The 55,770-nt window shown below is 66.3% G+C and carries 54 protein-coding genes (2 of these 54 cut by a window edge); 36 read left to right on the top strand and 18 right to left on the bottom strand.

Annotation, left to right across the window (positions count from 1 at the left end; all coding sequences use genetic code 11):
* A protein-coding gene (locus tag GEV02_RS17470; protein WP_008451744.1) for a class 1 fructose-bisphosphatase crosses the window boundary here: on the bottom strand, positions 1 to 265 show its 5' end (the start). It extends 737 nt beyond the left edge of the window; the window shows 265 of its 1,002 coding nt (coding positions 1–265); its start codon is at positions 263 to 265; the stop codon falls past the left edge of the window.
* 22 nt (positions 266 to 287) lie between these two features.
* The gene (gene pepN / locus GEV02_RS17465) at positions 288 to 2,954 is read right to left on the bottom strand and encodes an aminopeptidase N (protein WP_152839179.1); all 2,667 of its coding nucleotides are present in this window, start codon (positions 2,952 to 2,954) and stop codon (positions 288 to 290) included.
* Positions 2,955 to 3,173: 219 nt separating this feature from the next.
* On the opposite strand from pepN, the gene GEV02_RS17460 reads away from it, so the two are divergent.
* Positions 3,174 to 3,860 carry a DUF4136 domain-containing protein gene (locus GEV02_RS17460; protein WP_152839178.1) on the top strand — a complete coding sequence of 229 codons (687 nt, stop codon included), beginning with the start codon at positions 3,174 to 3,176 and terminating at the stop codon, positions 3,858 to 3,860.
* Here the strand turns inward: GEV02_RS17460 and GEV02_RS17455 are convergent.
* Together GEV02_RS17455 and GEV02_RS17450 are read right to left on the bottom strand one after the other, a co-directional pair.
* Positions 3,847 to 5,181 carry an aminotransferase class V-fold PLP-dependent enzyme gene (locus GEV02_RS17455; RefSeq protein WP_152839177.1) on the bottom strand — a complete coding sequence of 445 codons (1,335 nt, stop codon included), beginning with the start codon at positions 5,179 to 5,181 and terminating at the stop codon, positions 3,847 to 3,849. The two genes, GEV02_RS17460 and GEV02_RS17455, sit on opposite strands and share 14 nt — an antisense overlap.
* A gap of 17 nt (positions 5,182 to 5,198) precedes the next feature.
* Positions 5,199 to 7,625, bottom strand: a complete 2,427-nt coding sequence (locus GEV02_RS17450; protein ID WP_152839176.1) for a TonB-dependent receptor plug domain-containing protein — start codon at positions 7,623 to 7,625, stop codon at positions 5,199 to 5,201.
* 193 nt (positions 7,626 to 7,818) lie between these two features.
* On the opposite strand from GEV02_RS17450, the gene ftrA reads away from it, so the two are divergent.
* A complete protein-coding gene (gene ftrA, locus GEV02_RS17445; RefSeq protein WP_152839175.1) occupies positions 7,819 to 8,802 on the top strand; it encodes a transcriptional regulator FtrA in 984 nt (327 codons plus the stop codon).
* Here ftrA and GEV02_RS17440 read toward each other — a convergent pair.
* The 4 genes from GEV02_RS17440 to GEV02_RS17425 all read right to left on the bottom strand — a co-directional run bounded on the left by GEV02_RS17440 (position 8,786) and on the right by GEV02_RS17425 (position 13,784).
* Entirely contained in the window at positions 8,786 to 9,760 is a 975-nt protein-coding gene (locus tag GEV02_RS17440; RefSeq protein ID WP_070360935.1) for a quinone oxidoreductase family protein, read from the bottom strand. The genes ftrA and GEV02_RS17440 overlap by 17 nt on opposite strands.
* A 48-nt stretch (positions 9,761 to 9,808) precedes the next feature.
* Positions 9,809 to 10,195, bottom strand: coding sequence for a methylglyoxal synthase (locus tag GEV02_RS17435; protein ID WP_008451757.1), 387 nt, complete (start codon positions 10,193 to 10,195; stop codon positions 9,809 to 9,811).
* A 9-nt stretch (positions 10,196 to 10,204) separates the two neighbouring features.
* The gene (locus GEV02_RS17430; protein WP_152839174.1) at positions 10,205 to 11,113 is read right to left on the bottom strand and encodes a DMT family transporter; all 909 of its coding nucleotides are present in this window, start codon (positions 11,111 to 11,113) and stop codon (positions 10,205 to 10,207) included.
* Between the two features lie 133 nt (positions 11,114 to 11,246).
* On the bottom strand, positions 11,247 to 13,784 hold the full coding sequence (locus GEV02_RS17425) for an alkaline phosphatase D family protein (protein ID WP_152839173.1): 2,538 nt from the start codon (positions 13,782 to 13,784) through the stop codon (positions 11,247 to 11,249).
* Positions 13,785 to 13,933: 149 nt separating this feature from the next.
* Here GEV02_RS17425 and GEV02_RS17420 point away from each other — a divergent pair, with 149 nt between their 5' ends.
* The 9 genes from GEV02_RS17420 (at position 13,934) to rng (ending at position 22,024) form a co-directional block, all read left to right on the top strand.
* The gene (locus tag GEV02_RS17420) at positions 13,934 to 15,040 is read left to right on the top strand and encodes a glycosyltransferase family 9 protein (RefSeq protein ID WP_235922812.1); all 1,107 of its coding nucleotides are present in this window, start codon (positions 13,934 to 13,936) and stop codon (positions 15,038 to 15,040) included.
* Between the two features lie 54 nt (positions 15,041 to 15,094).
* Positions 15,095 to 15,820 carry a YebC/PmpR family DNA-binding transcriptional regulator gene (locus GEV02_RS17415; RefSeq protein ID WP_008451763.1) on the top strand — a complete coding sequence of 242 codons (726 nt, stop codon included), beginning with the start codon at positions 15,095 to 15,097 and terminating at the stop codon, positions 15,818 to 15,820.
* A 6-nt stretch (positions 15,821 to 15,826) separates the two neighbouring features.
* Entirely contained in the window at positions 15,827 to 17,095 is a 1,269-nt protein-coding gene (gene purD / locus GEV02_RS17410; protein WP_152839172.1) for a phosphoribosylamine--glycine ligase, read from the top strand.
* A 6-nt stretch (positions 17,096 to 17,101) separates the two neighbouring features.
* Positions 17,102 to 18,016 carry an oxygen-dependent coproporphyrinogen oxidase gene (gene hemF / locus GEV02_RS17405; protein WP_152839171.1) on the top strand — a complete coding sequence of 305 codons (915 nt, stop codon included), beginning with the start codon at positions 17,102 to 17,104 and terminating at the stop codon, positions 18,014 to 18,016.
* A gap of 2 nt (positions 18,017 to 18,018) precedes the next feature.
* Positions 18,019 to 18,678, top strand: a complete 660-nt coding sequence (locus tag GEV02_RS17400) for a nicotinate-nucleotide adenylyltransferase (protein WP_152839245.1) — start codon at positions 18,019 to 18,021, stop codon at positions 18,676 to 18,678.
* Complete coding sequence (gene rsfS / locus GEV02_RS17395) at positions 18,679 to 19,371, top strand: ribosome silencing factor (RefSeq protein ID WP_152839170.1); 693 nt, start codon at positions 18,679 to 18,681, stop codon at positions 19,369 to 19,371. It abuts the gene before it with no gap.
* Positions 19,372 to 19,377: 6 nt separating this feature from the next.
* Positions 19,378 to 19,848, top strand: coding sequence for a 23S rRNA (pseudouridine(1915)-N(3))-methyltransferase RlmH (rlmH, locus tag GEV02_RS17390; RefSeq protein WP_008451768.1), 471 nt, complete (start codon positions 19,378 to 19,380; stop codon positions 19,846 to 19,848).
* An 11-nt stretch (positions 19,849 to 19,859) separates the two neighbouring features.
* On the top strand, positions 19,860 to 20,480 hold the full coding sequence (locus GEV02_RS17385; RefSeq protein ID WP_070269104.1) for a Maf family protein: 621 nt from the start codon (positions 19,860 to 19,862) through the stop codon (positions 20,478 to 20,480).
* A gap of 77 nt (positions 20,481 to 20,557) precedes the next feature.
* Positions 20,558 to 22,024 carry a ribonuclease G gene (gene rng, locus GEV02_RS17380; RefSeq protein ID WP_152806462.1) on the top strand — a complete coding sequence of 489 codons (1,467 nt, stop codon included), beginning with the start codon at positions 20,558 to 20,560 and terminating at the stop codon, positions 22,022 to 22,024.
* 9 nt (positions 22,025 to 22,033) lie between these two features.
* Here rng and GEV02_RS17375 read toward each other — a convergent pair whose 3' ends face one another.
* Together GEV02_RS17375 and GEV02_RS17370 are read right to left on the bottom strand one after the other, a co-directional pair.
* Positions 22,034 to 23,929 (bottom strand): hypothetical protein, encoded by a 1,896-nt coding sequence (locus GEV02_RS17375; RefSeq protein WP_152839169.1) that lies wholly within the window; start codon positions 23,927 to 23,929, stop codon positions 22,034 to 22,036.
* Positions 23,926 to 24,954 carry an McrB family protein gene (locus GEV02_RS17370; RefSeq protein WP_152839168.1) on the bottom strand — a complete coding sequence of 343 codons (1,029 nt, stop codon included), beginning with the start codon at positions 24,952 to 24,954 and terminating at the stop codon, positions 23,926 to 23,928. Before GEV02_RS17370 ends, GEV02_RS17375 begins: the two co-directional genes overlap by 4 nt.
* Positions 24,955 to 25,090: 136 nt before the next feature.
* Between GEV02_RS17370 and GEV02_RS17365 the strand changes: the two genes are divergently transcribed.
* On the top strand, positions 25,091 to 26,269 hold the full coding sequence (locus GEV02_RS17365) for a GGDEF domain-containing protein (RefSeq protein WP_174999146.1): 1,179 nt from the start codon (positions 25,091 to 25,093) through the stop codon (positions 26,267 to 26,269).
* Here GEV02_RS17365 and GEV02_RS17360 read toward each other — a convergent pair.
* Complete coding sequence (locus tag GEV02_RS17360; protein ID WP_152839166.1) at positions 26,247 to 26,738, bottom strand: hypothetical protein; 492 nt, start codon at positions 26,736 to 26,738, stop codon at positions 26,247 to 26,249. The genes GEV02_RS17365 and GEV02_RS17360 overlap by 23 nt on opposite strands.
* A 44-nt stretch (positions 26,739 to 26,782) precedes the next feature.
* Complete coding sequence (locus tag GEV02_RS17355; protein ID WP_152839165.1) at positions 26,783 to 27,415, bottom strand: TetR/AcrR family transcriptional regulator; 633 nt, start codon at positions 27,413 to 27,415, stop codon at positions 26,783 to 26,785.
* Positions 27,416 to 27,477: 62 nt separating this feature from the next.
* Between GEV02_RS17355 and GEV02_RS17350 the strand changes: the two genes are divergently transcribed.
* Together GEV02_RS17350 and GEV02_RS17345 are read left to right on the top strand one after the other, a co-directional pair.
* Positions 27,478 to 28,290, top strand: coding sequence for an inositol monophosphatase family protein (locus tag GEV02_RS17350; protein ID WP_152839164.1), 813 nt, complete (start codon positions 27,478 to 27,480; stop codon positions 28,288 to 28,290).
* On the top strand, positions 28,287 to 28,904 hold the full coding sequence (locus GEV02_RS17345) for an NAD(P)-dependent oxidoreductase (RefSeq protein ID WP_152839163.1): 618 nt from the start codon (positions 28,287 to 28,289) through the stop codon (positions 28,902 to 28,904). Before GEV02_RS17350 ends, GEV02_RS17345 begins: the two co-directional genes overlap by 4 nt.
* Positions 28,905 to 28,920: 16 nt before the next feature.
* Here the strand turns inward: GEV02_RS17345 and GEV02_RS17340 are convergent, their stop codons facing one another.
* The gene (locus GEV02_RS17340; RefSeq protein ID WP_152839162.1) at positions 28,921 to 29,472 is read right to left on the bottom strand and encodes a helix-turn-helix domain-containing protein; all 552 of its coding nucleotides are present in this window, start codon (positions 29,470 to 29,472) and stop codon (positions 28,921 to 28,923) included.
* 96 nt (positions 29,473 to 29,568) lie between these two features.
* Here GEV02_RS17340 and GEV02_RS17335 point away from each other — a divergent pair, with 96 nt between their 5' ends.
* The 5 genes from GEV02_RS17335 (at position 29,569) to GEV02_RS17315 (ending at position 34,711) form a co-directional block, all read left to right on the top strand.
* Positions 29,569 to 30,348 (top strand): aldolase, encoded by a 780-nt coding sequence (locus GEV02_RS17335; RefSeq protein WP_152839161.1) that lies wholly within the window; start codon positions 29,569 to 29,571, stop codon positions 30,346 to 30,348.
* Between the two features lie 18 nt (positions 30,349 to 30,366).
* Entirely contained in the window at positions 30,367 to 31,260 is an 894-nt protein-coding gene (locus GEV02_RS17330; RefSeq protein WP_152839160.1) for a dihydrodipicolinate synthase family protein, read from the top strand.
* Positions 31,261 to 31,377: 117 nt separating this feature from the next.
* Positions 31,378 to 32,031, top strand: a complete 654-nt coding sequence (locus GEV02_RS17325) for a hypothetical protein (RefSeq protein WP_152839159.1) — start codon at positions 31,378 to 31,380, stop codon at positions 32,029 to 32,031.
* Between the two features lie 101 nt (positions 32,032 to 32,132).
* Positions 32,133 to 33,749, top strand: coding sequence for a methyl-accepting chemotaxis protein (locus GEV02_RS17320; protein WP_235922811.1), 1,617 nt, complete (start codon positions 32,133 to 32,135; stop codon positions 33,747 to 33,749).
* Positions 33,750 to 33,781: 32 nt separating this feature from the next.
* Complete coding sequence (locus GEV02_RS17315) at positions 33,782 to 34,711, top strand: phosphatase PAP2 family protein (RefSeq protein ID WP_152839158.1); 930 nt, start codon at positions 33,782 to 33,784, stop codon at positions 34,709 to 34,711.
* On the opposite strand, the gene GEV02_RS17310 is transcribed toward GEV02_RS17315, so the two are convergent.
* From GEV02_RS17310 to GEV02_RS17300, 3 genes are read right to left on the bottom strand one after another with little or no spacing between them, the layout of a single operon-like run.
* Positions 34,692 to 36,071, bottom strand: a complete 1,380-nt coding sequence (locus GEV02_RS17310; RefSeq protein ID WP_235922810.1) for a VWA domain-containing protein — start codon at positions 36,069 to 36,071, stop codon at positions 34,692 to 34,694. The two genes, GEV02_RS17315 and GEV02_RS17310, sit on opposite strands and share 20 nt — an antisense overlap.
* Positions 36,072 to 36,078: 7 nt before the next feature.
* Positions 36,079 to 36,708 (bottom strand): TadE/TadG family type IV pilus assembly protein, encoded by a 630-nt coding sequence (locus GEV02_RS17305; protein ID WP_152839156.1) that lies wholly within the window; start codon positions 36,706 to 36,708, stop codon positions 36,079 to 36,081.
* Positions 36,708 to 37,223: a TadE/TadG family type IV pilus assembly protein gene (locus GEV02_RS17300; RefSeq protein WP_235922809.1), complete on the bottom strand. Its 516-nt coding sequence runs from the start codon at positions 37,221 to 37,223 to the stop codon at positions 36,708 to 36,710. Before GEV02_RS17300 ends, GEV02_RS17305 begins: the two co-directional genes overlap by 1 nt.
* A 242-nt stretch (positions 37,224 to 37,465) precedes the next feature.
* Between GEV02_RS17300 and GEV02_RS33685 the strand changes: the two genes are divergently transcribed.
* The 17 genes from GEV02_RS33685 (at position 37,466) to GEV02_RS17220 (ending at position 54,041) form a co-directional block, all read left to right on the top strand.
* Positions 37,466 to 39,148, top strand: a complete 1,683-nt coding sequence (locus GEV02_RS33685; protein WP_152839155.1) for a GAF domain-containing sensor histidine kinase — start codon at positions 37,466 to 37,468, stop codon at positions 39,146 to 39,148.
* Between the two features lie 26 nt (positions 39,149 to 39,174).
* Positions 39,175 to 39,849, top strand: coding sequence for a response regulator (locus GEV02_RS17290; protein ID WP_152839154.1), 675 nt, complete (start codon positions 39,175 to 39,177; stop codon positions 39,847 to 39,849).
* A 270-nt stretch (positions 39,850 to 40,119) separates the two neighbouring features.
* On the top strand, positions 40,120 to 40,281 hold the full coding sequence (locus GEV02_RS17285) for a Flp family type IVb pilin (RefSeq protein WP_152839153.1): 162 nt from the start codon (positions 40,120 to 40,122) through the stop codon (positions 40,279 to 40,281).
* A gap of 60 nt (positions 40,282 to 40,341) precedes the next feature.
* Positions 40,342 to 40,485 carry a Flp family type IVb pilin gene (locus tag GEV02_RS32930; RefSeq protein ID WP_174999144.1) on the top strand — a complete coding sequence of 48 codons (144 nt, stop codon included), beginning with the start codon at positions 40,342 to 40,344 and terminating at the stop codon, positions 40,483 to 40,485.
* 76 nt (positions 40,486 to 40,561) lie between these two features.
* The gene (locus GEV02_RS17280) at positions 40,562 to 40,723 is read left to right on the top strand and encodes a Flp family type IVb pilin (RefSeq protein WP_152839153.1); all 162 of its coding nucleotides are present in this window, start codon (positions 40,562 to 40,564) and stop codon (positions 40,721 to 40,723) included.
* 123 nt (positions 40,724 to 40,846) lie between these two features.
* Positions 40,847 to 41,422 carry a prepilin peptidase gene (locus tag GEV02_RS17275; protein ID WP_152839152.1) on the top strand — a complete coding sequence of 192 codons (576 nt, stop codon included), beginning with the start codon at positions 40,847 to 40,849 and terminating at the stop codon, positions 41,420 to 41,422.
* Complete coding sequence (locus GEV02_RS17270; protein ID WP_328595838.1) at positions 41,419 to 42,795, top strand: nucleoside/nucleotide kinase family protein; 1,377 nt, start codon at positions 41,419 to 41,421, stop codon at positions 42,793 to 42,795. Before GEV02_RS17275 ends, GEV02_RS17270 begins: the two co-directional genes overlap by 4 nt.
* A 30-nt stretch (positions 42,796 to 42,825) precedes the next feature.
* Positions 42,826 to 43,698: a Flp pilus assembly protein CpaB gene (gene cpaB, locus GEV02_RS17265; RefSeq protein ID WP_152839151.1), complete on the top strand. Its 873-nt coding sequence runs from the start codon at positions 42,826 to 42,828 to the stop codon at positions 43,696 to 43,698.
* 12 nt (positions 43,699 to 43,710) lie between these two features.
* Positions 43,711 to 45,300, top strand: coding sequence for a type II and III secretion system protein family protein (locus GEV02_RS17260; protein ID WP_152839150.1), 1,590 nt, complete (start codon positions 43,711 to 43,713; stop codon positions 45,298 to 45,300).
* An 8-nt stretch (positions 45,301 to 45,308) separates the two neighbouring features.
* The gene (locus tag GEV02_RS17255; RefSeq protein WP_152839149.1) at positions 45,309 to 45,566 is read left to right on the top strand and encodes a pilus assembly protein; all 258 of its coding nucleotides are present in this window, start codon (positions 45,309 to 45,311) and stop codon (positions 45,564 to 45,566) included.
* A 21-nt stretch (positions 45,567 to 45,587) separates the two neighbouring features.
* The gene (locus GEV02_RS17250) at positions 45,588 to 46,763 is read left to right on the top strand and encodes an AAA family ATPase (RefSeq protein ID WP_152839148.1); all 1,176 of its coding nucleotides are present in this window, start codon (positions 45,588 to 45,590) and stop codon (positions 46,761 to 46,763) included.
* Positions 46,760 to 48,103, top strand: coding sequence for a CpaF family protein (locus GEV02_RS17245; RefSeq protein WP_152839147.1), 1,344 nt, complete (start codon positions 46,760 to 46,762; stop codon positions 48,101 to 48,103). Before GEV02_RS17250 ends, GEV02_RS17245 begins: the two co-directional genes overlap by 4 nt.
* A gap of 7 nt (positions 48,104 to 48,110) precedes the next feature.
* Positions 48,111 to 49,085, top strand: coding sequence for a type II secretion system F family protein (locus GEV02_RS17240; protein WP_152839146.1), 975 nt, complete (start codon positions 48,111 to 48,113; stop codon positions 49,083 to 49,085).
* Positions 49,086 to 49,087: 2 nt separating this feature from the next.
* Positions 49,088 to 50,020 carry a type II secretion system F family protein gene (locus tag GEV02_RS17235; RefSeq protein ID WP_152839145.1) on the top strand — a complete coding sequence of 311 codons (933 nt, stop codon included), beginning with the start codon at positions 49,088 to 49,090 and terminating at the stop codon, positions 50,018 to 50,020.
* Complete coding sequence (locus GEV02_RS17230) at positions 50,017 to 51,063, top strand: LytR C-terminal domain-containing protein (RefSeq protein ID WP_152839144.1); 1,047 nt, start codon at positions 50,017 to 50,019, stop codon at positions 51,061 to 51,063. Before GEV02_RS17235 ends, GEV02_RS17230 begins: the two co-directional genes overlap by 4 nt.
* Before the next feature lie 6 nt (positions 51,064 to 51,069).
* Positions 51,070 to 53,304, top strand: coding sequence for an Ig-like domain-containing protein (locus GEV02_RS17225; protein ID WP_152839143.1), 2,235 nt, complete (start codon positions 51,070 to 51,072; stop codon positions 53,302 to 53,304).
* Positions 53,305 to 53,333: 29 nt separating this feature from the next.
* Positions 53,334 to 54,041, top strand: coding sequence for an alpha/beta hydrolase (locus GEV02_RS17220; RefSeq protein ID WP_152839142.1), 708 nt, complete (start codon positions 53,334 to 53,336; stop codon positions 54,039 to 54,041).
* Between the two features lie 4 nt (positions 54,042 to 54,045).
* Here GEV02_RS17220 and GEV02_RS17215 read toward each other — a convergent pair whose 3' ends face one another.
* Positions 54,046 to 55,569 carry a sensor domain-containing diguanylate cyclase gene (locus GEV02_RS17215; RefSeq protein ID WP_174999143.1) on the bottom strand — a complete coding sequence of 508 codons (1,524 nt, stop codon included), beginning with the start codon at positions 55,567 to 55,569 and terminating at the stop codon, positions 54,046 to 54,048.
* Positions 55,562 to 55,770: the end of a lipopolysaccharide heptosyltransferase II gene (gene waaF, locus GEV02_RS17210; protein WP_152839242.1), read on the bottom strand. 895 nt of this gene lie beyond the right edge of the window; only the last 209 of its 1,104 coding nucleotides appear in the window; its start codon lies beyond the right edge, outside the window; its stop codon occupies positions 55,562 to 55,564. The genes GEV02_RS17215 and waaF overlap by 8 nt, the downstream gene beginning before the upstream one ends.

Below are 55,770 nucleotides of genomic sequence, written 5' to 3'. Positions count from 1 at the left end.
CCATCGCCGCCAGGTGGCCGCCCCATTCGTTCGCTTCCAGCAGGATTTCGTTGGAGATGATGTCCAGCTTCTTCTGCACTTCGCCCTGGATGTTCTCGGTGTCGGCGGTGCCGAGCACTTCGCCCAGCGCGCCCTTGCCTACCGAGTGGCTGATGGTTTTGCAGGCGCGCGCGACCACTTCGATCAGCAGGCGCAGTTCGGCCGGGATCGAGTTGTTCTGGCGCTGTTCTTCCACCAGATATTGTGTGAGGCTGATGCGTTTCATGATTTCCCTTGGGTTGTTTTAATTAATTTTCCAGCGCTTTTGTTACCACTTCCAGCACGTCGTTCGAAAGCTTGGCGCGGCCGGCGACTTTTTCCAATGCGCGTTTCATCTTCGCCTGCAACGCCGGCGCGTAACGGCGCCAGCGGTCCATGCCGCGCGCCAGGCGTGCCGCTACCTGCGGGTTGATCGCATCGAGCTTGATGACGAACTCGGCCCAGAATTCATACGCGCTGCCATCGGCCGCGTGGAACTGCGACGGATTGTTGCTGGTGAAGTTGAAGATCAAACTGCGCGCGCGATTCGGGTTCTTCAGCGTGAAGGCCGGATGCTGCATCAGCTTGCGCACGGCGGCGACATCGGTGGTCGGCGCGGCGGCCTGCATGGCGAACCATTTGTCGATCACCAGCGCTTCGCTTTCGAAATCTTCGTAGAAGTTCTTCAGGTACGGGCCCGCTTCGGCGCCGCTGTGGATCATCGATACCAGCGCGGCGGAACGGTCGGTCATGTTGCCGGCCTTTTCGAACTGCTGCTGCGCGAGCTTCAACTCCGCCATGTCGGGCGCCACCATCAGGTAGGACAGGCACAGGTTCTTCAACGCGCGCTTGCCGGCCGACAGTGCGTCCGGGCTGTAGGCGCCGGGCGTCTGGTTGGCGTGGTACTGCGCCAGCAGCTCGGGCTTGAGCGCGGCGCCGATGGTGCGGCGCATGAACTGGCGCGCGGTGTGGATCGCTTGCGGATCGACCACGTCCATCTGCTCGGCGATGATGGTTTCCGACGGCAGTATCAGCGCCAGTTCGCGGAAGGCCGGGTCGAGCGTCTCGTCGGTCAGCACGGCGCGCTGGGCGTTGATGAAGGTGGCGTCCAGTTTCAGATGGGCGTCGCTGCCGCCGGCTGCCGCCACTTGCGCGGTCAGCTTCAGCAGGCGTTCCATCGCCAGCCGCTGGCCCGCTTCCCAGCGGTTGACCGGGTCGCTGTCATGGCTGAACAGGTGCAGCAGTTCGTCGTCGGTGTAGTCGTATTCGAGTATCACCGGCGCCGAGAAGTCGCGCAGGATCGATGGCGTCGGCCGCTCGTCGACCTGGCGGAAGCGGAAGATCTGCTCCTGCTCGGTCAACTCCAGCACCACCGTGGTGGCGCCCTTGGCGTGCTTGCCGCCTTCCAGCACCAACGGCAGATCCTTGCCGCTGGCGCTCAGCAGGCCGACCGCCACCGGAATGTGGAAGGGCAGCTTGTCGGCCTGGCCGGCGGACGCAGGCGCGCGCTGGCTGAGGATGATGTCGAAGTGGCGCTTGACGGCGTCGTAGCGCGTGCGCGCGGTGACGATGGGCGTGCCGGCCTGCGAGTACCAGCGCTCGAACTGGCGCAGGTCGCGGCCGTTGGCGTCGGCCATGGCGGCGCGGAAGTCGTCGCATTCGACGGCCTGGCCGTCGTGACGCTTGAAGTACAGGTCCATGCCTTTGCGGAAGCCGTCGCGGCCCACCAGGGTCTGGTACATGCGCACGACTTCGGCGCCCTTCTCGTACACGGTGACGGTGTAGAAGTTGTTGATCTCGACGAAGGAGTCGGGACGCACCGGATGCGACATCGGGCCGGCATCCTCAGGGAACTGCGCCTGGCGCAGCGTGCGCACCTGATCGATGCGGGTGACGGCGCGGCCGGAATCGGTGCCTATCATGTCGGCGCTGAACTCCTGGTCGCGGAACACGGTCAGGCCTTCCTTCAGCGACAGCTGGAACCAGTCGCGGCAGGTCACGCGGTTGCCGGTCCAGTTGTGGAAGTATTCGTGGCCGACCACCGCTTCGATGCCGGCGTAGTCGATGTCGGTCGCGGTGCGCGGGTTGGCCAGCACGAACTTGGTGTTGAAGATGTTCAGGCCCTTGTTCTCCATCGCGCCCATGTTGAAGTCGCCGACGGCGACGATCATGAAGCGGTCCAGGTCCAGCTCCAGGCCGAAGCGTTCCTCGTCCCAGCGGATCGAATTCTTCAGCGACTGCATGGCGTAGTCGGTCTTGTCGAGGTTGCCCTCTTCCACCCACACCTGCAGCAGCACTTCGCGGCCGGACTGCAGCGTGTAGCGCTCTTCCTGGCACACCAGGCGCGCGGCCACCAGCGCGAACAGGTAGGACGGTTTCTTGAACGGGTCTTCCCACTTGGCGTAGTGGCGGCCGTCGCCCAGCTCGCCCTCCTCGATCAGGTTACCGTTCGACAGCAGCACCGGATAGGCGGCCCTGTCGGCGCGCAGCATCACGGTGTACTTGGCCATCACGTCCGGACGATCCGGGAAATAGGTGATGCGGCGGAAGCCTTCGGCCTCGCACTGCGTGTAGAAATTGCCGTTCGAGACATACAGGCCGGACAGCGTGGTGTTCTGCACCGGCGCGCACAGCGTTTCGATTTCCAGCACCACCTTGGACGGGGCCTTGCGGATGGTCAGCATGCCGCCGTCCACGTGATATTCGGTCGGCGCCAGCGGCTTGCCGTTCATGCGCAACGCCACCAGTTCGATCTCTTCGCCGTGCAGCACGATGTCATGGCTCCGGCTTGCCGGGTTCTGTCGCAGCGTGATGCGGTTGGCGACCACGGTGCGATCCGGGTCGAGGTCGAAGCCGAGTTCAACGGTTTCAACCAGATAGGCGGGAGCGGTGTAATCTTTGCGGAATATCGTCTGTGGACTGCTGTCTGTTCGCATTGGTGGACTCTGGTGACGTAGGCAAAAGCCTATTTTACCAATACCGGCAGCAGGAGGACGGGCGAATTGCCTGCAAGGGGGCCAGATCGGCCGGGAATCAGCCCGATAAGTTGCTGGTTTCCACCTTGCCGTAACAATCTGTAATAATCGTGCAGGACCGGGGCTAGCGTCGTAAACTTAGTACTGGAAAACACCGTCTGAACCGAGAGGGTCAACATCATGAAATATCTTGCCATACTGGCGACCGCCGCCGTGGTACTGCTGAGCGGCTGCGCCACCACCATCCGTAGCGACGTCACCGCCTTCAACGCCTGGCCGGCCGACATCCAGGACAAATCCTATGCGTTCGAAGCCCCGCAGGGCGCGGACGACACGCTGGAATACCGTAGTTATCAAGTGCTTGTAAGCAATGAACTGGGCAAGCTGGGCTTCCGTCAGGCCAGCGACGGCCAGCAGCCGAAGTTGCTCGTTAGCATGAAGTTCAGCACCATCGACCACGCCGTGCGGGTGCTGGAAGCGGACGATCCGTTCATGGGGCCATATTGGGGCCATGGCTACGGCCGTTACGGCTGGGGCGGCTGGGGTTATTCGCGCTGGGGTTATCGCCCGTACTTCTACGATCCGTTCCGCTACTACGGCCCGCTGGTGGTGGAAGAGCGCGTCAAGCATGAATACCAGCGCCAGCTGCGCGTGACCATCAACGGCACGGACGGCCGCAAGCTGTACGACGTTACGGTGCAAAACACCAGCCGCGTGCAAGCCACGCCGCACGTGATGCCGGCGCTGGTGCAGAGCGCCTTCACCGGCTTCCCCGGCCAGAGCGGCGTGCCGCGCCGCATCGACATCACGCTGGACCAGAAGACCGGTTCGGCGGATCAGGCGGAAGCGCCGCTCAAGCGCGGCTGATTTGCCGCAGTGCTGACACCAGCCGGTCCAGGTCGGCCGGCTGCGTGAACAGCGACGGGGTGATACGCACGCAATCGCCCGCCTCCACGCCGCCGCGCTGCACCGAAAATATCCCATGCTCTTTCAGCAGCCGCGCGGCGATCGCTTGATTGGCCGCCTTGCCGGTCTGGCCCGCCAGCCGGAATGACGTGATCGCGCCGGCCATGCCCGGTTCGTCCGGCGTCAGGATGTTCAAGCCCTTCACTCCCGCCACACCCTTCACCCAATAGTCGCGCAGATAGCGCAGGCGGGCGGCCTTGTTCGCCAGTCCTATGCGCTGCTGGAAATCGATGGCCGCCGCCACCGTCATCACGTTGGCCGTGTTGGTCGTGCCGGAGTGGACGCGGCTGCGGATATCGTCTTCATCCACGCCCTCGCCCAGCAGGTGCGGCGCGATCGACGACAGCCGCTCCTTGCGGATGTAGAGGAAGCCCACGCCCAGCGGTGCGCCTATCCATTTGTGCAGGTTGAAGGCGGCGAAGTCCACGCCCAGGTCGGCCAGGCGGAAGTCGATCTGGCCCAGCGCATGGGCCGCGTCCAGAATCACGTCGACGCCTTGGGCGCGGGCCAGCGCGGTCAGTTCGGCCAGCGGCAAGGCCAGGCCGGTCTTGTTGTTGACGTGCGTGAGCAGCAGCAGTTTGGTGCCCGGGTTGCGTTGCAGCGCCTGCGCATAAGTGTCGATCACGGACTGGCGGCTGGCCGGTTCGGGCAGCATGATGCGCACCAGCTTGACGCCGCGCCGCGCTTGCAGAGAATCGAACACTTGCTGGGCGGCGTCGTAATCGAGGTCGGCGTACATCACCGTGTCGCCGGGGCGCAGGCCGCGATAGTTGGCGATCAGGTTTTGCAGCGCCTCGGTGGCGCCGCGCGTCAACGCGATTTCTTCCGGCGACACGCCCAGCAGAGCGGCCACGCGGCGGCGCGCGGTTTCGGCATCGGCGGCAAAGCCCTGGCGCAGGTAGACCGAGTTATGCTCGTTCAGGTAGGCGACGTTGCGCTGGTACTCGGCCAGCACCGGGCGGGCCATGATGCCGTAGAAGCCGTTCTCCAGATTGAGCAGATCGCGCCGCACGCTGTACTGGCGGGCGACCTGGCTCCAATAGTGTTCGTCGGTGGCGATGGCGGTCGGGTCGCCGGTCGGAGCGGCCGGCAGCGGCGCGATGGCGCGGTCGACGGCGCCGCCTGCCTTACCCGCCTGCGCCGCGTGCACCGTCTGCGTCGCCGCCAGCATGCTCATGCCCAGTCCCTGCAATACCCTGCGTCGCGCCAGTGTGGTCTTCATCGTGTCTGCGCTCCTGTTCAAAAGCGGTAAGCCGCTTTGCCGTAGTAATAGGCGCCGTTGATGCCGATCGACGAGAACGACGCATACTGCGCCACGTTCTGCCGCCCTGCCGCGTTGAGCGCCTTGCGATAGTCGCCGTTCAGCTGATCCGGATAGACATTGAACAGATTGCGCACACCGGCGCTGAACGACCACGCCTTGGTCCACTGCCGCGTCACATCCAGGTCGGTCAGGAACTTGGTGCCGCTGCGGTTCTCGTAGTAGGTCTTGTTATCCAGCGTGGCCGCATACGACGACGAGCCAAAGATGCTCTCGCGCAGATTCACGGTCCAGCCACCGCTGCGCCACAGCGCGCCCAGGTTCACGCGATAGGTCGGCGCGCTGTCCTCCAGATAGCTGCGCGCGGTCTGGTCCAGCACCGCCTGGCCGGACAGCTGCGCAGGCGCCGCCTTCACATCCGTCACCCTGGCGCGGTTGACGTTGGCCGCCGCACTCCAATCCACCTGCCCCCAGCCGCCGTAGTTGGACGCATAGCCCAGCACCAGATCGGCGCCGGTGTTGCGCGTGTCGGCCGCATTCGAATACACCGACACGCCCGACGTCGTGATCCCGGCCGGGATGATGTTGCCGTTGGCCGCAATCGCCGCGTTGACCACCGGCGATTGCAGCACGCCGTTCAAATAGCCGTTGAGCGTACCGCTTTGCAGGATGCGGTCGCGCACCTTGATGACGTACAGGTCCAGCGATGCGCTCAACTTCGCCGACGGCCGGGCGATCACGCCCAGGCTGATGTTCTGCGACTTCTCCGCCTTCAACGGCGGCAGTCCCAGCAAGCGCGCAGCGGCCGAGGCGGACGGCAGTATCACCGACGCCGTGGTCGGCGACACCGTCGTCGCCGAGTAGTAGTCCTCGGCCAGCGTCGGTGCGCGGAAGCCGTTGCTAACGGTGCCGCGCAAACCCAGGCCCGGTTGCGGATCGTAGCGGCCGGTCAGCTTGCCGACGACGGCGTTGCCGAAATCGCTGAAGCGTTCGGCGCGCACGGCCGCATCCAGTTTCAACTGCTCCAGCGGCGAGCCGGCCAGATCGATGTAGGCCGAGTTACTGTGGCGGCTATGGCTGCCCGCATCGCTGGCGGAGTACCCCGGGAAAGCCGCCGCGCCGCCACGGTAGCTGGACGCGGCATCGCCGGCGCCGATGGCGTAGCTGTCCACGCGATGCTCCAGGCCCAGCGCCAGGTTCAGCGGCCCGCTCCAGCCCACGTCCAGATCGCGGTTGATGTCCAGCGTGGTGCTGGCCTGGCTGGCCTTCAGAAAGCCTTCGTAGAAACGCGTCGGCGAACTGCCGGTGTCTTTCAGCAGCTGGGTGTTGATGGAATCGATATTGCCGACCGAAGCGTTGTCGCGGCCGAAGGTGCTGCTCAAGTCATAGTTCCAGCCCGCCGTGGCGCCCTTCACGCCCAGCGTCAGCGCGTAGTCTTTTTCATCGTGGGTTTCCACCGGGCTGAATCCCAGCGGGTAGACGGTGGGCGCGGTGGATGGGCCGCGATAGTTCTGTATCGCCTCCGCCTGTTTGCTGCCGTAGGTGGCCAGGCCATACAGGCGCACGCCGCCCACGTCGATGGCTGCGTTGGCCGACAACACATCCTGGCGCACGCGCGCATCGCCAAACGTGTGGTTGACATACGGGTAGCCCTCCACCTGCTTGACGGCCGCATTGGCCGCCGTCAGCTGCGGCGCGACAAAGCGTGCATCGAAGTCGCTGCGGTCGCTGTGGCCGTGGTACTTGGTTTCGGCACTGACGTTCAGGAAGCCGCTGCCCCAAGGCTGGAAGCCGGCGTTGACGGCCACGTTGTTGGTGTTGCCGCCGCCATCGTAGTAGCGGCCGATCTCTCCGCCGGCACTGCCGCCCTCCGCGTTATCTTTCAGGATGATGTTGATGACGCCAGCGATCGCGTCCGAACCATACTGCGCCGCCGCGCCATCCTGCAGTACCTCGATGCGGGCGATGGACGACACGGGAATGAAGCCCAGGTCCGCGCCCGCCCCGCCCTGGAAGGCGCCGGCCGACACGTTCAGGTTCGAGGTGCCGTGGCGGCGCTTGCCGTTCACCAGCACCAGCGTATGGTTGGGGCTCATGCCGCGCAGCCGGGCCGCCAGCGTCAGCGCGGAAGCGTCGCCGCCCTTGGCGTCCGAGGTGAAGGCCGGCACGTTCTGCACCAGCGCCTCGATCAGCCCCGCCTGGCCGCTGCGCTCCAGCGCGCCGGCGTCGATGATCTGGATCGGCGTCGGACTGTCGGCGGCCTTCAGGCCGGACTGGCGCGTGCCGGTGACGATGACGCCACCCAGCTCCTGCGCATCGGCGCCCTGGCTTGCGTCCTGCGCCAGCGCGGCCGCCGGCAGCAGCAATGCGTACAAGAGCGAGGTAGTGCGATATGTGTTTTTCATTTTTATCCTGGTGTGATGAAACGGCCTGGAAAAAATTATCGGTGAAAGAAAGCCTTGCAGCCATTGGGTAAATGGCCGTTTAACGGCAAGATCACGCCACCAAAAACCGCATAAGCTATACGATTTAAATACTTTGTCATCACGCGCCGGCTCGCTTAGCATCACTCACAGGGCTACGCGAATTGAATGGACTATGGATGATGACCTGAAAAAAAATCAGCTGGTGGTGGCGCTGGCATACGACAGGCTGGGCACGTTCGAATTCGGCTGCGTGACGGAGATCTTCGCGCTGCCGCGTCCCGAGCTGGACGTGGACTGGTATCGCTTCGAAGTCTGCTCGGCGGAGCGCGGCATGCTGCGCTCCAGCGGCGGCATGCAGTTCGCCGCACCACACACATTGGACATGCTGGACCAGGCAGACACCATCATCATTCCCGGCTGGCGCGATCCAGACGAAGCGCCGCCTGCCGCGCTGCTAGACAAGCTGCGCGCCGCCCATGCACGCGGTGCGCGTCTGTGCTCGATCTGCTCAGGCGCGTTCGTGCTGGCCTGGGCCGGTTTGCTGGACGGCCGCCGCGCCACCACCCACTGGCGCCTGGCGGAAAAACTCAAACGCCGCTTTCCCGCCATCGAGATCGAACCGAATGCGCTGTACGTGGACGAAGGGCAGATCCTGACATCGGCCGGTTCAGCAGCGGGCCTGGACTTGATGCTCTACCTGGTGGCGATGGATTACGGTCACGGCGTCGCTGCGCGCGTGGCGCAGCGCTTGATCGTGCAGCCGCATCGCGACGGCGCACAGGCGCAGCGCGGACGGCGGCCAGTGCACAGCCATCGCCACGGCGATGAACGCGGCCGCCTGGACAAGCTGATCGAAGAACTCAAGGACAATCTGAACCAGCCGCACACGCTGGCCACGCTGGCGCGCGAGGCGGCCATGAGCCCGCGCACGCTGCAACGGCAGTTCCACGAAACCACCGGCCTGTCGCCGTATGAATGGCTGCTGCGCGAGCGGGTGTCGCTGGCCAAGCAGATGCTGGAGACGCCACGCGCCACGCTCGCGCACATCTGCGAGCGGGCCGGCTTCTGTTCGGAGGAATCGTTCCGCCACCACTTCCGCCGGCTGGCCGGCGTCAGTCCCTCCGGCTACCGGCGCGCGTTCAGGGCAGCAGGATAGAGGAACCGGTGGTCTTGCGCGCTTCCAGCTCGGTGTGGGCCTGGGCCACGTCGGCCAGGGCATAGCGCTGGCGGATGTCGATCTTGACTTCGCCGCTGGCGACCACGCCGAACAGCGATTTCGCCGCCGCCTCCAGGTCTTCGCGCTTGGCCATGTAGGACATCAGCGAAGGCCGCGTGATGAACAGCGAACCACGGCTGGCCAGTTCGCCCAGGCTGAACGGCGGCACCGGCCCGGAGGCGTTGCCGAAGCTGACCATCGTGCCCAGCGGCTGCAGGCAATCGAGCGAACCGATGAAGGTATCCTTGCCGATCGAGTCGTACACCGCCGATACGCCTTTGCCGCCGGTGATCTCCTTCACCCGCTCGGTGAAGTTTTCCTTGTTGTAGTTGATGACGTGGTGCGCGCCATTCTCGGTGGCCAGCGCCGCCTTCTCTTCGGAGCCCACGGTGCCGATCAGCGTCACGCCCATCACCTTGGCCCACTGGCAGGCGATCAGCCCTACGCCGCCGGCCGCCGCGTGGAACAGGATGGTGTCGCCGGCCTTCAGCGGCACCGTGCGGTGAAACAGGTATTGCACCGTCAGGCCTTGCAGCATCATCGCGGCCGCCGTGTCGAAGCCGATTTTCTCCGGCAGCACCAGCAACTGCGAGGCCGGCATATTGCGCGCCTCGGCATAGGCGCCGATAGGGCGGCCCGCGTAGGCCACGCGGTCGCCCACCTGCACCTCGGTCACGCCCTCGCCCACCGCCTCGACCACGCCCGCGCCTTCCATGCCCAGGCCACCCGGCAGCGGCTGAGGATACAGGCCGGTGCGGAAGTAGACGTCGATGAAGTTCAGGCCTATCGCCTCATGGCGCACCTGCGCTTCGCCGGGACCGGGCGGGCCCAGTTCCACGTCCACCAGTTCCATTACTTCCGGGCCGCCGACGCGGTTGATGCGGATTGCCTTGGTCATGTCTGCCTCCAGTGTGCGGTGTGCTGTATGCGAAGAGTGTAGCGCCGGTCAGGCCGCTGCGGCGCGCTGCTGCAGCTGCGACAGCACCAGGTGCGCCGACGAGACGTTGGTGGCGCACGGCGTGTTGTGCACGTCGCAGGCGCGCACCAGCGCGTTGATGTCCGGTTCGTGCGGCTGCGGCGTCATCGGGTCGCGCAGGAAGATCACGCAATCGATCTCGCCTTCGACCAGCATGGAGCCGATCTGCAAGTCGCCGCCGAACGGGCCCGAATGCTTGCGGTCCACCGTCAGGCCCAGTTCATTGGCCAGGCGGCCGCCGGTGGTGCCGGTGGCGGTCAGCGTGCAGGTCGAGAGGAAGGCCTTGTATTCGCCGGCCAGCGCGATCATGTCGTCTTTTTTCTTGTCGTGGGCAATCAGGGCAATGCGGGTTTTCATGTTCTGATCCTATTTTTTTGACAGCAGATATATCCCGGCCAGCACCAGCACGGTGCCTCCCAACTGCCAGGAGGTGACAGGTTCGCCCAGCAGCAGCGCCCCCAAAAACAGTGTGGAAACGGGGCCGATCATACCAGCCTGCGAGGCGGTGCCTGGGCCGATGCGTTCGACGGCGGCCATGGTCATAAACACCGGCATCACCGTGCACAGGATGCCGTTGACCAGCGACAGGCCGTACACCGGCAGCGGCTGGACCAGGCCGGACGCGGGCCGCAGCAGGAAGAACTGGCCGATGCAGGCCGCGCTGGAGACGCACATCGCATACGACACCAGCCGCAGCGCGCCGAGCCGCTTGACCATCTCGCCCGACAGCAGCAGGTAGACGGCGTAGGCGGCGGCAGAACCTGTGACCAGCGCGGCGCCCAGCATCACGTTGCGGCTGCCGCTGTTGAGGTCATGCAGGAAGACGAAGACGATGCCGCAGTAGGAGGTCAGCAGCGCCAGCCACTGTTTGCGACTGATGTGGTGCTTGAGCAGCGTGGAGGAGATCAGCAGCACGAAGGTGGGCGTCAGGAACAGGATCAGCCGTTCGAGGCCGACCGAGATGTATTGCAGGCCGAGGAAATCGAGGAAGCTGGAGAGGTAGTAGCCGACCAGTCCGAGGCCGACGATGCGCCAGCGGTCGGCATTGGACAGTGGCGCTTCGGTGCGCATCTTCCACAGCGCGACGGCGGCGAACACCGGCAGCGAGAAGATCATGCGGAAGGCGATCAGGGTGACGGCGTCGATCTGATAGCGGTACAGCAGCTTGGCCACCACCGCCTTGGTCGAGAACAGAACCGCCCCGCCGATGGCGATACCCAAGCCGCCCAAATAGGCGGCACGCGCCGGCGCGCTGTCCGTGAAGCTTTTGTCCATACCGGAATTGTACGGGCAAACGGACAGCGCCGCTGGCGGCGCTCAAAACGTCATTCCCGCGCAGGCGGGAATCCATAGAACGCTTGACTGGACGCGACGTATAGATTCCCGCTTTCGCGGGAATGACGAGGGACTAGCTGATGGCCACAGCCGCCGCGCCAGCCGTCACGGTGGCGGTGGTGACGCGGGCTACTACGCTGGTCGGGGCGTTGCCGCCTACCAGCTTGTTGACCTGCTTGAACTGCGCCACCAGCTTGCCCGGGGTCAGCGTCACCAGCGTGAAGCCTTGCGCATCGGTGTTCAGATGCTTGATCCACGGGTTGTTGCCCAGGCCGGACAACTGCTGCGCCAGCGCCAGCAGCGAGGTGTTGAAATCGCTGTTGGCCTGCAAACCGGCCAGCACCGCGCTGGTGGTCGGATCCAGCTGCACTTCCGGCAAGCCCTTGGCGCCCAGCGCGCCGCGCACCTGCACGCGCACCTGCTCCAGCAGGCTGGCCACGGTCGGCGCGGCCTTGCCCATGGTGTAGTCCAGCAGGTTGATCGAGATGCTCAGCGTGCCCAGGCCCGTGACCGGGATCGCCAGCGGGTACGACACCAGCGTGGCGATATCGCCCAGCGCCGACGCGGCGTCGCGCAGGTAGCTGAAGAACGAGTCCGAGCTGATGCCGGCCGAGACCAGGTCCACCATCACCGGCGTGCCGCCGCCGGTGGCGTCGAAGTCGTCGTTGACGGTGCCGGCGAAGAAGGCGTGGATGTCGCCGGTGATCGCCACCACATTGCCGATGCTGTTGGTCTTCAGGTGGGCCATCAGCGCCTTGCGCTCGCTGTTGTAACCGTCCCACTGGTCGCAGTTGAGCAGGAAGCGCGCGAAGAACGGCGCCAGCTGTGCCTTCTTGCCCGACGCGGCGACAAAGGCCGAATCAGCCTTCTTGGCCTGGATGTCCGGTTTGATGTAGCCGAAGGCGATGGTCTGCGCGCCGGCCGCAGCCAGCTGCGCCGGTGTGGCGCCGGCGATGCCGCGATTGGCGTCGATGATCGCCTTTAGCGTGGCCACAGCGATGCCGGCCTGCGCCGCGCTCAAGCCGGCAGCTACCGCAGCCGCGCCTTGCGCCGCCGCGTCGCCGCCTTTGGAGTAGCTGGTGAAGGCAGCTACCGCGCCGGCTTGCGCCAGCGCCGGCGTGGCGCCTGCGGTCGCCGCGGCGACGATGGCGCCGGCCAGCGGGATGTTACCGCCGGTCGCGGTGATGGTGCTGCCGATCGATGCGGCGATGGTCGGCACCGCGTTCAGCGCCAGCAGCGTGGCGATGGCGTCGACACCGCTCAGGCCCATGCGCAGCAGCGATACTTCATTGCCCCACAGTTTCCAGGTCGCGGTGGCGGTCTTCATCTTGTCCATCCACCACTGGCGCTGGGTCGAGCCCAGGATCGACACGGTGTCCAGCGGCGAGGCCAGGCCGATGGTGGTGGCGCCGGCCATCTTCTGCGCTTCCACCGTGTTGTACACGTCCTGCGGCACCAGGTAGCGCGCGCCGATGCGGCCCAGCGGCAAGCCGGTGGCCGGATTGACTGCCGATTCCGGAATCACGTGGTCGTTGCGGTACAGGCGTTCGTCGGTCATCACCAGCTGCATCAGCTTACCGAACTGGAAGTCGCGGTAGATCTTGATGTTCTGGAAGCTGGTGGTGGCGCTGTCGAGATTGACGTCGGCCGGCATGTATTCGAACCACGCCTGGTTGGCGTTGCGGCGGCGGCCGGTCTGGTGCAGGTCCGAGCCGTCGGTGGTGCTGAAGGTGCCGTCGTAGGTCTGCGCATCCTGCCAGGCGTCGTCGGAGAACTCGTGGTCGTCCCAGATGGCGATGAAGGCGAAGCGCTCGTGCAACGCCTGCAGGCGCGTATCGGTGCGGTATTTTTTGTACAGGTAGCGGTAGTCGGCCAGCGTGGTGGCGTACTTGGCGCCCGAGGTGCCGCTCTTGAAGGCGCCATCCGGCAGCGTGAGCGCGTCGTGGCGCGATTCCACCGCGCCCAGCTGGAAGTCTTCGCCCACGGTTTCGTAGATGTAGTCGCCCAGGTGGACGATGAAGTCGAGGTTCTCGCCGACGATGCTGCTCATCGCACCCCAGTGGTTGACGCTCCAGTCCTGGCAGGTCATGTAGGCAAATTGCAGTTGCGAGACATCGGCATCGACGGCCGGCGCGGTCTTGCAGCGGCCGACGTTGGAACGCGTGTCGCCGGCGACGAACTGGTAGAAGTAGACGGTGTTCGGATTCAGGCCCGTGACCTTGTGGCGCACGGTGTTGTCAAATTGCGACTGCAAAGGCAGCTTGATGTCGACCACGGTGGCGCCGCTGAGGGCCGCGCTGCTGCCCAGGGCCGTGCTGTTGTCGGCGGCGGTCATCACCAGGCGGATCGCGCTGTCCGATGCGGTCGGCGCCGGGGCCACGCCGTCGGCCGCTGCCGGCACGGCGCGGGTCCACAGCATGATGCTATCGTTGCGCGGATCGCCGGAGGCTACGCTCTGCGGGAACTTCCAGGCGCCGCTGGCCAGCGGCAGATCGGTGGCGCTGCCATCGGCGGATGCGGAGCTGCTGCCGCCACAGGCTGTCAGTCCGGCGCCCGAGGCGACCGATACCGTGATAAAGCTGCCGTACTTGAGAAACTGCCTTCTGTCCATGTCTGCTCCGCAATACCAGTGATGTTAAAAGATAAATCGTAGCAGGAGGATATGACAGCGTCCCTACAAAAAATGGAGGAAGGCCTCTAGTGTGGACTTTACGCTAAACTGTTCACTTAGTTTAATTTCTACTTCTTCACTGCATCCAATTGAAACAACTCATCCCCGCCCCGCTGCTTGCAAAAGCCAAAAAAATCCTGGTCGTCACGCATATGGCGATCGGCGACTTTACTTACATGCAGATGTGTTTCAAGGCTTTGAAGCGCGCCCACCCTCACCTGGAAATCCACCTGTGGGTCGATGAGCGCCGGCGCTCGGCCAACCCGGCGGACTGGCCGCACCTGAAGAACTACTCGCTGTACGACTGGCTGGCCGCCAGCCCCTACATCGACGAGGTCTACGCCCAGAACTACAGCCCCGCGCTGCATGCGCAATCCATCGCCAAGGCCCAGCGCGAAGACTACCCGCTGGTGGTGTCGCTGACGCACATGGCTTGCCACCGCTATGCGCGGCTGACGCGGGAGATCAGCCCTCGCGGCTTCATCGTCGGCCTGAAAAAACAGAAATACCGTTTCTTTGAATTGTCCAAGAAGCTCAGCATCCTGAAATTCAACGCCACCATTCCGCTGTACGAGTCGCAGGAACACAATGTGCCACACGTCAGCGACATCTATGCGCAATGGTTCACGCACGCCTTCGGCCTCGACATCCCCAAGGCCGACCGCTACCCGACCATCCACATTCCCGAGCAATGGACGACTTATGCGCGCGAGCAGTTCGCCGCCTGGGGGCTGCCAACAAACGTGGTCTTCATCAATGTCTACTCCAAGGGCGAGGAACGCTGCTGGCCGCTGGAGCGCGGCTTCGAGCTGATCGAGGAGATGCGCAAGCACCCGCAGTGGCGCGAGGCTGGCTTTGTTGTCAACGTTGTTCCGGAAGAACTGCAAGCCGCGCGCGCGCTGTACGACAAAGTCGCGCCGCCAGACACCCATCTGTTCTCGGCGGAACAAAGCTTCTTCCAGCTGCCGGCCGTGCTCGCCCTGTGCAGCCTGATTATCACCGTCGAAACGGCGGTGATGCATCTGGCAAATGCCGTGCACGTGCCGGTGATCGCCCTGATGCGTCAAAACAACCCGGAATGGGTGCCTATCGATCAACAAAACAGCGCCGTCATCCTGGTCAAGGAAATGGACGCGTGGGTGACGAAAATCGAGCTGCCAGAGGTGATGGAAAAGGTTTTGAGTTGGCCCCTATGATAGAATACCGCCCTCACCGCACACCAATGACTTACCGCCGAAGGAAGATCGAACATGGCTGGACACAGCAAATGGGCCAACATCAAGCACAAAAAAGCAGCAACTGACGCGAAACGCGGCAAGATCTGGACGCGCCTGATCAAGGAGATCACCGTTGCTGCGCGCATGGGCGGCGGCGACCTGACCTCCAACCCGCGCCTGCGCCTGGCCGTGGACAAGGCGGCCGACGCCAATATGCCGAAGGATAACGTGCAGCGCGCGATCACCCGCGGCACCGGCGGCGAGGACGGCGCGGCCTACGAGGAAGTACGCTACGAAGGCTATGGCGTGGGCGGCGCGGCCGTCATCGTCGACTGCATGACCGACAACCGCGTGCGCACGGTGGCCGAGGTCCGCAACGCCTTCAACAAAAACGGCGGCAACATGGGCAACGAAGGCTCGGTCGCCTTCATGTTCAAGCACTGCGGCCAGTTCCTGTTCGCGCCCGGCACCAACGAGGACGCGCTGATGGAAGTGGCGCTGGAAGCGGGCGCCGAAGACGTGGTGGCCGATGAGGAAGGCGGCTTCGAAGTGCTGTGCGGCCCGCACGACTTCGCCGCCGTCAAGGATGCGCTGGACGCCGCCGGCTTCAAGGCCGAAGTGGCCGAGATCATCATGAAGCCAGCCACCGAAACCGTGTTCACCGGCGATAACGCCGTCAAGATGCAAAAACTGCTGGACGCGTTGGAAGCCCTGGACGATGTCCAGGAAGTCTATTCCAACACGCTGATCGAAGACTGAGGAATTATGAAAATATTGGTAGTCGGCTCCGGCGGCCGTGAACATGCGCTGGCTTGGAAACTGGCGCAATCGGAACGCATCCAGATGGTGTATGTCGCTCCGGGCAACGGCGGCACGGCGCGCGATGCGCGCCTGGTCAACGTCAACATCACGGACCTGCATGAACTGGCGAACTTCGTCGAGCAAGAGCACATCAGCCTGACCGTGGTCGGCCCTGAGACGCCGCTGGCCGGCGGCATCGTCAACCTGTTCCGCGCGCGCGGCCTGAAAGTGTTCGGCCCAACCAAGGAAGCGGCACAGCTGGAGTCGTCGAAAGACTTCGCCAAGGCCTTCATGCAGCGCCACGGCATCCCGACCGCCAAGTACCAGACCTTCTCGGACGTCGCGCAAGCGCACGCCTACATCGACGCCAACGGCGCACCGATCGTCATCAAGGCCGACGGCCTGGCCGCCGGCAAGGGCGTGGTGGTGGCGATGTCGCTGGAAGAAGCGCACCAGGCAGTCGACGACATGCTGGCCGATAACCGCTTCGGCGACGCCGGGGCCCGCATCGTCATCGAAGAATTCCTGGCCGGCGAAGAAGCCAGCTTCATCGTCATGTGCGACGGCAAGAACATCCTGCCGCTGGCCACCAGCCAGGACCACAAGCGCCTGAAGGACAACGACGAAGGCCCGAACACCGGCGGCATGGGTGCCTACTCCCCTGCCCCTATCGTCACGCCGGCCATGCACGCCCGCGTGATGCGCGAGATCATCAACCCTACCATCGCCGGCATGGCGAAGGACGGCATCGTCTTCACCGGCTTCCTGTACGCCGGCCTGATGATCGACGCCCAGGGCAATCCGCGCACGCTGGAATTCAACTGCCGCATGGGCGATCCTGAAACCCAGCCTATCATGTCGCGCCTGAAGACCGACCTGGTGGCGGTGATGGAACACGCCGTCAACGGCACGCTGGACCAGATCGAGCTGGAATGGGACCGCCGCACCGCCGTTGGCGTGGTGCTGGCCGCCGCCGGCTACCCGGACGCGCCGCTGAAAGGCGCCGTGATCGAAGGCATCCCGGCCGAAACGCCGGAATCCGTGACCTTCCACGCCGGCACCGCCGAAGTGGGCGGCCAGTTGCAGGTCACGGGCGGCCGCGTGCTGTGCGTGGTCGGCCTGGGCGACAGCGTCAAGCTGGCGCAGAAGCAGGCTTACGAGACGGTCGACCAGATTTCGTTCGACGGCATGCAGTGCCGCCGCGATATCGGCTGGCGCGGCCTGAAGCATTAGGATAAGATGGCGTCCGTTCCGCATCCCGCAGCCGTCAAGGCCTACCTGCTCGATCTGCAAGACCGCATCGTGCAGGCGCTGGAGTCCGTCGACGGCAAGCCCTTCCTGCGCGACGCGTGGGACCGGCCCGAAGGCGGCGGCGGCATTTCGCGCCTGATCGAAGAAGGCAATGTCATCGAGCGCGGCGGCGTCAACTTCTCGCATGTGATGGGCGCGAAACTGCCGCCATCGGCGTCGGCGCACCGTCCTGACCTCGGCGGCCAGCCGTGGGAAGCGATGGGCGTGTCGCTGGTGATCCATCCGCGCAATCCGTACGCGCCGACGGTGCACATGAACGTGCGCTTCTTCACCACGACCACCGCCGACGGCGAACCGGCGTGGTGGTTCGGCGGCGGCATGGACCTGACGCCCTACTACGGCAACAAGCAGGACGTGCAGCACTTCCACCAGGTGTGCCATGATGCGCTGGCGCCGTTCGGCGACGAGCTGCATCCGCGCTTCAAGAAGTGGTGCGACGAATATTTTTACCTGAAACACCGCCAGGAAGCGCGCGGCGTCGGCGGCATTTTCTTCGACGACTACAACGAGGCGGGTTTCGACCAGAGCTTCGCCATGATGCGCAGCGCCGGCGATGCTTTCCTCAAGGCCTACCAGCCCATCCTGGAACGCCGCAAGGATACGCCGTACGGCGAACGCGAACGCGACTTCCAGGCTTACCGCCGTGGACGCTACGTCGAGTTCAACCTGGTGTTCGACCGCGGCACGCTGTTCGGCCTGCAGTCGGGCGGCCGCACCGAGGCGATCCTGATGTCGATGCCGCCCATCGTCAAATGGCGCTATCGCTGGGAGCCCGAAGCGGGCAGCCCGGAAGCGGCGCTGTACAGCGACTTCCTGCCGCACCGCGACTGGCTCGCCGCGTGACGATGGCTTGCCGCGTCGCACTGCTGGGAGGCAGCTACGATCCGGTGCACCATGGTCATGTCGCGTTGGGCGCGCATTTTGCGCACCTGCTGCAGGTCGACCAGTTGCGCGTGATCCCCGCCGGCCTGCCTTGGCAGAAGTCCAACCTGAAGGCGACGCCCCAGCAGCGCGCCGAGATGGCGGCGCTGGCGTTTGCCGGCGCCGACTACGACGTCGTGGTCGATATGCAGGAAATCGAACGCGCCGCGCAGGGTTTGGCCACCTACACGATAGACACGCTGCGCCAGGTGCGCGCCGAACTGGGCCCGTCGGCCTCCATCGCTTTCCTGATGGGCGCCGACCAGTTGCAGCGGCTCGACACCTGGCATGAATGGCAGGCGCTGTTCGACTACGCCCATATCTGCGTAGCCGCCCGCCCTGGCTTTAACCTGGCCGCCGCCGGCCTTCCGCCGGCAGTGGCCGAGGCGTTTTCCCGCCGTTTGGGAACGCCTGAACAAATCCGCAACACGCCGCACGGTCTGACTTATCTGGCACAAGACTTCGCGGTGGATATCTCCGCCACCGAAATACGTGCGGCATTACAACGGGGGGATAGCGCAAACTCGCTTATCCCGCCGCTAGTGCTAGACTATATTGAACAACATAATCTATACAAAAGCTAAATGGACATCAAAAAACTGCAATCCCTCGTCGTTGACGCCCTCGAAGACGTCAAGGCCCAAGATATCGCCCTGTTCGATACCACCCACCTGACCAGCCTGTTCGACCGGATCGCCATCGCGTCCGGCACCTCCAACCGCCAGACCAAGGCGCTGGCCGCCTCGGTGCGCGACAAGGTCAAGGCCGCCGGCGGCGACGTCTACGGCATGGAAGGCGAGGACACCGGTGAATGGGTGCTGGTCGACCTGGGCGACATGATCGTCCACATCATGCAGGCGCCGATCCGCGCCTACTACCGTCTGGAAGAAATCTGGGGCGACAAGCCGGTCAAGCTGGGCGCCGCCAAGCGCAAGTCGACCAAGGAAGGCGAAGAAGCCGACGCACCGAAGAAAGTCAGCAGCCACCTGGCCGCCGGCAAAAAAGCCGTCGACGCCTCCCCTGTCATCGAGAAGAAAGCCCCGGCACGCAAGGCCGCAGCCGCCAAGCCGGCCGCCGCCACCGCAGCCAAAAAGCCAGCCGCCAAGAAGGCCGCTGTGCCAGCCGGTAAAACCATCAAGGTCGGCAAGACCAAGTCCGCCGTCGCCGCCGCCGATGCACTGAAGGCCCTGCCGCCTAAGCGCAAGGTCGCCAAGCCTAAGGCCGACGAAGCGCCGGCCAAGACCGTCATCAAGCGTATCAAAAAAGTCGAAGAGTAATCGGGGATGCAGCTGATTATCGCTGCGGTCGGCCATAAAATGCCGGCCTGGATAGAAACGGGCTTCGCCGAATACGCGAAGCGCATGCCGCCTGAACTGAAGATCGTGCTGAAGGAAATCAAGCCGGTCGACCGTTCGGGCAGCAAGACCGCCGCCACCGCGATGGCGCTCGAACGCGAGCGCATCGAGGCGGCGCTGCCCAAATCCGTCCGCATCATTGCACTCGACGAGCGCGGCAAGGACCTGACTTCGGTCGGTCTGTCGCAGCAGCTCGAAGCCTGGCAGCAGGATGGCCGCGACACGGCCTTCCTGATCGGCGGCGCCGACGGCCTCGATCCCGAGCTCAAGGCCCGGGCCGAAGGCTTGATACGTATTTCCAGCATGACGCTGCCGCATGGTATGGTGCGGGTAATGCTGGCGGAACAGCTGTACCGTGCCTGGTCGATTACCCAGAATCACCCGTATCACCGCGTTTAAAACAAAATCATATGAAACCGGTCGACAAAAAGATCTACCTCGCTTCAAAAAGCCCGCGCCGGCGCGAACTGCTGCGCCAGGTGGGCATCGATTTCGAATTACTGCTGCTGCGCAGCGACGGCCCGCGCGGCCCCGACGTCACCGAAGAGGTGTTGCCGGGCGAAGCGCCGCTGGACTATGTGTCCCGCGTGGCGCGTGAAAAAGCCGCGTTCGCGGCCGACCTGGTGGTCAAGCGCCGCATGGCGCCGCGCGCCGTGCTGGCGGCCGACACCACCGTCACCATCGACGGCGCCATCCTCGGCAAGCCGGCCACCCCCAACGAAGCCATCGCCATGCTGCAGCAGCTGTCCGGCCGCACCCACCAGGTGCTGACCGCGATCGCCGTGCACTCGGCCGACTTCGCCGGCCAGGTCACGCAAGTGTCGGACGTGCGCTTCGGCGTGCTGTCGCCGGCCGCCATCGCCGCCTATTGCGCCACCTCGGAACCCTATGACAAGGCCGGCGGCTACGGCATCCAGGGCCCGGCCGCGCAGTTTATCGAACACATCACCGGCAGCCATTCGGGCATCATGGGCCTGCCGCTGTACGAAACCGCACAGCTGCTGCGGCAGGCAGGTTTGCCGCTACCCTGAGCGGCGTGTATGATCGTCGTTCAGCCACAGCGATTAAAGCAGCCGCGCTTTTAAAAAACGAGCGGCCTTTGAGACAAATGAACGAAGACATCCTCATCAACATCACCCCGCAAGAAACCCGGGTCGCCCTCATCCTGCAGGGCGCCGTGCAGGAGCTGCACATCGAACGCACGCTCACGCGCGGCCTGGCCGGCAACGTTTATTCGGGCAAGGTGGTGCGGGTGCTGCCGGGCATGCAGTCCGCCTTCATCGACATCGGCCTCGAACGCGCGGCCTTCCTGCACGTGGCCGACATCTGGGAAGCCCGTCCCCACGACGGCGGCCAGAACGCGGCGCCGACGCCGATTGAAAAAATCCTGTTCGACGGCCAGGTGTTGACGGTGCAGGTCATCAAGGATCCGATCGGCACCAAGGGCGCGCGCCTGTCGACGCAGATCTCGATCGCCGGCCGCATGCTGGTCTACCTGCCGCAGGACACCCACATCGGCATCTCGCAAAAGATCGAAAAGGAATCGGAGCGCGAAGCGCTGCGCGTGCGGCTGCAAAGCCTGCTGCCGGCCGAGGAAAAAGGCGGCTACATCGTGCGCACGCAGGCGGAGGACGCCTCCGATTCCGACATCGCCGCCGACGTCGAATACCTGCGCAAGACCTGGGGCGCGATCCTGCACGGCGCCAAGACCAAGCCGGCCACCACGCTGCTGCACCAGGACTTGAGCCTGGCCCAGCGCGTGCTGCGCGACTTCGTGCACGACGACACCGCCACCATCCAGGTCGACTCGCGCGAGAACTATGTGAACCTGCAGGAATTCGGCCTGGCCTACACGCCGGGCGTGCTGCCGCGCCTGCAGCACTACACGGGCGAGCGGCCGCTGTTCGACCTGTACGGCGTGGAAGAAGAAATCCTGCGCGCGCTGGGCCGCCGCGTGGACTTGAAATCCGGCGGCTACCTGATCGTCGACCAGACCGAGGCGATGACCACCATCGACGTCAACACCGGCGGCTTCGTCGGCGGTCGCAACTTCGCCGACACCATCTTCAAGACCAACCTGGAGGCGGCGCACGCCATCGCCCGCCAGCTGCGGCTGCGCAACCTGGGCGGCATCATCATCCTCGACTTCATCGACATGGAAAACACCGAGCACCGCAACGCCGTGCTGCAGGAGTTGAAGAAGACCTTGTCGCGCGACCGCACCAAGGTGTCGGTGTCGGGCTTCTCGGCGCTGGGGCTGGTGGAGATGACGCGCAAGCGCACCCGCGAATCGCTGGCCCACATCCTGTGCGAGCCCTGCCCGGCCTGCGCCGGCAAGGGCCAGGTCAAGACCTCGCGCACCATCTGCTACGAAATCCTGCGCGAACTGCTGCGCGAAGCCAAGCAGTTCAACCCGCGCGAGTTCCGCATCCTCGCCTCGCAAGAGGTGGTGGACATGTTCCTCGAAGAAGAGTCGCAGCACCTGGCGATGCTGGGTGATTTCATCGGCAAGAAGATTTCGCTGCAGGTGGAGACGGCCTATCACCAGGAGCAGTATGACGTCATCCTGATGTAGGCCGGTGTTTCAGCGCGGGGCGCCGTAGCGGGCCATCAATGCCCGCACATTCAGGGAGCGCAGCGCGATAAAGCCGCCGGCAAAGCCCTGTTGGTCCAGCTCCACCACCGTCTTGGCCGGGTCGGCATCGTAGGCGGGGATGCAGAACTCGCTTCTGATGTCGACTGCATGCCCAAGCTTGGCCTGCAAGCGGTGCTCGTAGACGAACTGCTTGCGCACGGAGCGGCCGCGCAGTTCGGCAATGTTCTTCGGATCGCAGGCATAGTCGCGCGTCAGGTACTTGATGTCCACCACCACCGCTTCGTCGGTGTCCTTCAGCGCGCAATCGTACAGATACTCCACGAGTTCCAGGCCGGCCAGGCGCTGCTTGTTCTTTTTTATCGAAGCCATCGCCAGGCTGTAGCAGTCCAACTCCTTGCGATCGCTGCGCCTGTGACCAATGCGGGCGTCGGCACCGCGCTTGGCATCGTGCTTATCGAATAACACTTCCCACAGCACACCGCAAACAATATCGGCATATTGCCGAGTGACCGCTGCGTTCAGCAACTCCTTGGTGAACTTGTTTCTCGACCACGAGTCCGACATGTCCGGCTGATAGCTGGCGCTCAAGCAACGCCCCATATAAAACGCTGTGAGAGGACTGGGGGGCGACTGTTTGAGCAAGACTCGCAACTCATCCGCGCCCTCGTTCTGCTTTGGTCCGCCGCGTGAGCGTAACTTGTTCAGCGCCGCACCATACGTGGCGGGTATCGCCGCAGGCAGGGTGACGTCGGCAAGCGAGGCTACGCCATACCATTGATAGAAGGCCGCCTTCAGATGCGGCTCGGAGCGCCGCAGCACGGCGTCGGGGAACAATTGTCCGGTATGCCCGTCGCTGCCGAATACGCCATCGAGCTCCGCAACACTGCGCAATGTCACGGATGCGCCGTCTATGACCATCGCCTGCTCCGCAGGCAGCAGCGGCAGATTGCCGGCCAGGCCGGGACGAATATTGCTGATATCGCAGGCCGCCAGCAAGGAAGAGCGTCTGCGCAGCAAGTCCTCCAGGCACATGGCTTCCCACACCGGCGCAAAGGTGCTGATGCCCCACTTCCATCCCTGGGCTGCCTGCTGCTGGCTGCCCCGCAGGAAACGCTCCAGCGCTTCATAGAAATCGTGGAAGTCCGGGTCTTTGTAGGCGGTGGTGCGCTCGATCACATCGAGCCGCTCCAGCATCAGGGTGCGCGTGTCTTCCCAGCTATCGAAATCGAACAGGCTGTCGCCCTGAGTCAGGTGGCGTTCGACAAACTGGGACGCCAGCACCTGGATGTCGCGATGCACGTCCTCCTCTTCGCCGAGCCAGCGCTTGACCTCCAGCAGCGCGTAGCAATACATCTGCACCAGCTCGACCGGCTCGTAGCCGGCCTCCCAGCGCGGCATATTCATCGTATCGACGAAGAAGCTGTCGTCCTCCATGAACGTGGCGCGTCCCAGCTCCTGGTGCAGGCGCCGGCCGTCGATGCGCTCGCTGCGGCCGTAGCGCTGCGCCAGCGTCAGTATTTCCAACTCGTTGAAGCGCTGCAGTATGCCGTCGAGGATGTCGAGATGGCGGTAATACAGTACCTCGCCATGCTTGCCCTCGCGCGCCAGCAGCTCGGCGTCGCCGTCGGCGCGCTGCGCCGAATCGCGGTCGCTGGCCAGCTTCGGACTGCAGGTGGCGCGGAAGGCTTCCAGCGTGCGGTACAGCAGCAGGAAGACTTCCTTCGCCAGCGCGAAACGCTCCGGGCGGCTGGCATCGTTAATCTGCCGCGCCCATGCATCGCAGCCCTTGGGCAGGTGCAGCACCTTGTCGCGGATGCCAACGAAGGAGAATTTCAGGTCGCTGTCATTGCCGGCCCGGGCGGTCAGGGAGGCAAAGTCGATCACGCGCCGCTCCAGGCCTGGATTTTCTCAACAAACAGTACGGATTTTTCGCTGAAATCGCCGAACGTGACCAGCTTTGCGCCGTGGCCCAGCAAGTCCTCCAGCGGGCCCTTGTCCCGCGTGAACACGGTATCCCACAGGAAGAACATCAGCTTATTCTGGATCTCGCGCCCGGCCACAAGCGGCTTGTTGGCGCCGATAAAGTAGTAACCGATCAGCTTGTCTTCTACCTTGCGGATCGACTTGGCGTGGCTGATGAGGAATGCGTTCAATTGTTTGACGAACTCGCGCCACTCCGGCTTGTCCATGTCGGCAGGCGGCGCGGACGACGCGTCTTCGTCGATCGGCACGTATTCCCACGACCAGCGGCGCTTGAAGGCGCTGTCCATGTAGTAGATCGATTCGTCCGAGGTGTTCATGGTGCCCACCAGATGCAGGTTGGGCGGCAGCTTGATGCGGCGCTGGGCCAGGAAACTCAGATCGCCTTCAAACAATTTGGCCAGCGTCTGGCGTTCGTCCTGGTCCGTTTCATACATGCCGGTGCGCGCGCAGCGGTGCACGCCCATCGCCTGCAGCAAGGCATCATGCTCCATCTCCGACAGGTCGACGTGATAGCTGGACCAGCCATCCGCCTTGCGGTCCAGCAGCTGGAACACCGTGCCGAAAATGGCGGCGCTGTTGCCGCGGTTGATTTCATCGATGACCAGCACGACCGGCTGGGCGGCGTCCGGCGACTCGGCTTGCGCCGCCTGGTGATAGCAGCTCAAGGCCTGCGCCAGCGCCTGCATGAAGTGGCCGGCATAGTAGCGATAGCTGACGCGTCCGTCCGGCTGGGTCAGCGGCATCAGCCGTCCCATGAAATCGCCATACGTGTATTCGGGATGAAAAATCGTCTTGACCGTGTGCGGCGCCGGCTCGATCGCGTCGGTCATCTGGTCGACTTTATGGCTTTTGCCGGTTCCCGGCGATCCGAACAGGATCAATTGATGCGGCAGCGTGCTGGCAGAATCCGAGACTGTTGCTTCCATTTAAATAGTTTCCACATGGTAATTATTGTACTCGATTGTACATCGTGGATTTTAGTAATTCAAGCAAGATTTCTTGCCATGTAACATGTATTCGCCCCGTATAATGCCCAGCCATCACAACAACCCCGGTGGCGTCATGCTCGACCTCCGCACCATCAACTCCATCACCGGCATGATGGCATTGCTTATGGCTTTCGTGCTGCTGGGGATGCGCCATTACTATCCGCGCCGCATCAAGGGGACGCTGTTGTGGGCGCTGTCGCCCATCGTCGGCGGCTGTTCGTCGCTGGCCTACGGCCTGGACGGTTTGCTGCCCGCCGCGCTGGCGGCCATGCTGGGCAATGCGCTGGCCTACGCCAGCGCCGCGATGAACCTGTTCGGCACGGCGGCGTTTTATGAACACCCGCTGAACGGCCGCCGCTGGCTGGCCTTCACGCTGGCCGTGCTGGGCGTCATCGCCTGCTTCATGCTGGTCTGGCCCGACTACCGGATGCGCGTGATGGTGTTTGCGCTGGCGATGACGGTCTACACCGGCATGCACGCGTCGATGCACTGGCGGCATGGCCTGAGCTTTGCCGGCCGCCTGCTGGCGGCGCTGTTGCTGCTGCGCTGCCTGATCCTGCTGCTGCGCGCAGGCAGCGCCCCCTTCATCGATGCCGCCGACGCCACGCGCTACGGCCCGGGTTTGATCCAGATGCTGTATCTGAGCTCGTTCAGCGTGGGCGGCATGCTGACCTGCCTGGGCTTCGTGCTGCTGGCGAGCGAACGCGTGCGCGCGGAATTCGAACGCATGGCCAATGTCGATCCGCTGACGGGCGCGGCGTCGCGGCGCGCCATCATGCAATCGCTCGACGGCGAAGTGCAGCGCTGGCGGCGCACCGGCCGCGTGTTTTCGATACTGCTGCTGGACATCGACCACTTCAAGCGCATCAACGACCGCCACGGCCACGCGGTCGGCGACCAGGTGCTGGCGCGGTTTGCCGACAGCGTCACATCCGCGCTGCGCTCCATCGATACGCTGGGCCGCTATGGCGGCGAGGAATTCGTCGTCCTGTTGCCCGACAATGATTTGCAGAGCGCCGCCGTCGCCGCCGAACGCGTGCGGCAGATCGTGGAGCGGCAGATCGTCGAGGCGGGCTTGCCGGCCTGTACCACCAGCATCGGCTGCGCCTGCATCGATGCCAGCGGACCGACCGTGGAGTCGCTGCTGGCGCATGCCGACGCCGCCCTGTACGCGGCCAAGCACGAGGGCCGCAACGCCGTGCGGCTGGCCCAGCCGCAGGCGGAACAAGCTAGCGCGTCGGCGCGACGGTGATGACGGTGCGGCTCAGGTCTATGCCGCGGATCTGAACCGAGCCGAAGTTGGCGCTGTCGCTGGCGCCGGTGCGGATATTCTGCAGATCGAGTTCGCCTATCGACGCCGGCAGCGCCAGGTTGATCGAGCCGTCCGCGTTCATGCGCGGCGCGCTGCCGTTCGGCCCGTACACCACGTCGCGCGCCGTCACATCGGCGTTCAACACGCCCAGCAGCGGAAACAGCGCCGTGCCCATCTCGGCGAATTTGGCGTCGGCGCCGCCCGGGCCGCCGAACAGGCCGTGCAAGGGGAACAGGCCGCGATGCAGCGAGCGCGGCGGCAGGCGCGCTACCGGCGCCGGGATCGGCGTCGATACGCCGCGCAGCTCGGTGTCGTTCAGCGCGCGCAGCCGGCTTGCCGCGTCATCCGCCTGCGCGGAGGCGGCGGCCAGCAGCAGGACCGCGCTGGTACAGATACGGACGATGTTCATGGCAGCACCCTGGCGAGAAAAGATGGTGGAATGATAACACCATCTCACGCGTCCCGATCCAGTCCCAGATAGCCCAGCACCGCCCCTTCGATGCCGGCGGCCAGTTGCGCGGCGGGCATGCTGCCGCGCCGGCCGGCCACATCGGTCAGCGCGCTGACCAGCGCCATCACGTCGGAGGCGGCCGCGCCCGCCGCTGCGCCACCCTGCCCCATCCAGCCGCCCAGGAAGGCCGCCAGCGCGGCGTGCATGGCGGCCGCGCTGCCCGAGCGCGGCAACAGCTGCGACAGCCTGTCCTGCTCGACATCGAGCAGCCGCGCCAGCTTGGGCCGGCGCAGCTGATAGCGCACCGCGATCTCGATCAGCCGGCGCAGCGCCTGGCGGCGGTCGCCGTCCTGCAGCGCCAGCCCGGCCTCGTCCACCAGCCCAGCCGACTCGCGCTCGATCAGGGCGGCGGTGATGGCGTCCTTGGTGGGGAAATACTGGTACAGCGAGCCGATGCTCACACCCGCCCGCGCGGCGATGGCGTTGGTGGTGTAACCCTCCAGGCCTTGCTGTTCGAGAATGTGAGCAGCGCCCTCCAATATCGTCTCCACCGTCTGCGCGGAACGGGGCTGGGATGGCGTCTTTCTTGGGGTCAGGCGGCGCGCGGCGGCCTTGCCGGATTGCGAGTTGTTCATATGAGCATATGCTCATATTATTTCCTCACCGCGTCAAGCGCTTAATTTCAGAGGAATCCACCATGCAATCATCCCATCACGACGCCGCGCTGCTGGCGCGCATCGTCACCGCAGTCCAGGCCGCTGGCCAGGCCATCCAGGCCCGCTACACCGCCACCGCGCGTCCCGCCGGCCGGCAAGACATCGTCGACATGATCGCCGCCAACGACGCCGTCTCCCTGCGCATCCTGCGCGAGCAGCTGACGGCGGCGCATCCGACCGCGCAGTGGGACGACGACGAGAGCGGCGCCGGCGCGCTGCCCGACGGCGACTGGTGGGTGGTCGATCCGGTCGAGGGCGCGATCAACCAGGTCCACGGCTTGCCGGACTGGGGCGTCACCGCCACCCTGGTGCGCGACAACCAGCCGCTGCTGACCGCCGTGCACCTGCCGCTGAGCGGCGACACCTACACCGCGCAGGCCGGCGCCGGCGCCTGGCTCAACGGCGCGCGCCTGCAAGCCTCGGCCAAGACCGAACTGGACGCGGCGATGGTCGGCACCGGCCAGGCCACGCCGGGCGAAGACGGCGCCGTCCTGCGCCGCATCGGCCGCTCGGTCGGCGCGATGCTGGCGGCGGCGCTGGTGGTGCGGGTGTCGGTGCCGGCGACGCTGCAGCTGATCCAGGTCGCGGCCGGCCGCCAGGACTTGTTCTGGCAGTACAGCGCGGTCCGCTCGGGCCTGGTGGCCGGCGCGCTGCTGGTGGCTGAAGCGGGCGGCAAGGTGACCGATCTCGACGGCACGCCGTGGAGCTTGCGCAGCGCCGGCTTGCTGGCAGGCGGCCCTGCGCTGGCCACGGCCGCGCTCGCGGTGCTGGCCGGCGTGGAGGGCGAAGCATGAAACTGGCAATCTTCGGCGCCACCGGCGCCACCGGCCGTCATCTGGTCGAACTAGCCTTGCAGGCGGGTCACGACGTCCGTGCACTAACACGGTCGCCGCAGGCGCTGCCGCTGCGCGATCCGCGCCTGCATGTCATCGCCGGCAGCCTGGACGACGAGGCGGCGCTGCACTCGGCGCTCAGCGGAGCGGACGCGGTCATCAGCGTGCTGGGCACGCGGCGGGGCGACGCCTCGCCGGTCTGCACCGACGGCATGCGCAGCATCCTGCCGGCCATGCAGGCGGCCGGCGTGCGGCGCCTGGTCGCGCTGAGCGCCTACGGCGCCTCGGAGACGCACGACGCTACGCTGTTCATCCGCTTCGTGCGCAAGGTGATCGCCGCCAAGATGCGCGACAAGGACGGCATGGAGGCGCTGGTGCGCGCCAGCGGCACCGACTGGACGCTGGTGCGTCCGCCGGCGCTCACCAACGGCAAGCCAGGCGGCGCCTGGCGCACCGGCGCCGCGCTGCGGCCGGGATGGAGCGCACGTCTGGCGCGCGCCGACCTGGCCGCCTTCATGCTGCGGGAGGCGGAGCGCGGCGACTACGTCGGCGCGGCGCCGGTGGTATCCATCTGACGACAGGCGATCGCGCTCAACCCTGCGGCACGCCGGAATCGGCGCTGTCGCTGACCACGACCAGCACTTGCGCCTCGGCGCCGTCCAGGCTGCGGATGCGGTGCGGGATGACGGCGTTGAAGTAGACCGAATCGCCGGCCTCCAGCTGCACCAGCTGGTCGGGGAATTCGATTTCAATCCGGCCCTGATGGACGAACAGCAGTTCCTCCCCTTCGTGCTCCTTGAACGCCGACGCCACGAAATCGCCCGGCGGCCGCAGCATGAAGGGCAGCATCTGTTTCGGCGCCAGACTGGCGGCGATGCTCTCCACCGCCCGCCCGCCGTCATCCATCGACGCCCGTTCGGCGGCGCGCGTGATGCTGACCAATTCCTGGTTGCGGCGGTCGGACACCAGTTCCTCCACGCTCACCTGCAAGGCCTTGGCCAGCTTCAAGGCCACCGCGATCGACGGCACGCTGATGCCGCGCTCTATCTTCGACAGATAACTCTTGGTCAGCCCGGTCTGCTCCGCCAGGAACTCCAGCGTCCATCCTTTTTGTTTTCTCAGTAGTTTCAGGCGAATAGTCATAGGCGCTCGGTTGGTGGATAAAAATAATTGTATCGCATGACACTTTGTGTCCTATAATTTACTTCGTGTCATTCACTCACCCAAGGAGGCCACACGATGAACACACTGGACATGTCCAAGGCGGATTTGATTACGCTGGCGCAGCAGCGGCTGGAGCGCGAGGTGCGGCCCGGCGAATGGAGCGAACGCCAGAAACTGGCGCTGACCTGCCGCATCCTGTACGACGGCGGCCACGATTCCGGCCTGGCCGGGCAGATCACCTGCCGCACCGGCGAGCCGGGCCGCTTCTACACCCAGCAGCTGGGCTACGGCTTCGACGAGATCAGCGCCGCCAGCCTGATCGAAGTCGACCAGGACTTGCAGGTGGTAAGCGGCCAGGGCATCCCCAATCCGGCCAACCGCTTCCACACCTGGATCTACCGCCAGCGGCCGGACGTCAACTGCATCATCCACACCCACCCGCTGCACGTGGCCGCGCTGTCGATGCTGGAAACGCCGCTGCAAATCTCGCACATGGACACCTGCCCGCTGTTCGACGACTGCGCCTTCCTGGCGCAGTGGCCGGGCGTCCCGGTCGGTAACGAGGAAGGCGAGATCATCGCCGGCGCGCTGGGCGCCAAGCGCGCCATCCTGCTGGCCCACCACGGCCAGCTGGTGGTCGGCGCGACCATCGAGGAAGCCTGCATGCTGGCCATCCTGATCGAGCGCGCCGCCCGGCTGCAATTGCTGGCCATGGCCGCCGGCGCCATCCAGCCGCTGCCGCCCCGGCTGGCGGCCGAGGCGCACGACTGGATTTCCACCGCCAGGCGCGACCAGGTGACGTTCGCCTACTACGCCCGCCGCGCGCTGCGCAGCCATCAAGACTGTCTGAACTAACCCTTACAGGAGCTCTCCATGACCACTGCATTCAAAGGCATCATCGCGTATCCCGTCACCCCGTTCACCCAGGACGACCGCGTCGACCTGCCCACGCTGACGCGCCTGATCGACGACCTGGTCGGGCAAGGCGTGCACGGCATCGCGCCGCTGGGCAGCACCGGCGAAAGCGCCTACCTCGACGACAAGGAATGGGACGCGGTGGCGCACGCCTCGCTGCAGGCGGTGAACCGGCGCCTGCCCACCGTGGTCGGCATTTCCGACCTGACCACGCGCGGCGCGGTGCGGCGCGCACGCTACGCCCGGCAGGCCGGCGCCGACGCGCTGATGGTGCTGCCGGTGTCGTACTGGAAGCTGACGCCAGACGAAATCGTCAGGCACTACGCCACCATCGGCGACGCGGTCGACATCCCCATCATGTTGTACAACAATCCCGCCACCAGCGGCATCGACCTGGCGCCGGAACTGATCGCCCGCATATGCCGCGAAGTGCCGGCCGTGACGATGGTCAAGGAAAGCACCGGCGACATCCAGCGTATGCACCGCCTGGTGCAATTGACCGAGGGCCGCGTGCCCTTCTTCAACGGCAGCAATCCGCTGGCGCTGGCGGCGCTGGCGGCCGGCGCCAGCGGCTGGTGCACCGCCGCGCCCAACCTGCAGGCGCAGCTGCCGCTGGCGCTGTACGAGGCGGTGGCGGCCGGCGACCTGGCGACGGCGCGCGCGCTGTTCTACCGCCAGCTGCCGCTGCTGCAGTTCATCGTCAAGGGCGGCTTGCCGACCACCATCAAGGCCGGCCTGCGCCTGCGCGGCTTCGACGCCGGCGTGCCGCGCGCACCGCTGCAGCCGTTGACGGCGGCCGACACCGATGTCCTGGCCGGCATCCTGGCCAAGCTGGACGCCGGTATGCGCTGAGCGCCCGCCGCTGTCTTGCCAGCGCTGTCTTGCCGCCGCCACAGGGCGGCGGATTCCGCTGGCGCGCTGCCGCAGTGTGATAGCATAATTACAATATTCATCACCTATGGAGGCGGCATGACTACTCGGAATTACCTGGCGATACTCGGTCTGATATTGGCGGCGCCGTGCGCGCTGGCCGACGATCACGCACCGGCGGCGGCGCCCGCGCCGGCCGTCGGCGACTCGTGGACCTATCAATACACCGATGTGTGGAAAGGCGCCAAGGGCAACCTCAACCGTATGGAAGTGACCGGCGTCGACGCCGCCGGCGTGCATGTCGACATCAAGCGCGCGGCCAGCGGCGCATTGCTGACCAAGCAGCTGTTCAGCGCCGAGATGAATCCCATCGACCGCGGCGCCATGCACTTCGCGCCATCGTTCGCGCGCTACGCCTTCCCGCTGGAGCCCGGCAAGGAATGGACCACCGACGCCACCGGCGACAATCCCAAGTCCGGCAAGCACTGGCGCTACCGCATCAAGGGCAAGGTGCTGAACTGGGAAAAGATCACCGTGGCGGCCGGCGAGTTCGATGCGCTGAAGGTCGAGGTGCAGGCGCTGTACCACGGCGAGGAACCCAACAGCCCCGGCGGCAGCGGCCAGTTGACCGAGACGCTGTGGTTCGCGCCGGCCGTCAACAACTTCGTCAAGCTCGACTATCGCGACACCGACTGGAACGGCCGCATCTTCAACCGCGACAGCTGGGAGTTGACCGCCTTCGTGCGTAAATAAAGCGCCGGCCGCTGCGCGGCCGCCTCCCGAAAAGTGCTAGAGTATTTGACTGCCGGTCCCTGGTCACGTCCTTTCACCATGCAATTCGGGAGGGTTACAACATGCGATTTTCAGACTTCGGCATCAGCCGCAAACTGTATCTGGGATTCGGCGCGGTCGTGCTGATCCTGGCCGTGCTGCTGGGCGCGGCCTACACCAACTTCTCGCGCCTGGCCCAGGCCAACGGCTGGAACAACCACACCCACGCCGTGATGGCGGAAGCCCAGAACATCCTGGAAAGCCTGCTCAATATGGAGACCGGCGAGCGCGGCTTCGCGCTGACCGGCGACGACGCGTCGCTGGCGCCGCTCAAGGCCGGCCAGGAAGCGTTCCGCGCCCACGTCGACAAGGCGCGCCAGCTGACCGCCGACAATCCCGCCCAGCAGGAACGGCTGCAAAAACTCGCGCAAGCCCAGCAGGCCTGGTTTGCCCAGGCGGTGCAGCCGGTGCTGGACCTGCGGCGCAAGGCCAACGACGGCGCCAGCATCGACCCGGTGCTGGCGATGGAGCGCGAGGGCCGCGGCCGCCAGGGCATGGATGCGATGCGCGCGCTGCTCAAGCAAATCAGCGACACCGAAGAAGTGCTGCTGGTGCAGCGCGCCGCCGACGCCGACTCGCTGCAGGCGCTGACCGCCAACACGCTGGTGTTCGGCGGCCTGCTGACGATCGCGCTGGCCGCGACGCTGGCGTGGGTGCTCAGCCGCAGCATCGTGCGGCCGCTGGCGCGCGCGGTGCGCATCGCCCGCACCGTCGCCGCCGGCGACCTCAGCACGCGCTTCGAGGCCAACTCGCGCGATGAAACCGGCCAGATGCTGCAGGCGCTGGGCGACATGAACCAGAGCCTGGTCAACATCGTCGGCGAAGTGCGGCGCGGCACCGACACCATCGCCAACGCCAGCACCGAGATCGCGCGCGGCAACCAGGACCTGTCGTCGCGCACCGAGCAGCAGGCCAGCTCGCTGGAGGAAACCGCGTCGTCGATGGAGGAACTGACCGGCACCGTCAAGCAGAACGCCGACAGCGCGCGCCACGCCAACGAGCTGGCCGCCTCCGCGTCCGCGGTGGCGACCAAGGGCGGCGCCGTGGTGGCGCAGGTGGTCGACACCATGAACGCGATCAGCGCGGCGTCGAAGAATATCGCCGACATCATCGGCGTCATCGATGGCATCGCGTTCCAGACCAACATCCTGGCGCTGAACGCGGCGGTGGAAGCGGCGCGCGCCGGCGAACAGGGGCGCGGCTTCGCGGTGGTGGCCACCGAGGTGCGCAACCTGGCGCAGCGCTCGGCGGCGGCGGCCAGGGAAATCAAGGAATTGATCGGCGACTCGGTCGACAAGGTGGACACCGGCAGCCGGCTGGTGGCGCAGGCCGGCAGCACCATGAACGAGATCGTCGACAGCGTGCGGCGCGTGACCGACATCATGCAGCAGATCGCCTCGGCCAGCGAACAGCAGATCGCCGGCATCGAGCAGATCAACCATGCGATCAGCCAGATGGACACCGTCACCCAGCAGAACGCCGCGCTGGTCGAGCAGGCGGCGGCCGCCGCCGAAGCGCTGCAGGATCAGGCGGCCAGCCAGGCGCAGGTGGTCAGCGTGTTCAAGCTCGGCGCGGCGCAGGGCGCGCTGCCGGGCGCGCTGCCGCCGGCGGCGGCGCCCCGGCTGCCGGCGCCGCACTGAGGCGTTTGCAGTCGCGCCGGCTTGACGGTAACATGGGGCACTCCCTTCCCGTCCACGGCCGCACGATGCCCGCTTCCACGCCGCCCCACCTCCGCCCCGACCACAAGGGCAGCATCATGCTGGCGGAAGCGTCGCTGTTCTATCTGGCGCTGCTGCTGGCGTGGGGCTGGTCGGAACATTGGTCTGTGGCCAACGGCAAGATGGCGCTGCAGCAAGGCGTGCTGACGCTGTCGCTGCTGGCGCCGCTGGCGCTGCGCCGCTACCGCAGCGATCCCTTCATCGTCACCGTGCTCGGCACCACCGCCGGCCTGATCGTCTTCTCGCAGCTGGCGGCCGCCTTCAGCTACATGATTACCAGCACCAACGCGCCGCTGTTCGACGCCACGCTGGCGCGCTGGGACCACAACCTGGGCTTCGACTGGGTCGACTTCAGCAACTGGAGCGCGCGCTATCCGCTGCTCGACCTGTCGCTGCAGGCGGCCTACGACAGCCTGCTGCCGCAGATGGTGCTGCTGGTGCTGTTCCTGGCCTGGACCGGCCGCTTCCGCCTGCTGTCGGACTTCTGCGGCACGCTGGTGGTGTGCAAGATGATGGCCGACCTGGTGTCCGGCTTCTACCCGGCCATGGGCGCCTCCAAATACTACGCCCAGCTGCTGCGCACCGACGTCTCCATGCTGTCGGACTTCGAGCCGCTGCGTTCGGGCGCGCTGCGCTCGATCGACCTGGTGGCGCTGCAGGGCCTGATCGTGGCGCCGTCCTTCCACGCCATCCTGGCGCTGCTGCTGATCGTCGCCACGCGCGGCACCAAACTGGCCTGGCCCTACCTGCTGCTGAACCTGTGGATGCTGCTGGCCACGCCCAAGTTCGGCGGCCACTACCTGGTCGACCTGCTGGCCGGCGCGCTGACGGTGCTGCTGGCCTCGCTGCTGTGGCAGCGCCACATCACTTCGAAATACGCATGATGGCCGAGGCCAGCTTGGAGAAGCACGGCGTCAGGTCGCTGGTGGTGGCGGCGTAGCAGTACAGCCCCACCGGCTTGGCGGCGTTGAAGCAGCGGGCCGGCGCATCGGTCGAGTTGGCCATGCACTTGAGCACGTCCTCGCCCTTCTCGTTGTCGTAGCCGGTGCCGGCCTTGAGCGAAGCGCCCAGCCCCAGCGTGAACACATAGATGCCCTCGTCCTGCGACTTGCGCGCCATCGCCTCGACCAGGTTGCGCGAGGCGCGGTTGACGTTGGCGTAGGTGATGGTGTTGGTGACGACCCGCGGCGAACTGGTCACCACCGCATATTCGCGCAGCGTCGGGTCGTTCGGATTGGTGCTCGGATTGTGGGCGTTGTACCAGTCCGGCAGCGAGCTCACCTTGTCGGGCAGCGTCTGGTAGCGGCCCAGCGCATAGTCGTAGGTTTCCGACGGCGTGCACTTGCCGCCGAGGGTGTCGCTGACCCGGTCCAGGTAGTACAGCCCGGCCGGCGTGCCGGAGCCGTCGTCGTCGGTGGCGATGGTGCCGGCGGTCTTGCAGTCGCTGGCGGTCTTCCAGTTCAGGTAGGCGCCGAAGGAGTTCGGCGCGCCGTCCGAGAAGAAGATAATCACGCGCAGGTTGGAGCGGTTCAGGTTGGCGGTGGGCACGCTGTTGAGCTGCTGGCGCGCCCAGTACAAGCCTTCCGGCGAGGCCGTCGAACCGCTGAAGCTGTAGTTCTTGATGTGGTTGATCATGCTGTCGCGGTCGAAGCCGCGCGCGGTGGGGCGGATCGGATCGTCGATCACGGCGCCGTAGGAAAAGTGCAGCAAGCCCACGCGGTCCTGGTCGGCGTTGAACTGCTTGAGGAAGGTGGTGGCCGAGGTGATGACGTTGGCGCCGGAACCGGACAGCGAGCCGGAGGTGTCGAGCACCACCACCATGTCCAGGTCCTTGCGCACCGTCTGCGACACCACGCCCGGCTTGAGCGGCGACACGCCCAGCAGCTTGAGGAAGGAGACCGGCATCGACGCCTGCGCGGTGACGGTGATGGTCACCTTGCCGCTGTTGAACACCACGCTGGGGTCGTCCATCTTGCCGGTCGAGCCCATGTAGTTGGGCGGGAAGTTGGCGGCGAAGAAGCGGCCGGCGGCGGCCTTGGCGTTGGCGGTCTGCGTGGCCTGGTCGGCGCCCTGCGAGACGGCGCGCGCGGCGGCCAGGCTGGCGGCGTCGGTGGCCGCGTTGAGCTTGTCCTTGACCATGTAGGTGACGCCGGTGTCGATCGCCAGCCCGACCACGCCGATCAATACCGCCATCGACAGCGCCACCATGATGATGACATTGCCCTGTTGCCTGGATCGTTGCATCACCATGTCAGAACACCGTCATCGAATACAGGTTGGTGCCGAAGTTAGGCACGGTCAGGCTGCCCAGCTTTTTGTCGCCGAACAGCAGGTTGAATTTGTAAAAGCTCTCGACCACGAAAATGATTTCGCCGTCGAACAGGCTGCCGCTCATCAGCGCCACCTTGGGCGCGCTGGCGCCGGTGGCGATGTTGCTGCAGGCGCCGGTGCTGGTGTTCCAGCTGGGGCAGCTCCACAGCTTGCTGACCGGCGCATAGCCGCTGACGCGGAAGCCGGTGTTGTTCTTGCTGTCGTCCCAGCGGTACTGCTCCAGCACCACGGTGGTCATGGTGCCCGAGCTATCCTTGTAGCCCATCAGCTTGGTGATGTAGAGCATGCCCTTGTTCTTCATGTCGAGCGGCGGCGCCGAGGCCGCCACGGCGCCGATGATGGCCTGGCTGTTGTCGGTCAGCTGCAGCTTGCTGCGCGAGGCCAGGTTGGCGGCCTCGCGGCTCAGGTTGATGAGCACCATATTGGCTTGCAAGCCGCGCGCAAAATCCGACACCGCCATCACCAGGAACACCAGCAGCGGCAGCAGCAGCGCGAACTCGATGGCGGCGATGCCGGATTCGGCCTGCACAGGGCGGTGGACGGTCCGCATCAGTTGCTCCCGTAGTTTTCGTTGAGCATGGTGGTGGCCACGACGAAATGGTATTTGCCGTCGGTGAAGAAGGGCTTGAGCAGCGGCGTCGCCAGCGGCCAGTAGCAGTCGATCTGGATCACCAGGATGTCGCCGGCCGCGCCGAACATGGCGGCGTTGTACGAGCTGCTGTCGGTGTAGGTGACGTTGTTGGTGGTGATCACCGGGCTGACCTTGGCGTACATGCCGGTCGAGCTGTCCTTGATCTTCTGGATGATGGCCTGGTAGCGCTGCTGGTTGCTGGCGTTGGGGTCGGCGTCGGCCAGGCCGGTGATGGCGTAGCGCGAACCCTCGCGCACCGCGTACTGCATGGTGAGGTTGGAAAAATACATCATCGCGAGTTCGATCACGCCTATCATCACCAGCAGGAACACCGGCATGACCAGCGCCATCTCCACCACGGTCGCGCCCCGTTGCCGCCTGGCCGCGGTCGCGCGCTTACGGGAATTCCAGCGGTGAGCTATCATCTGTTTCATTCATGGCGTGGGTGGCGCGCTGCGAGGGCCGGAGAGGCGGCAGTACGACCAGGGACGGCGCTTGCGGGAGGCTGCCTGGGACTTGCCGGCACGCGTTCAGGGTGGACGGCAGTGTCCATTGTAGCCCGGCTAAAAAATCATGCACACAGTTATTTTCAGTGCGCATAGACAGCGAGCCAGTATCTGCGTAGACTGATTTACTTGCTGCGGAAGCAACGACTATAGTCACGATAGGAGATGCGGTGGCGGAATACAAGCCCGAAGACACCCTACCCACGCGCGCGGCCGGCGACGCCGCCGGCGCGACGATGGTGTTTGAAATGCGCCTGCTGCTGTCGATTTCCGCCGTCCTCACGCTGTTCATCTCACCCGCCGACCTCGGCCCCGTCAGCCTGCTGGGCACGCTGGTCTTCCTGGCCTACGCGCTGCACAGCGGCGCGCTGTACGTGGCGGCGCGGCGCCGCCGCAATCCCTTCTGGCATGGCAAGGTGGTCTATTGGATCGACCTCGGCTGGTACGCGCTGATGGTGTACTTCAGCGGCGGCAACAACAGCTTCTTCGTGCCCTTCTTCTTTTTCGTCATCCTGACCGCGTCCTTCCAGTGGGGCTTCGACGAGGGCGCGCGCATCACGCTGGCCTCGGCGCTGCTGGTGGCGGCCAGCGCGCTGGCGGTCAACCTGCACGCCGACCTGGCCCACCTGCTGCTGCGCATCACCTTCGTGCTGGGGCTGGGCTATATGATCGCCTACTGGGGCGGCCTGGGCGTGGCCCAGCGCCGGCGGCTGGCCTTGCTGCGCGATGTCAGCCGGCTGTCCAATCCGCGCTTCGGCGTCGACCAGACGCTGGCCTCGCTGCTGGCGCAGATCCGCCACTTCTATCGCGCCAGCAACTGCATCCTGCTCATCAACGATGCCGACAGCGAGCAGTGGCTGCTGCGCTCGTCCACCGAACAGAACAGCGGCCAGCCGGCCAGCGTGGCGCGCATGGGCGCCGGCTCGGCCGCGCCGCTGCTGGCCTTTCCGGCCCAGCACACGGTGTTGTACGCGGCGCCGCTGCACCCGCGCCTGCCGTGGAGCGGCGAGGCGCGCGCGCTGGCGGCCGGCCAGCGCCGCTGGGAGCCGCTGGACCCGGCGCCGTGCGCCCAGCTGGCCGATCTGTTCGACGGCCGCGCCTTCATCAGCACGCCGCTGCCGCTGCGCAAGGGGCGCGGCCGCCTGTATGTGGTGTCGGCCGGCCCGCGCTTCACGCGCAGCGACGCCACCTTCCTGCTGCACGTGGCGGCCCAGGCCTTCCCGGTGATCGAGAACATCGAACTGCTCGACCGCATGGCGTCCGACGCCGCCTTCCGCGAGCGGCAGAAGATTGCCCGCGACTTGCACGACAGCACCATCCAGCCCTATATCGGCCTGCGCCACGCGCTGACCGCCATGCGCCAGCAGGCCGCCGCCGACAATCCGCTGACGGACGACCTGGAAAAGCTGATCGTCATGAGCACCGAGGTGATCGCCAACATGCGCAGCTTCGCCCGCAATGTGCGCAAAGACAACGGCAAGGGCGAACCGGAACTGATGGTGGCGCTGCGCCGCCAGGCCGCGCAGGTATTGGCCTTCTACAGCCTGGACGTGACGCTGCAGGCGGCCGACGACTTGCAGATCAGCGACCGGCTGGCGGCCGAAGTGTTTCAGATGGTGAACGAAGGCATGAGTAATATCCGCAAACACACCCATGCGCGCGCCGGCAGGATTACACTCTCGAATATCGGCGCGCATTTGCAGATCGATATAGAAAACGACAATCCGGAACGCCTCCCGGCCGACTTCCTGCCCGGCTCGCTGGCCGAGCGCGCCGCCGCGCTGGGCGGCGGCCTGACGGTCGCAGTCTGCGAGCCCGGCGTGACGCGCATCCGGGTCACGATACCGATGTAGCTGGTCATCAAGAGAAAGGCAGCCCTATGGCGACAGCAAGCACACCACCGATCCGCGTGATGCTGGTGGACGACCACGCGACCCTGTTGTGGGGTTTGCAAAAACTGATCGAGGGCGCGGCGCCGGAAATGCAGGTGGTCGCCACCGCCGCCGATCCCGAGCAGGCGGTGGCCGAAGCGTTGCGCACCAGGCCAGACATCGTGCTGCTGGACCTGGACCTGGAAGGCCGCAGCTCGCTGGAAGTGATCCCTGAGCTGGTGCTGAGCGAAGCGCGCATCATCATCCTCAGCGGCAACCGCGACGAAGTGCTGCTGGGCCAGGCCATGCGGCTGGGCGCGCGCGGCGTGGTCGGCAAGGATGCCGAGGCCGACGTGGTGCTGGCGGCGGTGCGCAAGGTGCATGGCGGCCAGATGTGGCTGTCGCCGACGATGATGACGGCGATGCTGGCCTCGCTGATCAACCCGGTGGCCAGCGCGGCCAAGGATGCCGAGGCAGACAAGATTGCCAGTCTCACCACCAAGGAGCTGAAGATCGTCAGCGCCGTGGTGCACAGCAACGGCGCCGCCAACAAGGAACTGGCCCAGCAACTGTTCGTGGCCGAGCCGACGCTGCGCAACTACCTGACCTCGATCTACCAGAAGCTCGGCGTGGCCAACCGCCTGGAGCTGTACGTGTACGCCAGCAAGCATAAACTCGGCTGAACACAGCGCCCGCAGCCCCGCCCCCGCTGCATTTCCGCCACACCTGCCCCGCCTTGCCTCCCGTCTGCGCCATACCGTCCGTCATAGGGGAGCGCCCTGTTTTCCGTGACAAATGTCACGGATTATCACGCAAAAATCCACCGTTTTGTCATGGTCATTTCAGGAGTTTTGTCCGATGTGGCGGCGGCCTCACATCCCTATACTTCATTCATCAGCTCTGGTTTTGAAACGGCTGAAACCAAACACCCACTGACCTAAAGGACTGACATCATGAACTCGATCAAAAACTTCATCAACGACGAATCCGGCGTGACCGCCATCGAATACGCCATGATCGCCGCGCTGGTGGCCGTGGTCGGCCTGACCGCCGTGAAAACCCTGGGCACCCAGATCCAGGCCCTGTTCGCCAAAGTCGTCACCGCCACCGCTTAATACCAGACCGCGCCGGCTAAAGCCGGAAACAGCAAGCCAGAGAACCCAAGGGAGAAACCGATGTACCGACCACGCCAGACACCAGCCAGCTTCAGTCATTTCCTGGCCGACGCGAGCGGTGCCACGCTGCTGGAATACGCCCTGCTCGGTTCGCTTGCTTCTGTTGTATGCATCATCGCTCTGCTGGCTTTTTTTAAGAGCTGAGGCTGCTTCCGCGTTTAGCTGGAATTGACACCATCCATTGACACCATCTTCACTTTTAAATTTTAAGGAACTCATCATGAACTCGATCAAAAACTTCATCAACGACGAATCCGGCGTGACCGCCATCGAATACGCCATGATCGCCGCGCTGGTGGCCGTGGTCGGCCTGACCGCCGTCAAAACCCTGGGCACCCAGATCCAGGCGTTGTTCGCCAAGGTCGTCACCGCCACCGCCTGATTGAAAAAGCTGGCCTTGCGGCGGGTTTTTGCGGCATAGTAAAGCTGTCCGGTTCGGCAATGCCGGGCCGGGCGGCTTACTATGCCGCACGCGCGCTGGCCCGCCTCCCTGCTAGGACTGCCGATGACCTGGTTGCCGCTGATACTGCTGACGCTGTTGCTGACGCTGGCCGTCTGGCAGGACGTGCGCGCGCGCCGCATCCCCAACCTGCTGATCCTGGCGGGCCTGCTGAGCGCCTTCGCCTTGCAACTGCTGCTGCCCGCCGGCAGCGGCCTGTTCACGCAACCGTTCGGCGCCATCGGCCTGCTGTGGTCGCTGGCCGGCTTCGCGCTCGGCCTGGCGCTGCTGCTGCCGATGTATGCGCTGCGCACGCTGGGCGCCGGCGACGTCAAGCTGCTGGCCATGATAGGCGCCTTCACCGGCCCGCGCGCCGTGTTCGGCATCGCGCTGTGCACGCTGCTGGCCGGCGGCGTACTGGCCCTGCTGGTGTCGCTGTACCACCGCAAGGCCGGGGCCATGCTCAACAACTCGCTGCAGCTGGTGCTCAGCAGCGTGCTGGGCGCCATCGCCGGCCAGTCCGCCGCGATCGCCGAACCGGCCGCCGCCAGCGGCAAGCTGCCGTACGCCATCGCCATCGCGGCCGGCGCCGCGCCCTATCTGATCTATGCCGCCGTCACCGGCGCCAGCCTGTTCGAGTGAGCACCCAGCCCGCAGCCGCTCCGGCCTACGCCCGCGCTCCCCGCAGCATCGAGGAGACCGGCCTGCCCTTTTTATTCCTGGTCGAACTGCTGACCAAAGTGCTGTTCCAGCGCGGCCAGCTCAAGCTGCCCGAGCTGGCGTCGCACCTGAAGCTGGCGGTCAGCGTCATCGATCCGCTGATCGCCTTCATGCGCACCGAAAAGCTGTGCGAAGTCACGCGGCGCGGCGGCAGCGGCACCGACGCCGACCTGGCCTACCACTTGACCGAACTGGGCCGTGAACGCGCGCAAGCCTGCATGCTGCGCAACGCCTACGCCGGCCCGGCGCCGGTGACGCTGGCCGACTACTGCAGCCAGGTCGCCACCCAGAGCGTGGCCGACCTGCACGTGACGCGCGCCGCCGTCACCGCCAACTTCAGCGACATCGTGGTCAACCAGCTGGTGCTGGACCAGCTGGGCGCGGCGATGAATTCGGGCCGCGCCATCTTCATCTACGGCCTGGCCGGCAGCGGCAAGACTTACCTGGCCGAACGCCTGCGCGGCCTGCTGCGCGACGACATCGCCATTCCCTACGCCATCATGATCGACGGCGAGGTGGTGCCGTTCCACGACCCGGTGCAGCACCGCCCGTCCGGCGCGCCGCCCGACCCGGCCGAGCCGGCCGACGCCTTCGACAAGCTGCGCACCATCGATGCGCGCTGGGTGCGCGGCGTGCAGCGTCCGGCCACGCTGACCGGCGGCGAGCTGACGCTGGACATGCTGGACTTGCGCTTCGACGCCAACACCCGGCTGTACCAGGCGCCTCCTCATTTGAAAGCCAACAACGGCATCTTCATCATCGACGACCTCGGCCGCCAGCGCTGCTCGCCGCTGGAACTGATGAACCGCTGGATCGTGCCGATGGATCGTGGCATCGATTATCTGTCGTTGCACACTGGTCACGTTTTCCAGGTGCCTTTCGATGTGGTCGTGGTATTCTCGTCCAACTTTCTCCCCGAACGCCTGTCCGATGGCGCCTTTGTCCGCCGGCTCGGCTACAAGATCGAAGTGCCGCCGCAAAGCGAGGCCGAATATGAGCGCATTTTCCGTCAAGCCTGCCACCACGCCGACATCGCGTTCGATCCCGACACCTATCACTACCTGCTGCACGAAAAGCACTACCGCGAAGAAGTGCCGCTGTTGGCCTGCTATCCGCGCGACCTGATCCGTCAGGTGCTGGACCTGGCGCGCTACGAATCGGCGGCGCCGGCGCTGACCCGCGCCGCGGTCGACTGGGCCTGGACCAATTACTTCGCCGGCGCCGCCGTGCGCCGCCAGGCGGCCGAGCAGCAGAAGAAGGACAAAGAGCGGCGTGAAAACGCCACACCGGTTTAATGAGCGTAAGACATCAGCGAAAGACGACACATGAGAAATACGCGTGCGCTGGCAATGATAGGGGTGGCGCTGGTGATGGCGCTGGCGGCGGTGGTGCTGGCCGCGCACTGGCTCAACGACCAGGGCGCCGGCACCAGCAAGAAGGTGGCGGTGGCGCTGGTGGAAATTCCGCTGGGCGCGCGCGTCACGCCGGAGCTCATCAACATGGTCGAGTGGCCCAGCAACGCGCTGCCGCCGGGCGCCATCGTCGAAGCCAGGCAGCTGGAGAACCGCGTCACGCGCAGCGCCATCGAGCGCGGCGAGCCGCTGATGGAAAGCAAGCTGGCGCCGGCCGGCACCACCGGCGGCCTGTCGGCCGTGGTGGCGCAGGGCAAGCGGGCGATGACGGTGCGCGTCAACGACGTGGTCGGCGTGGCCGGCTTCGCGCTGCCGGGCAACTTCGTCGACATCCTGGTCAACACGCAGGAGGAAGCGCGCGGCGACAGCGGCCAGAACGTCAACCGCGAACAGGCGATCTCGAAGATCGTGCTGGAGCGCATCCTGGTGCTGGCGGTGGCGCAGGAATCTAACCGCGACGACACCAAGCCCAAGGTGGTCAACGCGGTGACGCTGGAGCTGACGCCCGAGCAGGTGGAAAAGCTGGACCTGGCGCGCAGTGTCGGCACGCTGTCGCTGGTGCTGCGCAACCAGATCGATCCGAAATCGGCCAACACCGAGGGCGCCACCAAGAGCAGCCTGCTCGACGGCGGCAAGCCGCGCATGGCCGCCGCCGTGCCGGCGCCGGTGCGCGAGCAGCCGGCGGCCGCGCCGGTGCGCGCTGCGCCGCCGCCGAAGCCGCCGAAACCGGCGGGCGACAAAGTGGAAATGATCAAGGGCCTGGAGCGCAGCACCCAACAATTTTAAAGGATGGCATTGATGACCGGACTACGCAAAGCGACCGCCCCCGCAAGCTGTGCAACCCTGGCGCTGCTGGCCACGCTGGCCGCCCCGGCCTGGGCCCAGGCGCCAGCCCAGGCCCAGGCCAGGAGCAAGCTGCCCGGCACGCCGGCCGGCAACGCCAGCAGCGTGGAACTGGCCGCGCAGATCGAGCTGGCCGAAGGCAAGTCGACGCTGATGCATCTGCCCTATCCTGCCGCCCGCATCGCCGTCGGCGACGCCCGCGTGGCCGACGTCATCCTGATCAATCCGAGCGAAGTCTACATGCTGGGCAAGTCGACCGGCTCGACCAACCTGATCCTGTGGAACAAGGCCAACCAGGCCACCATCATCGACATCAGCGTCGGCATCGACGCCGGCCCGCTGCGCCAGCAGTTCGATGCGCTGTTCCCGAATGAGAAAGAAATACGCATCACCGTCTCCGGCAACTCGCTGATCCTGTCCGGCACGGTGGCCGACACGGTGCGCGCCTCGCAGGTGGTGGCGGTGGCCGGCGCCTACCTGCAGCGCGGCGCGCGCGGCGGCCAGGGCGGCGGCGCGCCGGCGGCCGGGGGCGCCAACGGCGCGAATGGCGGCAATAACGGCGCCATCGCCGGCAGCGCCAGCGCGGCCTTCGCCGCCGGCATGGCCGATCCGGCGCTGTCCGGCGGCGCCGCAGGTGGTGGCAATGGCGCCAGCCGCGTGGTCAACATGCTGGCGATCGCCGCGCCGCAGCAGGTGATGCTGGAAGTGAAGATCGCGGAAATTTCCAAGAGCCTGGTCGACCAGCTCGGCGCCAGCGTCGGCGTGGCCGGCGTGCGCGGCAGCTGGACCTACACCATGCTGTCCAACCTGTTGAGCGGCAACCCCAGCAAGCTCGACGCCTTCAACGGCAAGAACGGCAACTTCGCCACGCTGGACGCGCAAAAGCGCGACGGCCTGGTCAAGGTGCTGGCCGAGCCGACCGTGATGGCCATCAGCGGCCAGGAGGCCAGCTTCCTGGCCGGCGGCAAGATCTACATCCCGGTGTCGCAGGACAGCACCAGCGGCGTGCCGCGCGTGACGCTGGAGGAAAAGGAATTCGGCATCGCCGTCAAGTTCACGCCGACCGTGCTCGAAGGCGGCCGCATCAACCTGCGGGTGGCGCCGGAAGTGTCGGACCTGAACCGCGAAGGCATCGGCATCACCGCCAGCGGCACCACCGCGACCGCCATCCTGCCGTCGTTCACCACGCGCCGCGCCAGCACCACGGTGCAGCTGTACGACGGCCAGAGCTTCGCCATTGGCGGCCTCATCAAGAACAACGTGACCACCAACATCAAGGCCTTCCCCGGCCTCGGCGAAATCCCCATCCTCGGCGCGCTGTTCCGCAGCAGCGACTTCCAGAGCGACCGCACCGAGCTGGTGTTCATCGTCACGCCGCACCTGGCGCGGCCGCTGGCGCCGGACCACAAGCTGCCGACCGACGACTACGCCGAACCGAACCGCTTCGACTTCTTCTTGCGCGGCAAGATGGAAGGCAGCGCGCCGCCGCCCGCGTCCGCCCCCGCCAACTCCGCCGCGCCCACCGCCGGCTTCGACGTCAAATAGGAGCGCGCATGGTCCGCATCCCACTTTACCTGCTTGCCGCGCTGATCCTGGGCGGCTGCGCGCTGACGCCGCGCGTCGACCGCCATTTCGGCGAGAGCGTGCGCCTGGCCGCAGCCCAGCAGACGCTCAATCCTCAAGCCTGGCGCAACACCGCGCCGGTGGCCGGCATGGATGGCCGCAGCGCCGAAGCCGTCTATGAACAGTATCAAAAGTCCTACAGCGCGCCGCAGCCGCACGGCAGCGCGCTGACGACCGGCACGCGCTGAGTCCACGACCAAGGAAGCCAATTGAAAATCGCCGTCATTTCATCCGATGAACGCCACCTGCTGGATCTGGGCCGCCTGATCCGCGCGCGCGAAGCCAGCGACGAGGTCGACCTGATGTCCGGCGGCCTGGTGCGCCTGGCCAGCATGGCCGAAGAGCAGCTGCCCGAAGTGCTGATCGTCGACCAGCCGTCCGCCGCCGACGGCGACCTGGAACAGATCGAACGCCTCAGCGGCCTGCATCCGCGCATCGCCTTCGTGCTGCTGAGCAGCGAGACCTCGCCCGAGTTCCTGCTGCAAGCCATGCGCGCCGGCGTGCGCGAGGTGCTGCCGGCACCGGTGACGGCGGCCGCGCTGAACCCGGCGCTGGAGCGCATCGCCGAAAAGATCGGCCGCCGCACCCAGGCCAGCGGCAAGGTGCTGGCCTTCATCTCGTGCAAGGGCGGCAGCGGCGCCACCTTCCTGGCCACCAACCTCGGCTACGCGCTGGCCGAAAGCGGCGCCAAGCGCGTGGCGCTGATCGACATGAACCTGCAGTTCGGCGACGCCTCGCTGTTCGTCTCCGACCACAAGCCGCTGGCCACGCTGTCGGACGTGGCGCAGCAGATCCACCGGCTCGATCCCTCGTTCCTGGCGTCGAGCATGCTGAGCATCCGCCCCAACTACGGCGTGCTGGCGGCGCCGTCCGATCCGGCCCACGCCAACGACGTCAAGCCCGACCACATCGACGCCATCCTCAAGCTGGCGCGCCAGCAGTACGACTTCGTGCTGCTCGACGTCGGCCGCAGCCTGGACGCGGTCAGCATCCGCGCGCTCGACCACGCCGACCTGATCTTCCCCATCCTGCAGACCACGCTGCCGTATATCCGCGACAGCAAGCGGCTGCTGACGGTGTTCCGTTCGCTCGAATATCCGAAGGAGAAAATCCACCTGATCGTCAACCGCCACGACAAGGGCGGCGAGATCCGCCTGAAGGATCTGGAGTCGGCCTTCGACACCGACCTGATGCAAACCATCCCCAACCACTACGACGCGGCGGCGGCCTCGGTCAACCAGGGCGTGCCGGTGATGCAGCTGGCGCCGACCAGCCAGCTGAGCCTGGCGCTGGGCGCGTTCGCGCGCAGCCTCAGCGGCGAAGCGGCGCAGGTCAAGCCGCTCAGCTGGCTCGATAAACTGCGCGCCCGCAAGGATGCCCCATGAATACGCCGATCTCCCTGCGCGAACGGCTGGAAACCGGCCAGGCCCGCGGCGCCGGCACCCGCGCCACCGGCATCGACAACCGCGCCTACCAGGAGCTCAAGCACCGGCTGCACCAGACGCTGCTCGACCGGGTCGACCTGGAAAGCATCCAGCGCCTGTCGCAGGACCAGATCCGCATCGAGCTGCGCTCGCTGGTCGAGCGCCTGCTGGAGGAAGAGGCGGTGGTCATCAACGACGCCGAGCGCAAGAACCTGACGCGCGACATCCAGAACGAGATGCTGGGCTTCGGCCCGCTGGAAACGCTGCTCGAAGACCCGACCGTGTCGGACATCCTGGTCAACACCCACAAGCAGGTGTACGTCGAGCGGCGCGGCAAGCTGGAGCTGACCGACGTCACCTTCAGCGACGACGCCCACCTGATGAAGATCATCGACAAGATCGTCTCGCGCGTGGGCCGCCGCATCGACGAGTCGAGCCCGATGGTCGACGCCCGCCTGCCGGACGGCTCGCGCGTCAACGCCATCATTCCGCCGCTGGCGATCGACGGCCCGATCGTGTCGATCCGGCGCTTCTCGGCCGACCCGCTGCGGCTGGCCGACCTGGTGGCCTATGGCAGCATGACGGCCGACATGGCCGAGATCCTGCAGGGGCTGGGACGGGCCAAGGTCAACATCCTGATTTCCGGCGGCACCGGCTCGGGCAAGACCACCATGCTCAACGTGATCTCCGGCTTCATCGGCGCCACCGAGCGCATCGTCACGGTCGAGGACGCGGCCGAGCTGCAGCTGCAGCAACCGCACGTGGTGCGGCTGGAAACGCGTCCGCCCAACATCGAGGGCAAGGGCGAGGTCACGCAGCGCGCGCTGGTGCGCAACGCGTTGCGGATGCGGCCGGACCGCATCATCCTCGGCGAGGTGCGCGGCGCCGAAGCGCTCGACATGCTGGGCGCGATGAACACCGGCCACGAGGGCTCGATGGCGACGATCCACGCCAACACCCCGCGCGACGCGCTGACGCGGCTGGAAAACATGATCAGCATGGCGGCCGCCAACCTGCCGACCAAGGCCATGCGCCAGCAGATCAGCTCGGCCGTGGGGGTGGTGGTGCAAGTGTCGCGCCTGCCGGACGGCAAGCGCAAGGTGATGTCGATCCAGGAAGTGACGGGCATGGAGGGCGAAATGATCACGATGCAGGAAATCTTCAGCTACAAGCAGACCGGCCTGGGCGAGGACGGCACGGTGCAGGGCCACCACACGTCGAGCGGCATCCGGCCGCGCTTCATCGAACGGCTGCGCAATTTCGGCGTGACCGTCTCCAACACCGTGTTCGATCCGACCTAGGCGCGCCATGGACTACCGTTTCATCCTGTTCGGTGTGCTGGTGTTCTGCGCCGTGCTGCTGCTGGTGTTCGGCATCTACGGCAGCATCCACAACGTCAAGGGCCAGCAGGCCCAGCGCGTGGCGCGGCGGCTGCGCAACGCCATCGGCGACAACGGCAGCGAGCTGGCGGTGTCGATCACCAAGGAGCGCCTGCTGAGCACCGATCCCGGCCTGCAGCGCCTGCTGCAGCGCATCCCCGGCGTGGCCGCGCTGGACCGGCTGCTGCTGCAGTCGGGCCGCAGCTGGTCGGCGGCGCGGCTGGTGGCGGTGATGCTGGCGGCGGCGGCCGGCGGCGCGGTGCTGGCCATGATGCTGGGCCTGCCGTCCAGCGGCTGGCTGGTGGGCGCGCTGGTGGGCGGGGCGCTGCCGTGGTGGGAGCTCAACCGCGCCAAGCTCAAGCGCATCGCCCGCATCGAAATGCTGCTGCCCGAGGCGCTCGACCTGATGAGCCGGGCGATGAAGGCCGGCCACGCCTTCCCCACCGCGCTGAAGATGGTCGGCGACGAGATGCCGATGCCACTGGCGGCCGAGTTCCGCGCCGTGTTCGACGAGGTCAACTTCGGCATCAGCATGCCGGACGCGCTGATGGGCATGGCGCAGCGCGTGCCCAGCGCCGACCTGCGCTACTTCGTGGTGGCCGTGCTGATCCAGCGCGAGACCGGCGGCAACCTGACCGAGCTGCTGGCGTCGATCAGCGCCATCATCCGCGACCGCCTGCGCCTGCTGGCCCAGGTGCGCGTGATGTCGGCCGAGGGCAAGATGTCGGCGTGGGTGCTGGGCATGCTGCCGTTCGGCGTGGGCGGCATCATGTTCGCCCTCAACCGCGAGTTCCTCAACATCCTGTTCATCGATCCCAGCGGCCGCAAGATGCTGGGCGGCGCCGCGCTGATGATGGCGGTCGGCTTTTTGGTGATCCGCAAGATCACGCAGATACGGGTGTGAGCATGCATCTGATCCAGTTCATCTTCCTCGGCGTGTTGTTTGTCGGCGTGTTCGGCGGCGTGCTGGTGGCGGCCCGGCTGTTCACCAACACGGCCGTGCGCGACCGCCTCGACGCCCTGTCCGAACAGCCGGACTCCAAGCTGGACAAGGGCCGCTTCCTGCAGCAGATCGTCAACCTGGCGTCGCCGCTGGCGCGGCTGTCGGTGCCGGCCGACGGCTGGGAGACTTCGGCCGTGCGGCGCCGCTTCATCAACGCCGGCTGGCGCACGCCGGCCGCGCCGGGCCTGTTCTACGCGGCCAAGACCGGGCTGGCGCTGTTGCTGCCGCTGCTGGTGCTGCTGTACCTGAGCAGCCGCAGCGGCGACAGCGACGACTTGACCAAGCTGAGCTGGCTGCTCAGTTCGGCGGCGCTGGGCTACTACCTGCCGGGGCTGGCGCTGAACCATGTGGTCAAGCGCCGCCAGCGCGATATCTTCGAAAGCTTCCCCGATGCGCTGGACCTGATGACGGTGTGCGTGGAGGCCGGCCTGGCGATGGATGCGGCGCTGGCGCGGGTGGCGCAGGAGATCGGCTTGAAGAGTCTGGTGCTGGCCGAGGAGTTGCAGCTGGTGACGCTGGAGCTGCGCGCCGGCAGCGCCAAGGAAAAGGCGCTGCGCAATCTGTCGCTGCGCACCGGGGTCGAGGATGTCGATGCGCTGGTGACGATGCTGATCCAGGCCGACCGCTTCGGCACCAGCATCGCCGATTCGCTGCGCGTGCAATCGGAACTGCTGCGCACCAAGCGCCGCCAGCGCGCCGAGGAGCAGGCCGCCAAGATCGCGTTGAAGTTGTTGTTCCCGTTGATCTTCTTTATTTTCCCCAGCCTGCTGGTGGTGCTGCTGGGACCGGCCCTGCTGCAGCTGTACCAGGGCCTGGGCACGGCGGCGCTGCCATGATGAGGACGACCATGCCAGGCAGGGCGGCGGCCATGCTGCTGGCCGCGTGCCTGCTGCAAGCCTGCGGCGGCGTGCCGGTGCGTCCGCTGGCGGTGCAGCCGCTGCTGCGGCTGGAGGACGGCGACGGCGGCAATCCGGATTATGCCTACCAGCTGGGCCGCCACTACGAGCGTCAGGGCGACCTTCGCCAGGCCGGCGCCGCCTACGCCCGTTCGATCGCGCTGGCGCCGCAGCAGCTGGATGGGCGCAATGCGCAGGCGGTGCTGCTGGCGCGCCAGGGCGAGCTGGCCGCCGCCGCCGCGCTGCTGCGGCAACTGGTGGCGGACTTCCCGGGTCTGGCGCAGCCGCGCAGCAACCTGGGCTACGTCTACCTTCTGCAAGGCGATCGCGACGCCGCCAAGGCTGCGCTGCAACAGGCGCTGGCGCTCGATCCCGGCCACGCGCAGGCGCGCGCCAACCTGGCGCTGCTTGATGCCGACAACGCGTCGGTGGCGGCGGCGGCAAGTGCCGCGGCACCGTATCCCTCCGCCACGCCCGCCGCCATGCCCGCTGCACGCATGGAGCTGGTCCAGCTGGCGCCAAACGAATTCCGCTTGCAAGCCAGGACCACAACGACGCCGACAGCACCCATCGCACACCAGGCTGACAGCGGCGCAATCCAGATCGTCAACGGCAACGGCGTGGCCGGCATGGGCGAGCGCGTGCGCCGGATGCTGGCCGGGCATGGCATCGTCAACGCCAGCGTGGTCAACCAGCGCGGCCACTACCAGCGCACCACCATCATCGAATACCTGCCCGCCCAGCAGCAGCGCGCCCGCGTCATGCTGGCCGCGCTGCAAGGCCGCGCCAGGCTGCTGCCGGCCCGCGCCCTGCCCGGCCGGCTGACGCTCAGGCTGGTGCTGGGCCACGACCACGCACGCGACCTCGCCGCACTCGTCCAGATCGCTGACACCGCCGACACCGCCGCCACCATCGCGGACACCGACACCGCCATGCTGCTTGCCCTGCACAGCACGCCCGCAACGCCTACCAACCAGGAGTAGCCCAATATGCGCAGAAACCGCCAGCCTCACTCATGGGTCAAGTATCTCGCCCACCTCACGCTGGCCGGCCTGTGCGCCGCGCTGATGAGCGCCTGCGGCGGCGGTGGCGGCGGCAGCACCGCCACCGGCGGCTGCACCGTCATCGACCCCAACCGCGATCCCAGCCTGCCCTCCTGCCCGGGCACCACGCCGGTCGTCACCAAGCCCTCGCTGGCGCTGACGCTGACCGACACCGCCAGCGGCGCCGCCGCCACCAGCATCGCCCCCGACCGCAGCGGCACGCTGTCGGCCGTGGTCAAAGACGCCGCCGGCCTGGCCGTCGCCAACGCGCTGGTCGCCTTCACCACCAGCGACAAGAGCGGCACGCTGGCGCCCGCCACCGGCAGCGCCGTCACCGACGCCGCCGGCAAGGCCAGCGTGACCTTGAACGCCGGCACCGTCTCCGGCGGTTTCACGGCCAGCGCCAGCGCCACCGTGGCCGGCGCCACCGTCGCCGGCAACGTCAACTACACCGTCGTGGTGCCGCAGTTGAGCCTGACCGCACCGGCCATCGCGCCCGCCACGCTGGCGGCCGGCGGCACGGCCAGCCTGTCGGCCACCGTGATGAACGGCAGCTCGGCCTACGCGCCGGCCCAGGTGGTGAGCTTCAGTTCGCCGTGCGTGAGCAGCGGCAAGGCGCGCATCAGCTCGCCGGTGACGACGGTCAGCGGCGTCGCCGCCACCTCGTACACCGACCTCGGCTGCGGCGGCGTCGACACCATCACCGCCAGCATCGTCTACAACGGCAACACCATCAGCAGCAGCGCCAACCTGACGGTGCTGTCGGCCACGGCCGGCCAGCTGACGTTCGTCTCGGCGCTGCCGCAGAACATCGCGCTCAAGGGCACCGGCGGCGCCGGCCGCCAGGAAAGCGCCACCGTCACCTTCAAGGTGCTCGACCGCAACGGCAACCCGATCTCCGGCCAGGCCGTCAACTTCGCGCTCAACACCGCCGCCGGCGGCCTGTCGCTCAATCCGGCCAGCGCCACCACCGGCGCCAACGGCCTGGTCACCACCACCGTGGCCTCCGGCACCGTCAACACGCCGGTGCGCGTGACCGCGACCTTGCCGGGCACCAGCCTGAGCACGCTGTCCGACCAGCTGGTGGTGTCGACCGGCGTGCCGGAGCAGAACAGCTTCTCGCTCAGCGCCGCCATCCGCAACGTCGAGGGCGGCCAGTTCAACGGCTGTCCGACGCCGACCGGCACCGTCATCACCGCGCGCCTGGCCGACCACTTCCACAACCCGGCGCCGGACGGCACCGCCGTCAGCTTCACGGCCGAAGGCGGCTCGGTCGACGCCTCCTGCCTGACCGGCCTGACCAGCACCACGCTGACCGACGGCACCGTCATCACGCAAAAAGGCACGCCGGGCGAATGCACGGTGCGCTACTGCGCCGGCAATCCGCGCCCGGCCGACGGCCGCGTGACGGTGCTGGCCTACGCGCTGGGCGAGGAAAGCTTTGTCGACGCCAACGGCAACAACAAATACGACATCGGCGAGGCTTACACCGACCTGGGCGATCCGTTCCGCAACGACCGCGCCGTCAGCGACGCCAACGCCAACGGCATCGACGACGCCTTCAAGAGCGGCAACGCGGTGCGCGTCAGCGGCGAGCAGTACATCGACTCCAACGGCGACGGCAGCTGGAACGCCAGCGGCAACGGCGTGTATGACGGCGTGCTGCAAACCGTGCCAAGCAGCAGCACCGTGCACGTGCGCCAGGCGCTGGTGATGGTGTTGTCCAACAGCGCGGCGGCGATCTCGCTGCTGGAGCAGTCGCCGGTGACGGGGCTGGCGCTGTCGCACTGCACCAGCGGCACCCTGTTCGTCAACGACACCCGCACTTACCACTTCGCCATCCGCGACAACAACCCGACCGTGTTCGCCACCAACGCCAGGGCGCTGCACGCCGGCGATCCGCTGTGGCTGTTCGACCGTCCCGGCAATCCGCTGCCGGCCGGCACGCAGATCTCGCTGAGCGCGTCCAACGGCCGGGTGCTGAGTGCGACCGTGCTGACCGTGCCCAACACCAACGACGCCGATTCCGCCGCCTGGACCTACGCGGTGCAGATCGCCAGCGACGCGACCCAGGACACGGGCCTCAACTGCAGCAATCCGATCAGCAGCGGCGCGCTGACCATCACGGTGCAGACGCCGAACGGCGTCATCACCAACGCCAGCTTCCCGGTCAGCGACTAGGGCGCGGCCGGTGTCGAGGTGAGGCCAGCATGTCGATTACCGCCGCGCCGCAGCCCTACAGCGACGGCCGCCTGCACGCTCATCCAGTGCGGCTGCGTCCGGGGTTAGCGGCCACGCTGCCGCTGCCGCCCGGCCTGCACAAGCTGGCCTTTCCCGGCGGCCGCCATGCGCGGCTGCTGGTGCCGGCGCAGGCGTTGCACCACACGGCGCTGCCCTTGCTGGTGGTGCTGCACGGCGCCGGCGGCCAGCACGGCGGCGGCGACGCCATCGCGCTGGCGCACGCCACCCGCCACGGCACGCTGCTGTTGCTGCCGGATGCGCAATCGACCAGCTGGGATGTGCTGCGCGGTGGCTACGGCGCCGACCTGGCCTTCATCGACCGCCTGCTGGTGTGGACCATGCAGCGCTACGAGATCGACGCCGATGCCGTCACCATCGGCGGCTTTTCCGATGGCGCCTCGTACGCGCTGTCGGTGGGCTTGATGAACGGCGAGCTGTTCGGCGACATCCTGGCGTTCTCGCCAGGCTTCATGGCGCCGCTGCGGCGCAGCGGCATGCCGCGCGTGTTCATCGCGCATGGCACGCAGGACCCGGTGTTGTCGGTGGAAAGGGGCAAGGCCATCGCGCTGCGGCTGGCCGGCGAAGGCTACGATGTGCGCTATGCGGAATTCGACGGCGCCCATCTGGTCGAACCGGCCATCGCCCACGCGGCCTTGCGCCAGCTGGCGGCGCGCTAGCGGACTAGACGCCGTCGGCGGCGACCACCTGGTTGCGGCCGCCCGCCTTGGCGGCGTACAGGGCCTTGTCGGCCGCTTCCACCAGCATGCCGGCCACGTGCTCGCCGCGCCGGGGCGCGATGGCCGCCACGCCGGCGCTGATGGTCAGCACGCCGAACGGGCTGCCGCGGTGCGCGGTCTGCAACTGCTCGATCGCCTGGCGGATGCGCTCGGCCACCGCCATCGCGCCCGCCAGCTCGGTGTTCGGCATCAGGATGCCGATCTCCTCGCCGCCGTAGCGCGCCACCACGTCGCCGGCGCGCTTGGGCGTCAGCGCGCGTATCAGCTTGCTGACGGTGCGCAGGCAATCGTCGCCCGCGCCGTGGCCGTACAGGTCGTTGTACTGCTTGAAGTAGTCGACGTCGATCATCACGAAGGACAGCGTGTCGGCGTGGCGCACGGCGCGGCTGAACTCATTGCCCAGCGTGACGTCGAGCTGGCGGCGGTTGGCCAGCCCGGTCAGGCCGTCCTGCATGGCCAGCCGCTCCAGCGTGCGGTTGGCGCCTTCCAGCTGGTCGCGCGCCTGGCGCAGCTCGGCCTCGGTCCGCACCCGCAGATTGATCTGTCCCACCAGCCGCTTGCCGAAAAAGCCCAGCAGCGCGGCCAGCACGATCACGCCGATCGAGCGCGTGAAGCTGTCGCGCCGCCAGTGCTCCAGCATTTCCTCCTGCGACAGCGCGGCCGTCACGAACAGCGGATAGTGCTCCAGCGAGCGGTAGGAATTGAAGCGCAATTCGTCGTCGTAGGGCGAGACGAACATGCCGCTGCCGCTGCCATGCCGCGCGGTGTACGCCTGGAACAGCGGATTGTCGCGCAGGCTGGTGCCGACGCGGTTGTCGTCGAACGGCCGGCGCACCATCAGCACGCCCTGGCTGGAGATCAGCGCCACCGCGCCGCGCGCGCCGATGTCGAAGCTCTGGTAGAAGCGGCTGAAGTAATCGATGTCCAGCGTGGCCAGCACCACGCCGCCGAAGCTGCCGTCGGCCTGGTTCAGGCGGCGCGACACCGGGATGATCCATTTGCCGCTGGTGCGGCTGATGACCGGCTCGCCGACGTGCGGCCCGCGGCCGTCGTGGGTGCGGTGGTAGACGAAGTATTCGCGGTCGGCGTTGTTCAGCGACGGCCCCAGCACCGCGCGCGAGTTGACCAGCCACTTGCCGCCCTCGTCGTACACGAACAGGCCGGCCAGCTGCGGCAGGTTGGCCACCTGGGCCTGCATCTGCCGGTGCACGCGCGCCAAAGCGGGCGCGCCCAGGCCGTCGGTCTCGATGCGCTCGACGATGTCGGCCAGCGAGGTGTCGGCCGCCTTGATGGTGTCGTCGGCGTGCTGCGCCATCGCGCGGGCGACGTTGGAAGTGAGGCGCTGCATTTCCTGCACCTGGGCGTCGCGCGCGATCAGGCTGCGCCAGACGTCGACCGCGATCAGCGACAGGCAGACCACGCCGACGAACAGCGTCGCCCAGAAGGTGATGGTGTAGCGCTTAAACATGGCCCTGAGCATGACCCTGCGCCACGGCCAGCATGGGCTGCAGGCTGTGCCACACCAGCTCCGGCGTCAGCTTGACCATGCAGTCCTGGTGGCCCAGCGGGCACTCGCGCTGCCGGCACGGCGAGCAATCGAGGCGCAGCGAGATCGACGCGGCCAGGTCGGCAAACGGCGGCGCGTGGTCGGGATCGGTGGGGCCGTACA

This window comes from Rugamonas aquatica, from assembly GCF_009380215.1.
GTDB lineage: Bacteria > Pseudomonadota > Gammaproteobacteria > Burkholderiales > Burkholderiaceae_D > Rugamonas > Rugamonas aquatica_B.
Note: the sequence above shows the minus strand (reverse complement) of the source record. Positions and strands in the feature narration are given on the sequence as shown.

Excerpts from the sequence above, each read along its gene's own strand:
- GEV02_RS17460 (WP_152839178.1), top strand. The coding sequence starts at position 3,174 with ATGAAATATCTTGCCATACTGGCGACCGCCGCCGTGGTACTGCTGAGC.
- GEV02_RS17305 (WP_152839156.1), bottom strand. The coding sequence starts at position 36,708 with ATGCGGACCGTCCACCGCCCTGTGCAGGCCGAATCCGGCATCGCCGCC.
- GEV02_RS17455 (WP_152839177.1), bottom strand. The coding sequence starts at position 5,181 with ATGAAGACCACACTGGCGCGACGCAGGGTATTGCAGGGACTGGGCATG.
- cpaB (WP_152839151.1), top strand. The coding sequence starts at position 42,826 with ATGAGAAATACGCGTGCGCTGGCAATGATAGGGGTGGCGCTGGTGATG.
- GEV02_RS17350 (WP_152839164.1), top strand. The coding sequence starts at position 27,478 with ATGCAATCATCCCATCACGACGCCGCGCTGCTGGCGCGCATCGTCACC.
- GEV02_RS17260 (WP_152839150.1), top strand. The coding sequence starts at position 43,711 with ATGACCGGACTACGCAAAGCGACCGCCCCCGCAAGCTGTGCAACCCTG.
- GEV02_RS17400 (WP_152839245.1), top strand. The coding sequence starts at position 18,019 with ATGGCTTGCCGCGTCGCACTGCTGGGAGGCAGCTACGATCCGGTGCAC.
- GEV02_RS17215 (WP_174999143.1), bottom strand. The coding sequence starts at position 55,569 with ATGTTTAAGCGCTACACCATCACCTTCTGGGCGACGCTGTTCGTCGGC.
- GEV02_RS17340 (WP_152839162.1), bottom strand. The coding sequence starts at position 29,472 with ATGACTATTCGCCTGAAACTACTGAGAAAACAAAAAGGATGGACGCTG.
- hemF (WP_152839171.1), top strand. The coding sequence starts at position 17,102 with ATGGCGTCCGTTCCGCATCCCGCAGCCGTCAAGGCCTACCTGCTCGAT.
- GEV02_RS17280 (WP_152839153.1), top strand. The coding sequence starts at position 40,562 with ATGAACTCGATCAAAAACTTCATCAACGACGAATCCGGCGTGACCGCC.
- GEV02_RS32930 (WP_174999144.1), top strand. The coding sequence starts at position 40,342 with ATGTACCGACCACGCCAGACACCAGCCAGCTTCAGTCATTTCCTGGCC.
- GEV02_RS17230 (WP_152839144.1), top strand. The coding sequence starts at position 50,017 with ATGATGAGGACGACCATGCCAGGCAGGGCGGCGGCCATGCTGCTGGCC.
- GEV02_RS17240 (WP_152839146.1), top strand. The coding sequence starts at position 48,111 with ATGGACTACCGTTTCATCCTGTTCGGTGTGCTGGTGTTCTGCGCCGTG.
- GEV02_RS17440 (WP_070360935.1), bottom strand. The coding sequence starts at position 9,760 with ATGACCAAGGCAATCCGCATCAACCGCGTCGGCGGCCCGGAAGTAATG.
- GEV02_RS17335 (WP_152839161.1), top strand. The coding sequence starts at position 29,569 with ATGAACACACTGGACATGTCCAAGGCGGATTTGATTACGCTGGCGCAG.
- GEV02_RS17425 (WP_152839173.1), bottom strand. The coding sequence starts at position 13,784 with ATGGACAGAAGGCAGTTTCTCAAGTACGGCAGCTTTATCACGGTATCG.
- GEV02_RS17385 (WP_070269104.1), top strand. The coding sequence starts at position 19,860 with ATGAAACCGGTCGACAAAAAGATCTACCTCGCTTCAAAAAGCCCGCGC.
- GEV02_RS17435 (WP_008451757.1), bottom strand. The coding sequence starts at position 10,195 with ATGAAAACCCGCATTGCCCTGATTGCCCACGACAAGAAAAAAGACGAC.
- GEV02_RS17235 (WP_152839145.1), top strand. The coding sequence starts at position 49,088 with ATGCATCTGATCCAGTTCATCTTCCTCGGCGTGTTGTTTGTCGGCGTG.
- GEV02_RS17415 (WP_008451763.1), top strand. The coding sequence starts at position 15,095 with ATGGCTGGACACAGCAAATGGGCCAACATCAAGCACAAAAAAGCAGCA.
- GEV02_RS17320 (WP_235922811.1), top strand. The coding sequence starts at position 32,133 with ATGCGATTTTCAGACTTCGGCATCAGCCGCAAACTGTATCTGGGATTC.
- rsfS (WP_152839170.1), top strand. The coding sequence starts at position 18,679 with ATGGACATCAAAAAACTGCAATCCCTCGTCGTTGACGCCCTCGAAGAC.
- GEV02_RS17325 (WP_152839159.1), top strand. The coding sequence starts at position 31,378 with ATGACTACTCGGAATTACCTGGCGATACTCGGTCTGATATTGGCGGCG.
- GEV02_RS17300 (WP_235922809.1), bottom strand. The coding sequence starts at position 37,223 with ATGAAACAGATGATAGCTCACCGCTGGAATTCCCGTAAGCGCGCGACC.
- GEV02_RS17450 (WP_152839176.1), bottom strand. The coding sequence starts at position 7,625 with ATGAAAAACACATATCGCACTACCTCGCTCTTGTACGCATTGCTGCTG.
- GEV02_RS17255 (WP_152839149.1), top strand. The coding sequence starts at position 45,309 with ATGGTCCGCATCCCACTTTACCTGCTTGCCGCGCTGATCCTGGGCGGC.
- GEV02_RS17245 (WP_152839147.1), top strand. The coding sequence starts at position 46,760 with ATGAATACGCCGATCTCCCTGCGCGAACGGCTGGAAACCGGCCAGGCC.
- GEV02_RS17310 (WP_235922810.1), bottom strand. The coding sequence starts at position 36,071 with ATGCAACGATCCAGGCAACAGGGCAATGTCATCATCATGGTGGCGCTG.
- rng (WP_152806462.1), top strand. The coding sequence starts at position 20,558 with ATGAACGAAGACATCCTCATCAACATCACCCCGCAAGAAACCCGGGTC.
- GEV02_RS17330 (WP_152839160.1), top strand. The coding sequence starts at position 30,367 with ATGACCACTGCATTCAAAGGCATCATCGCGTATCCCGTCACCCCGTTC.
- GEV02_RS17430 (WP_152839174.1), bottom strand. The coding sequence starts at position 11,113 with ATGGACAAAAGCTTCACGGACAGCGCGCCGGCGCGTGCCGCCTATTTG.
- GEV02_RS17315 (WP_152839158.1), top strand. The coding sequence starts at position 33,782 with ATGGGGCACTCCCTTCCCGTCCACGGCCGCACGATGCCCGCTTCCACG.
- GEV02_RS17360 (WP_152839166.1), bottom strand. The coding sequence starts at position 26,738 with ATGAACATCGTCCGTATCTGTACCAGCGCGGTCCTGCTGCTGGCCGCC.
- pepN (WP_152839179.1), bottom strand. The coding sequence starts at position 2,954 with ATGCGAACAGACAGCAGTCCACAGACGATATTCCGCAAAGATTACACC.
- GEV02_RS17365 (WP_174999146.1), top strand. The coding sequence starts at position 25,091 with ATGCTCGACCTCCGCACCATCAACTCCATCACCGGCATGATGGCATTG.
- GEV02_RS17220 (WP_152839142.1), top strand. The coding sequence starts at position 53,334 with ATGTCGATTACCGCCGCGCCGCAGCCCTACAGCGACGGCCGCCTGCAC.
- GEV02_RS17355 (WP_152839165.1), bottom strand. The coding sequence starts at position 27,415 with ATGAACAACTCGCAATCCGGCAAGGCCGCCGCGCGCCGCCTGACCCCA.
- rlmH (WP_008451768.1), top strand. The coding sequence starts at position 19,378 with ATGCAGCTGATTATCGCTGCGGTCGGCCATAAAATGCCGGCCTGGATA.
- GEV02_RS17370 (WP_152839168.1), bottom strand. The coding sequence starts at position 24,954 with ATGGAAGCAACAGTCTCGGATTCTGCCAGCACGCTGCCGCATCAATTG.
- GEV02_RS17285 (WP_152839153.1), top strand. The coding sequence starts at position 40,120 with ATGAACTCGATCAAAAACTTCATCAACGACGAATCCGGCGTGACCGCC.
- GEV02_RS17225 (WP_152839143.1), top strand. The coding sequence starts at position 51,070 with ATGCGCAGAAACCGCCAGCCTCACTCATGGGTCAAGTATCTCGCCCAC.
- ftrA (WP_152839175.1), top strand. The coding sequence starts at position 7,819 with ATGGATGATGACCTGAAAAAAAATCAGCTGGTGGTGGCGCTGGCATAC.
- purD (WP_152839172.1), top strand. The coding sequence starts at position 15,827 with ATGAAAATATTGGTAGTCGGCTCCGGCGGCCGTGAACATGCGCTGGCT.
- GEV02_RS17275 (WP_152839152.1), top strand. The coding sequence starts at position 40,847 with ATGACCTGGTTGCCGCTGATACTGCTGACGCTGTTGCTGACGCTGGCC.
- GEV02_RS17290 (WP_152839154.1), top strand. The coding sequence starts at position 39,175 with ATGGCGACAGCAAGCACACCACCGATCCGCGTGATGCTGGTGGACGAC.
- GEV02_RS17345 (WP_152839163.1), top strand. The coding sequence starts at position 28,287 with ATGAAACTGGCAATCTTCGGCGCCACCGGCGCCACCGGCCGTCATCTG.